The organism is Streptomyces sp. HD (genome assembly GCF_028369295.1).
In the GTDB taxonomy this organism is placed as follows: domain Bacteria; phylum Actinomycetota; class Actinomycetes; order Streptomycetales; family Streptomycetaceae; genus Streptomyces.
In genome coordinates this window covers 113548-169279 of the sequence record NZ_JAQMYP010000001.1, presented here as the reverse complement: position 1 = coordinate 169279, position 55732 = coordinate 113548, and the positions used below count along the sequence as shown (strand labels likewise).

Below are 55732 nucleotides of genomic sequence, written 5' to 3'. Positions count from 1 at the left end.
CGGGGGTCCGCCCGGCGAGACGCTCACGCCAGGCGGCGAGTACGGCCGCGTCGGTCGGCCTTGTCATCAAGGAGACGGCGACGTACGCGGCAAGGGAAGCCAGCAGGCCGTAGTAGACGGGCTCGTTGGCCAGAATGCCGCGGGTCGCCATCAGGGCGATCACCGCGACGCCGCCCACGACGACCGAGGAGAGCGCGCCCTGCACGGTCCCGCGCCGCCACAGCAACCCGCCGAGGATCGGCACCAGCAGTCCGCCGACCAGGAGGTTGTAGGCGACGGTCAGCGCCTCGACGACGTTGTTCAGCGCGATCGCCGTACCGATCACGGCGAGGCCCATGAGGAGGATGAAGGCGCGGTTGCCCTTCACCTCGTCGTGCTGCTCCTCCGAGGGCCGTATGACGCCGCGCAGCCGCGCCCAGATGTCGTTGTTGGCGACGGTCGCGCAGGCGATCAGCGCGCCGGAGGACGTGGACATCACCGCGGCGAGGGCGGCGGCCAGCACCAACCCCCTTACTCCGACGGGGAGTTCGTCCTTGACGATGGTCGCGAAGGCGTCGTCCGCGCTGCCGAGGTCGGGGTAGAGCACCTTGGCGGCCGTACCGATGACGGCACCTGCGACGGCGTAGGCGAGGCAGTAGGTGCCGGCGACGGTGCCGCCCCACTTGGCGGTCCTGTCGCTGCGGGCGGTGAAAACGCGCTGCCAGATGTCCTGCCCGATGAGCATGCCGAAGGTGTAGATCAGGACATAGGTGAAGATCGTCTCGCCGCCGATGCCCAGCGGGTCGAAGTACTCGGTCGGCAGCTGCGCCTTCATCTCGCCGAACCCGCCCGCCTTGACGACGGCGATGGGCAGGAGCAGCAGGAGCACGCCGACGGTCTTCACCACGAACTGCACCATGTCGGTGAGGGTGATCGACCACATGCCGCCGAGCGTCGAGTAGGCGACGACGATCGAGCCGCCGAGGACGATCGCGACGGTGCGGTTCATGTCGAGGAGGACGTCGAAGATCGTGGCGTACGCGATGGTCGACGTGACCGCGAGCATGAGGGTGTACGCCCACATGACGACACCGGAGATGACACCGGCCCGGCCGCCGTAGCGCAGGTCGAGCATCTCGGAGACGGTGTAGACCTTGAGGCGGGCTATGCGGGCGGAGAAGAACACGGACAGGGCGAGGAGCCCGAGGCCGATGGTGAAGACCATCCAGGCGCCGGAGAGCCCGTACTGGTAGCCGAGCCCCACACCGCCGATGGTGGACGCGCCGCCGAGGACGATCGCCGCCATGGTGCCGGAGTACATGGTCGGCCCGAGCCGTCGTCCGGCGACCAGGAACTCGCTCTTGGACTTGGCGCGGCGCATGCCCCACCAGCCCATGGCCAGCATCCCGGCCAGGTAGACGACGATGACTGTGTAGTCGACGGCCACGGGGACCTCCCTCAATCGAACGCTCGAAGTCGCGGGGGGTGACAAAGTCGCTTGGGGGTGACAGACGTCGACACTAGGTGGCCGGAAAGCGACTGCGAAGTGTACTTTTCATCCATCCGTGGCTGCGTGACTGGAGGAAACATCCACATGCCGGATCCGGTCGTTCCACCCACCCCACCGGTCCCGCTCGCGGCGCTCCTGGCCCGTGCGGACCTGGCCCTGCGCCAGATCGCCGGCCCGGCGGACGCGGACACGGTGATCCACTGGGCGCACACCTCGGAGATGGCCGACCCCTATCCGTATCTGCTGGGCGGTGAGCTCCTGCTGTCGGCCGGGGTGCACATCCCGGACGCGGCGGGGTCGGGGACGTACTTCGACGACTATGTGTCGCGGATCGTCGCGGCGGGCGGCGCGGCACTCGGCTTCGGTCTCGCGCCCGTGCACGACACGGTGCCGCGCGCGCTGGTGGAGGCGTGCGACACCTACGAGCTGCCGCTGCTGGAGGTCCCGCCGCAGACCACCTTCTCCGGCGTGGCCCGCGCCGTCTGGCAGCTGATGGCCCAGGCCCGGCACGCCGAACTGCGCCGCGTGACGGAGGCCCAGCAGAGCCTGGCCGCCGCGGCCGCCCGCCCGGATCCGGTGCGGGCGGTGCTGCGGCAGCTGGCTCAGCGGATGGCGGGCTGGGCGGTGCTGTACGGCCTTGAGGGCGCGGAGGTCGCGTCGGCGGGGAGGGAGCCGGACGGGACGGCCGGCGGGGCGCTGGCCGAGCTCGCGGAGGTCGTACGCCCCTCGGGTCCGGGGACACCCACGTCCGCCACCGACACCGCCGCGGGCACCCACCTGGCCGCCTACGCCCTCGGTGCCGGCCCCGGCTTCGTCCTCGGGGTCGCCGCCGCGCACCGCGACCCCGGCGACCACACCATCGCCTCCGTCGCCGCCGTGCTCCTCTCCCTCCTCACCGGCGAACAGCAGAGCGGCTCGGGAGCGGCCCGCTCCTCGGCACTCGTACGGCTGCTCCTCGGCGCCGAACCGCAGGAGGTCGCCCCTCTTCTGGGCGAGGGCAGCAGGCTCGTGGTGCACGCCCGCCCCGACGCCGGGCCCTGCGACCCGGTGGCGGCCTCGGCGCTGGGCGCGGCCCTCGGCTCCCCGCTGGTCGACCTGGCGCCGGACGTCGTACGCGTCCTCGTCCCGGCGGACCGCGAACCGGCCCCGCAGCCCGGCTGGACCCTGGGCGTCAGCGCCCCGGCGTCGGCGCCGGACTGGCCGGCGGCGGGACCCCCAGGCGGGGCGGGCCCTGTCCCTGTCTGTTAAACACATCTTACGCTGCCGACGAGGGCTTGTGAGTGTAGATCTCGGTGGTCGCCGAATCATTAAAAACGGGGGGGGGGGGGGGGGGGGGTTTTGTGGGGGGGGGGGGGGGGGGGGGGGGGGGGGGGGGGGGGGGGGGGGGGGGGGGGGGGGGGGGGGGGGGGGGGGGGGCGGGGGGGGGGGGGCCCCCCCCCCCCCCCCCCACGACCAGATCCTCCTCGGCACCGCACCCCACGACCGCCGTCGCCACCAGCGCTGCCACCGTCACCGCCACCGCCACGAGTCCACCGCGCATGTCCGCCCCCCTTGTCCGCCCCGCTGCCTTGATCCTTCGACGCGGCGCGGGGCGGGAACGTTCGGATCTGCCGGGCGCCCTCTGGACCGTGCGCGCCGCACGTGAGGTGGCCGCCAGAGAGGGGCCCGCCTGACACGAAACGGCCGTCCGGGAGGCGTGCGCCCGCTGTGAGAGGCCGTCAGGAAAGCGTGCGCCTGACGTGAGGCGGCCGACAGGAAGGTGCCCGCCGACGTGACGCAGCCGCCAGGCAGGTGCGCGCCCACCAGTTCGGCCGCCGTCCGGAGGCGTGCTGCTACCGGGCGGCCGCTGTCTGGAACGTGCGTCGGTATGCCTGGGGTGACACCCCGATCGCGGCGTGCAGGTGCTGGCGCAGGGAGGCGCCCGTGGCGAAGCCGACCTGGCCGGCGATCTGGTCCACCGACAGGTCGCTGGACTCCAGCAGATGCCGGGCGCGGGCGACGCGCTGCTGGATCAGCCAGCGGCCGGGGCTGAGGCCGACCTCGTCGTTGAAGCGGCGGGCGAAGGTGCGCAGGCTCATCCGGGCCTGCGCGGCGAGGTCGGTCAGGGTGAGGGGCTCGTCGAGGTGTTCCAGGGCCCAGGCGCGGGTGGCCGCGGTGCTCGCGGCGCCACTCTCCGGGACCGGCTGCTCGATGTACTGGGCCTGGCCGCCGTCCCGGAAAGGCGGTACGACGCAGCGCCGGGCGACCGCGTTGGCGAGCTCGCTGCCGTGGTCGGTGCGCACGATGTGCAGGCAGACGTCGACGCCCGCGGCGGCTCCGGCGGACGTGAGGATCCTGCCGTCCTCGACGAACAGGACGTCCGGGTCCAGGTCGACAAGCGGGTACAGGCGCCGCAACGCCTCGGTCGAGTGCCAGTGCGTGGTGGCCCTGCGGCCGTCCAGCAGACCCGCCGCGGCGAGGACGAAGGCGGCGGTGCAGATCGACACGATGCGTGCGTCCGGGCGGATCAGCGCGAGGGCGTCGGCGACCTGCGGGGGCAGCTCCGTGGGGATGTACGCGGGCGCCATGGAGGCGACGACCACGGTGTCGGCCGTGGCGAGGATCTCCGGGCCGTGCTGGACGCCGATCGTGAAGTCCGCGTTGCTGTGCACGGGGCGGCCGTCGACGCTGCAGGTCAGTACCTCGTACCGGCCGTCGGCCGCGCCGAAGATCCGGCTGGGGATACCCAGCTCGAAGGGATAGACGCCGTCCAGGGCCAGCACCACGACCCGCTCCGTATCTGCCATGGCACGATCCTATCGAAGGTTGGCAATCGTGCCATTTTCCAGCGCGCCGACCCCCGGCAGGCTGGTTCACCATGAGCACTGTGAACACGATGCGAGCCATCAGCCAGGACGTCCTCGGCGGTCCCGAGGTTCTGGAGGAAGTGGAAGTCGAGCGCCCGACGCCGCGCGCGAACGAGGTACTGGTGCGGGTCCGCGCCGCCGGCGTCAACCCGACCGACTGGAAGCACCGCGCGACCGGCGGTTTCCTGGGCGAGCCCCCCTTCGTCCTGGGCTGGGACGTGTCCGGCGTGGTCGAGGCGGTCGGTATCGGCGTCGCCCGCTTCAAGCCCGGCGACGAGGTCTTCGGCATGCTGTCGTACCCGTACGGCCACGGCTCGCACGCCGAATACGTCACCGCGCCGGCCCGCGCCTTCGCGCACAAGCCGGCCTCGATCGACCACACGCAGGCGGGCGCGCTGCCGCTGGTCTCGCTGACCGCCTGGCAGGCCCTGGTGGAGTACGCCGACGTGCGGGCGGGCCAGCGGGTGCTGATCCACGCGGCGGCCGGCGGGGTCGGGCACGTGGCCGTGCAGATCGCCAAGGCGCGGGGCGCGTATGTGATCGGCACCGCGAGCGCGGCCAAGCACGACTTCCTGCGGGAGATCGGCGTCGACGAGGCAATCGACTACCGGGAGACGGACTTCACCGAGGCCGTGAAGGACGTCGATGTCGTCCTGGACACGCTCGGCGGCGACACCTCCACGCGCTCGCTGCGGGTGCTGCGCCCGGGCGGGATCGTCGTCTCGATCCTGCCGGTGGGTTCCGATGACCTCTACGAGGAGGCCGAGCGGCTCGGGGTGCGGGCGCTGCGGATGCTGGTCGACTCCTCGCACGGCGGGATGAAGGCGATCGCGGAGCTGGTCGACGCGGGGAAGCTGCGCCCCACGATCGCCGGTACCTTCCCGCTGGCCGATGCCGCCGAGGCACATGCGCTCGGCGACACCGGCCGGACCGCGGGGAAGCTGGTACTGACGGTCGACTGAGCCGGAACGCGAACCGGAAGGCGAGCCTGAACCTGGGCCGGCTCAGAACATGAGCACGGGCTTGATCGCCTTGCCCGCGCCCATGTCCCGCACCGCCTGGTCGATGTCCGTGAACGGATAGCTGCTGATCAGGCGGTGCAGCGGGAGCCGCCCCTCCTTGACCAGCCGGACCAGGGCCGGGATGAAGGTCTGGGTCTCGGCGTCGCCGAGGGTGAGGCCGACGACCCGCTTCCCACCCAGCAGCCCGTTGACGTCCAGGGCGACCTCGGTGCCGAACGGCGGGGCGCCGACGACGACCAGGGTGCCGCGGGCGGCGAGCGCGTCCACGCCCTGGCGCAGGACGCCGACGTTGCCGGTGGTCTCCACGACGCCGTCGGCGCCCTGGCCGCCGGTGATCCCGGCGAGCGCCTCGCCGAGGTCGGCCTCGGCCGCGTTGACCGTGTGCGTGGCGCCCAACTCCTTTGCCAGCGACAGGCGTTCGCCGACCCGGTCGACAGCGACGATATTGGTGGCGGGGGTGAGCGCGGCGGCCATGACGGCGGACAGGCCGACGGCTCCGGCGCCGAGGACGACGACCGTGCTGCCGGTGACCGGCTTCAGCACGTTCCAGACGGCGCCGACCCCGGTCTGTACGCCGCAGCCCAGCGGGGCGATCGAGGTCAGCGGAACCTCGGGGTCGACCTTCACCAGGCTGCGCTCGTCCACCAGCGCCCGCTCGGCGAAGGAGGACTGGCCGAAGAAGTGACCGCCGAGGGCCTCGCCGTCCCGGCTGATGGTGCTGGTGCCGTCGGCCCGGCGGCCGCCGATGAGGTTCAGCGGCAGCCAGGTCGCGCAGTACGCGGGGTGGCCACCCCGGCAGTTGCGGCAGTCGCCGCAGGAGGTGAAGGACAGCACGACATGGTCGCCCGGCGCGACGCCGGTCACGGCCGGGCCGACGGCCTCGACGACGCCCGCGCCCTCGTGGCCGAGGACGCCGGGGAGCGGGAAGGGCAGTCCGCCGCTCGCCACGCCGAGGTCGGTGTGACACAGGCCGGTCGCCACCATGCGGACGACTGCCTCGTGCGGTCCGGGTTCGTCGAGCTGCACGTCGGAGAGGGTGAAGGGCGCTCCGCCGGACTCGACGACGGCGGCACGGGTGGGGATGGACATCGATCGGATCTCCTTGACGGTGCGCTCAGTCGAGCGAGACGACGACGGACTTGGTGGTGGTGTAGGCGTCGAGCGCCTCGGGCCCGTACTCGCGGCCGAACCCGGAGTCCTTGACACCGCCGAAGGGCACCGCGGGGTCGAGCATCGCCCAGTCGTTGACCCAGACGATGCCGGCCGCCAGCCGGTCGGCGACCCGGTGGGCGCGGGCCAGGTTGCCGGTCTGGACGCCCGAGGCCAGGCCGTACGGCGTGGAGTTGGCGAGCGCGACGGCCTCGTCCTCTGAGTCGAAGGGCTGGACGGTGAGGACCGGGCCGAAGATCTCCTCCTGGATCACGCGGGAGTCGTTGGGCAGGTCGGCGATCACGGTCGGCTTGTAGTAGTAGCCGCCGTCGAGGTCGAGCCGCTCACCGCCGCAGACGATCCGGCCGCCCTCCTTACGGGCGAGGTCGACGTACTCCTCGACCTTGCGCAGGTGCCGCTCCCCCGCCATCGGGCCGACGACGGTCTCCGGCTTCCTCGGGTCGCCGAGCGGCACGCCGGGCACGGCGTCGGCGAGGATGCCGAGCAGCGTGCTGTAGACCTGCCGCGCCACCAGCAGCCGCGGGCCGCCCATGCAGAACTGCCCGGTGTTGAAGACGAAGCCCTTGATGATCGCGCCGACGGCCTTCTCCAGGTCGGCGTCCTCGAAGACGAGATGAGCCGCGTTGCCGCCGAGCTCCATGGTGACGGGCCTGAGGGACGCACCGGCGATGCCCGCGACCTGCCGACCGACCGCGGTCGAGCCGGTGAAGGCGACCTTGTCCACCCCGGAGTGCCGCAGCAGCGCCTCACCGGCCGCGGGACCGCCGGTGACGACGTTGACCACACCGTCGGGGACACCGGCCTTCTTGAGGAGCTCGGCCATGAACAGCGCGCTGAGCGGCGTCTCCTCGGCCGGCTTGTGCACCACCGTGTTCCCGGCCGCGAGTGCGGGGGCGATCTTCGAACCGGCCAGGATCAGCGGGAAGTTGTACGGCGTGATGGCCGCGACCACGCCGATCGGCCGGCGCCGGACGTAGGCGAGGGCGTTCAGGGGGGTGTCGCGGATGGAGCCGTCCAGGCAGTGGGCGAGGGCCGCGAAGTGCTCGTAGTCGTTGGCCGCGTTGGTGACGTCGACGGCGTGGGCCAGCGTGATCGGCTTGCCGACGTCGCGGCTCTCCAGCTCGGCGATCGCGTCGGCGTTCTCCCTGATCAGCTCGGCGACCCGGTGCAGCACCCGGCCGCGCTCGCGGCCGCTCAGCCCGGACCAGGCGCCTTCGTCGAAGGCATCGCGCGCGGCACACACGGCCGCGTCCATGTCGGCGGCACCGGCATCCGCGACGGTGGTGAGGACCACACCCCGGGACGGGTCGACCACCTCGGTACGCGCTCCGTCGGCGGCCTCGCGCCACTGGCCCCCGATGAACAACCGACCGGGTTCGATCTCGAAGGTGGTCATCACCACTCCTCAGCCTCATCGCCAAGATTTCAACAAACAGGATTCCTGTTGGTCCGCAGTCTCATTACAGACAGGTTTCCTGTCAATGCTCTAGGCTGAACCCATGCTCGACACCCAGGTAACCAAGGCACCGCCCTCGCTTCTTTACATGGTGAAGCAGGTGGAGCTCGTCGTGCGCTCCCACCTGGACGAGCTGGTCAGGCCGTCCGGGATCACCGCGCTGCAGTACACGGCGCTCACCGTGCTGCAGCGCCACGACGGGCTGTCGGCCGCGCAGCTGGCGCGCGACTCCTTCGTGACGGCGCAGTCGATCGCCGATCTCGTCCGGAGCCTGGAGACCCGGGGGCTGGTCCGCCGGGAGCGCAACCCGCGCAACCGACGGGAGCTGCTGATCCTGCTGACCGACGCGGGCCGTGAGCTGCTCGACCGGCACGAGGGGGCGGTGAGGGAACTGGAGGAGCGGATGGTGCGGGACCTCACGGCCCATCAGACCGAGCAGTTCCGCCAAGCACTCTCCAAGGCCTGGCACGCACTGTCGTAGCCACGTCCCGCTCGTCGCGCGAATCATCTGTCGCAATTCGAAGACATATGTCAATCGAACATGCTCAGATTCGCTCGATCGAGGGTAACTTGCAGTGCGGGGACTGGATTTGGGCAGCCCGTCGCAAGTGAACAGGTTGGAGGCGATGTCGTCGTGCAGCAAGATCCTGCGCCGTTGAGCCGGCATCTGCGCGTCCACCGGCACCGGGACCACCTGGTGCTGGAGTTCCTCGGCGAGATCGACATCGCCGCGGCGGTGGAGATAGCCCCGTATCTGGACCGGGTGACGACGCACGCCGACGCGCGGATCGTGATCGACCTCAGGAGCGTCGAGTTCTTCGACTGTTCGGGGCTGCGGCTGCTCTACCGGGCGCGCAGCCGGGTGCTCGACCACGGCGGGCAGCTGCATCTGGTGTGCACCCACCCGCTCACCCTGCGCGTACTGAAGATCACCGGCCTGTCCCGGCTGCTGCCTCCGCATCCGACGCCGGACGCGGCCCTGGGTCAGCCCGAGGCCACGTCCGGCACGTTATGACACCGTCAGCCAACGCGTGACGGCGGCTACTTGAGGATCTTGGTGACCTGACCGGCTCCCACCGTCCGGCCGCCCTCACGGATGGCGAACTTCAGGCCTTCTTCCATGGCGATGGGCTGGATCAGCTGGACGTGCATGCTCGTGTTGTCGCCCGGCATGACCATCTCGGTGCCCTTCGGCAGGGTGACCACGCCCGTCACGTCCGTCGTACGGAAGTAGAACTGGGGACGGTAGTTCTGGAAGAACGGTGTGTGCCGGCCGCCCTCGTCCTTGGACAGGATGTACGCCTGCGCCTCGAACTCCGTGTGCGGGGTGACCGATCCGGGCTTGATGACGACCTGGCCGCGCTCGACGTCCTCGCGCTTCACGCCCCGCAGCAGCAGCCCGACGTTCTCACCGGCCCGGCCCTCGTCGAGGAGCTTGCGGAACATCTCGACGCCGGTGACGGTGGTCTTCGTCTTCTGGTCGTGGATGCCGATGATCTCGACCTCGCTGTTGACCAGCAGCCGGCCGCGCTCGATCCGGCCGGTGACGACCGTGCCGCGGCCGGTGATCGTGAACACGTCCTCGATGGGCATCAGGAACGGCTTGTCGACATCGCGCTGCGGCTCCGGGACGGCCGTGTCGACGGCCTCCAGCAGATCGAGGACCGACTGGCTCCACGCCGGGTCCCCTTCGAGGGCCCGGAGCGCGGAGACCTTGACGACGGGGACGTCGTCGCCCGGGAACTCGTACTCCGTCAGCAGCTCGCGCACCTCCAGCTCGACGAGCTCCAGGATCTCCTCGTCATCCACCATGTCGGTCTTGTTGAGCGCGACGACGATGTACGGCACGCCCACCTGCCGGGCGAGCAGGACATGTTCCTTGGTCTGCGGCATCGGCCCGTCGGTGGCGGCGACGACCAGGATCGCGCCGTCCATCTGGGCCGCGCCGGTGATCATGTTCTTGATGTAGTCGGCGTGCCCCGGGCAGTCCACGTGGGCGTAGTGCCGGCGCTCCGTCTGGTACTCGACATGGGCGATGGAGATCGTGATGCCGCGCTGCCGTTCCTCGGGCGCCTTGTCGATCTGGTCGAACGGAGTGAACGGGTTCAGGTCGGGATACCTGTCGTGCAGCACCTTCGTGATGGCCGCGGTGAGCGTGGTCTTCCCGTGGTCGATGTGCCCGATGGTCCCGATGTTCACGTGCGGCTTGGTCCGTTCGAACTTCGCCTTGGCCATGGCGAGCCCTCCTGAGCATCCGATGATGCCTAGCTGAGCATCCGGGTGATGCCGAGCTTCGCTCCGCTACGTCCTGTCTATTCGGTTCCCGGCGCGTCGAACAGGGCGCTGACGGACTCCCCGTTGTGAATGCGGCGCACCGCCTCGGCGAGCGCCGGGGCGATGGACAGTATCCGCAGCTTCTCGGTGCGCTCCTCCGCCGGGATCGGCACGGTGTTGGTGCACACGATCTCCAGTACGTCCGGCTGCTCACCGATCCGCTTCAGCGCGCCGGACGCGAACAGGCCGTGCGTACAGGCGACTCGGATCGACCGCGGCCCCAACTCCCGCAGCCGGTCGAGCAGTTCGAGCACGGTGCTGCCCTTGGCGATCTCGTCGTCCAGGACGATGACGTCGCGCCCGCCCACCTCGCCGATGACGGCGCTGATGCTGACCCGGTCGTCCGCGAACCGCTGCTTGGCGCCGGCGGCCACCTGGGCGCCGATCAACCGTGCGAAGGCGGCGGCCTCCTTGGCGTTGCCGAGGTCCGGGGACACGACCGTCGTACGGGTCAGGTCGTACTGCCGGAAGTGCGCGGCGAGTTCACGCAACGCGTGCAGATGGTCGACCGGCACGGTGAAGAAGCCGTGCACCTGGGGCGCGTGCAGCGTCATGGCGAGCACCCGGCTCGCCCCGGCCGCCACCATCAGATCGGCGACGAGCCGCCCGCCGAGCGAGATACGGGGCGCGTCCTTCTTGTCGGAGCGGGCGTAGGAGAAGTGCGGCATGACGACGGTGATCCGCCGCGCCGACGCCCCGCGCGCGGCGTCGCACATCAGCAGCAGCTCGACGAGATGCTCCTGCACCGGCCGGACCAGCGGCTGGATCAGAAAGACGTCCCGCTCTCGGCAGTTGGCCTGAAGCTGCACTTCCAGACAGTCGTTGGCGAACCGGCTGACCCGGGTGGGGCTCAGCGGCACCCCCAGATGAGCGCAGACCTCCGCCGCCAGTTCGGGGTGGGCACTGCCGCTGAACACGGCGATCTCTCGCACGATCCGCTCCTCGTATGATCACTCCGGGTGGCGGATACATGCTACTGACCAGCGCAGAAACGTTGCGGCTCATCCGAGGTCGGAGATGTGTGGCGATCACCTCACCACGACACGGGCAACCTGCGCGGACTCCGCGTCATCTGTCCCTCCCGCCACTCGATCGTCTCGGGAGTGAACTCGGCGCGCAGATGAGGGAAGCGGGCGGCGAGGCGGTGCAGGGCGAGTTCGAGTTCCATGCGGGCGAGCCAGGCCCCCAGGCAGTGGTGAGGGCCGGCGCCGAAGGCGATGCTGGGTGCGGTCAGCGGGGCGAAGAGGTCGGGTTCGCCGGGCGGGAAGACGTCCGGGTCGCGGCCGGCGGCGTTGGTCTGGACGGCGACGACACTGCCCGCCGGGATCGGTACGCCGCCGATCTCGGTGTCCTCGACGGCGCGTCGGATCAGACCGGGCAGGACTCGGCCCTCGCTGAGCGGGATCGTGCGCAGCAGCTGCTCGGCCGCGGTGGCGGCGGCGTCCCCGTCCTCGGCGAGCCCTTTCCAGGCGGCCTGTCCGTCGGTGAGGAGGTAGACGACGGCGTTGCCGAGGGCCGTCATGGTCGTTTCGTGTCCGGCGACGACCAGTCCGCAGACCAGGCTGACCAGCCGGCGTTCGTCGATCCCCAGGTCGTCCCCCGCCGTGACCAGCCCGCTCACCAGGTCGTCGCCGGGGGACGTCCGCCGTTCGGCCACGAGTTCACCGGCGAACTCCCCGAACTCCCGCATGGCCAGGGCGACTTCCGCCGCGCTATGGGCGCCGCCGGACAGGGCGTGGTCGGCCCAGTGCCGGATGCGTTCGCGGTCCACGTGCTCCAGGCCCATCAGCCGGCAGATCACCGAGACCGGAAGCGGGCGGGTGAACGCCTCGATGATGTCGGCGGGGCGGTGCTGTTCGGTGAAGTCGTCGAGGAGCGCCTCGATCACGGAGGCGACCCAGGGGCGCCAGCGGGCGATCGCCCGGGGCGTGAACGCCCGCTGCACGGTGCCGCGCAGCAGCTGGTGGGCGGTTCCGTCCTGGTTGAGAAGCCCGTCCGGGGAGTCCAGCAGATTCGGTACGACGAGCAGCGGCGGGGCGTCCGCCGCATGCAGTGAACTCCGGTTGAACTTCGGGCTCATCAGCACCTGACGCACCTCGGCGTACCGGGTCACGAGCCACACCGGGGTGCCGGTGGCGAGAGTGGCGGGCCGGGGCGGACCGGGCTCGGGGAGGCTGATGCGATGCATGGGAGGCAGTGGCCGGGACGTGCTGTCTGCGCTCATCCGGGTCTCCAGACGCGCCGGTACGGACAGTCCCCCACGCTAATGCGCCGCTCCTGCTCCAGTCAGGGGCGGCAATCGGCCAACGGACAGGTCCGGCACGGGATTTGGGGGTACTTCGTTGAACAGGAAAGGAGGAACGTCGCCATGACGACTCCCCTCAAGCGCATCGACAAGCGCATGCCCGGCTGGGCGAAGGCGGTGAGTGCCGTAGTGCTGGTGCTCGTCGTCCTCTTCGCCGGGATCCGGCTGAGCGTGATCCCCGGTCTCAAGGATCTGTTCGGCACCGAGACCAACGACCGCTCGGGTCCCGCACTGCTGCAGTCCATCCAGGACATGAGCCGCTACGACGCCGCCTCCGGCAACTTCCAGATCGTCGTGGACCTGGAGAAGGACGCCAAGTTCCTGCCCGACGCGATCCGCGGCACCCGCACCCTGTACGTCGGCGCGGGCACCGTGGACGCCTATGTCGACCTCGGAAAGGTCGGCGAGGACGACGTCACGGTCAACGGCGACCGTACGTCCGCCACCCTGCGCCTGCCGCACGCCGCCCTCGGCAAACCGTCCCTGGACCCCGACCGCTCCTACGCAGTCTCCAAGCAGCGCGGTCTCCTCGACCGCCTCGGCGACCTGTTCTCGGACAATCCGAACAGCGAACAGGCCGTGCAGAAACTGGCGGTGCGGCACATCGGTGACGCCGCCCGGCAGAGCGAGCTGACCGCTCGCGCGGAGACCAACACCACCCACATGCTCGAAGGACTGCTCCACTCCCTCGGCTTCAAGGAGGTGAAGGTGACCTACGCGACCTGACGCCTCAGGACAGCAGCCCGGGCAGCGCCAGTGCCCCGAGCACGGTCGCGCCCACCAGCACCCAGGCCACGTAGTCCCCGACGTGCCCGGACTGCAGGCGCCTGAGCGGCAGCGCCCGGTCCGGGGCGGCGAGCAGCCCCGGCCGGGTGACCGCCAGGGCGGCGAGCCCCAGGGCCAGCGCGGTGGAGGCGAGGTCCAGCAGCACACCGGCCGGGCTCCAGTGCGGTGCGGGCACCACGGCCCCGCCGGACCCGGCCTCGTTGACGGCGTGCGAGACCACCGCACCGAAGCCGGGGGCCACGCCGACGGCCAGCGCCCCGGCGAGCAGCACGGCGGGGACGGCGGTCATGGTGTCGGGGATCCGGCTGAGCCGGTGCCGGGTCTCGGGCCACTCCCCGGCGCCGGTCGTCTCGTACTCGGTGTCGTCCTCCGGCGCCGGGCCCAGTCCGAGGAACACCCGGGCCGCGGCCCGCAGCACGGCCCCGGCGGTGACGGCGCTCGCGAGGACGTACAGCGCGACGAGCGGGCCGCCCACGGCCTCCTCGGTGACCGCCTTGCCGAACCCCGTGCCGAAGGGCGGCAGTCCGGCGAGGGCGAGTCCGCCCAGGGCGTACAGCACGGCGACGCCGCGCAGTTCCCGGGCCCGGCCGTGCAGGGCGTGCTCGTCGACGCTCCCGTACCGGTCCAGGAGGATGCCCGTGCAGGCGAACAGCGCGGCCTTCACACCGGCGTGGCCGAGGACGTACAGCGCGACCCCGTCGTCGGCCTCGGGGGTCAGCGCGCCGATGCCGATCAGGAACAGCCCGGTGTGCGCGACCGTCGAGTAGGCCAGCATCCGCTTGATGTGCCGCTGGTACCAGCACATGACGGCGCCGATCGCCGCCGTCACCGCGCCGAGTACGAGCAGTACCCGCTCCAGGTCGGCCGCCGGGATGCCGCCGGGTCCGGCGAAGACGGTGCCGTACACCCGCCAGACGCCGTACACCCCGAGTTCGACCATGACGCCCGACAGCAGCATGCACACCGGGGTGGGGGCGACGGCGTGGGCGTCGGGGAGCCAGAAGTGGAAGGGGACGGCGGCCGCCTTGACGAGCAGGCCGGTCAGGACGAGGACGAAGGCGGCGAGGACCAGCGCGTCCGGCGGTCCGTGCGCGTCGAGGCCGCGGCCGATCTGGGCCATGGCCAGCTCGCCGGTGCGGGCGTAGAGCAGCGCGACGCCCATCAGCATGGCGTACGCGCCGAGGGAGGTGACGACCGCGAAGGTCAGCGCGCCCTGCACGGCCTTGGCCTCCTCGACCCGGGTGCCGGTCAGCGCGTAGGCGACGACGCTCATCAGCTCGAACCACACGAACGCGTTGAACAGGTCGCCCGCGATCGAGAACCCGCACATGCCGGCCTGGAAGAGCAGCAGCAGCGCCGGGAAGGAGCCCGCGTGCCGGCGCGGGGGTTCGTCGAAGTAGTGCCAGGAGTACGCCAGTGCCGCGAGGACCAGCAAGGAGGCCAGGGCCGCCATGCCCAGCCCCGGGCCGTCCCCGACCAGGACGATGCCGACGCTGCGGCCCTGGACGGGTGTCCAGCCTCCGACCCATTCGGTCATCGGCGGCGAGGAGTTCAGCAGCAGCACGATCGCCAGCCCGGCGGTCCCCGCGGACACGGCACATCCCACGGACTCGGCGAGGACACGCGGCACCCGGCGTCCGCCCGCGACCAGCAGGGCGGCGCCGAGGAGCGGGGCGGCGACGAGCAGCGGGAGCAGGTCGTTCATCAGCCGCGCAGCTCGGAGAGTTCGTCGGGGTCGACGGTGCCGTGCCGCTTGGCGACCTGGATGACGAGCGCCAGCAGGAGGGCGGTGACGGTCGCGCCGACAACCACGTCGGTCAGGGCGAGGGCCTGGACGACCGGGTCGACGACGGGGCGCGATCCGGGCTTGATGTCGGAGAAGACGGGTGCGGTGGCGTCGTCGCGGTAGCCGACGGCCAGCAGCAGGACGTACGTGGCGGACTGGCAGACGGACAGGCAGCCGACGGCGTGGATCAGATTGCGGCTGGTGGCGAGACCGTAGCAGCCGACGAGGAAGATCCATACGGCGACGAGGTACGGCAGGACGTCCATCACGGCGCTCTCACTTCCCGCTCTCCTCCTCGATCTCGACGGCCTGGTCCAGGAAACGGGCCAGCAGGACGACGACCGCGCAGGCGACCTCCATGCCGATGGCCGCATTCAGCAGCGGCACGGTGCCGCCGGAGGCCAGCGTGTTGAACATGCCGTACGGCAGCAGGTTGGCCAGGAAGGCCGTACCCCCGATGAGGCCCGCGAGGCCGGTGACCAGGTAGGCGGAGGCGGCCAGGGCGTCGCCGACCTCGTACAGGCCGACCGGGCGGATGCGTTCCAGGGCGTGGTAGTCGGCGCCCAGGTAGAGCAGGTGCAGGGCGGTCGCGGCGACGACGCCGCCCTGGAAGCCGCCGCCGGGGCTGAGCTGGCCGTGTGCGACGACATAGAGGCCTATGACGAGGGCGACCGGCAGGACGAGGAGGGCGTAGCGGCGTACGGGTGGGGCGACTTCGGCCGGCTCGGGGCGGGCGCGGTGTTCGTCGCGGGTCTGGCGCAGCAGGACGACGACGCCGACGACGGCCGCGAACAGGATGCTCATCTCGCCGAGGGTGTCGAAGGCGCGCTGGTCGAAGTTGACGGAGGAGATGGTGTTGGCGGTGCGCCGGGCGAGGGACTCGTGCACGGCGCGGTCGCCGTACGGGTGGCCGGCGCCGCCGAAGGCGGGCAGGCGCAGGCAGGCGGCGAGGAGGAGGGCGGCGAGGCCGGCGCCGCCGACGGCGACGAGCCACAGGCGGGTGCGCGGGTTCACCGGTCACGCCCCTTGCGCCGCTTGACCTTGCGGACCGACAGCAGGAGCAGCAGCGGGGTGAGGGCGCCGCCGACCGCCAGTTGCGACAGGGCGACGTCGGGCGCCTGGACGGTGGTGAACAGTACGGCGAGTACGACGCCGAGGACGGCCAGCACCAGGGCCTGGCGGGCGGGGTCGCGGACCAGTACCGCCACGGTCGCGGAGCCGGCGACCAGCAGCAGCGCCACGACGATCACCGCGTCAGCCACCGCGCACCTCCGCGAAACCGCCGGACAGCGCATGGGAGGCGACGACGTTCCCGCCGATCAGCAGCGCGCCCGTGACGAGGAGCTTCACCATCGCGCGGCTCGGCCCGACCGTGGTGCACAGCACCAGGACCACCACCGCGCCGAGCCCTGCGGCAGCCCAGGTCAGGCCCCAGGCGCGCGGCGGGTCGGCGGCCAGTTCGTCGGCGAGCAGCCGGGCGAAGACGAGGGTGCCGACGGGGCCCAGCAGGGCGAGGACCAGGGCGAGATCGACGTATGCGGGACGGTCGTAGCCCTGGGCGAGCAGGAGCAGTCCGGGGCAGGCGAGGGCGGTGGAGAGGTTCTGCGCCACGACCCGGCGCCGCAGCGGTCCGGTGGCGACGCCCCAGAGGGTGGCGCCCACTCCCCCGCCGAGCACGAGGGTCGCCGCGAGGAGCCAGCCGTTCACCGCCCGGTCACCGCCTGTCGTGCGGCGAGGGCGGCGAGCGCGGCCACGCCGGCGACGCCCGCGCCGACGGCCATCTCCAGGGCGTCGACCGTGCCGATGAGGACCAGCCACAGCACGGCGAGCGCGGCCCACCAGGCCAGGAACTCGGCCGCGACGAGAAGCGTCGTACGCCGGTTCATACGCCACCTCCGCGGCCGGATGTCCGTTACTTCCGTTCCGCGTCATCCAAACACCACCCCGGGTGACAGCCTTCGCGGCACGCGCGGTCTTCGCCCGGAGTGCCCCGACAGCATGAAAGGAAACCGCGGGCTCTGGCGACCGGATGCGACAGGGAGGACATCTCATGGCGGTACCGGGGTAATCCCCTTACTACAAAGGGAAGTTGAAGACTGGAGGATCGCATGGCCCGTGGAACCCCACGTTCGCGTGCCGCGTCACGCCCCGGCACTTCCGAGACCGCAGGCACTTCCAAGACCAAGGGTGAAACCAAGACCAAGGGCGGAACCAAACCGAAGGGCGACACCAAGCAGAAGGGCGACACGAAGCCGAAAGGCGACACCAAGCCGAAGCGCACCCCGCGATCCGGCCGAGGCCCGTTGCGCGTTCTCGCCCAGCTCCTCGCCATGCTCTGCGCCTTCGCGTTCATGGTCGCCTTCGCCGTCGTCCTGGCGAAGCTCACCCTGCAGCCCTCCCCCGCGTCGGAGGCCCTGACCCACACCAACCTGAGTCCGGGCAGCTCCCTGCGGGCCTATCTGGACCAGCCCGAACTGCGGGACGCCGTCCGGCAGATCGGCGGCAATCTGCTGCTGGGTGTGCCGTTCGGCATCCTGGTCCCGGTCCTCGCCCCGAAGGCACGCGGCGTCCTGCGGGTCCTTCTGCTGACGGCGACCGTGATGCTCCTCGTCGAGTTCGCACAGGGAGCGCTGGTGACCGGGCGCGCCTTCGACGTCGACGACGTCATCCTCAACACCACCGGAGCCCTGATCGGCTACCTCCTGCTGGGACGTCGGCTGGGCCGCGCGGTGCACGCCGGGGAACCCCGCTCCTAGCGGAGCACCAGCTGGACGATGGCCACCGTGCCGACGACCACGATGAACCCGCGCAGGACGGCGGGGCGCAGCCGGCGGCCCAGGGTCGCCCCCAGGTGGCCGCCGGCTGCGGACCCGATCGCGAGGAGGGCGACGGCCGTCCAGTCGAACTCCGCGACGACGAGGAAGAACAGTGCGGCGACCGAGTTGACCACGGCGACCAGTACGTTCTTGACGGCGGTGAGGCGTTGCAGGCCGTCGTCGAGGAGCATGCCCATCAGGGCGACGTAGATGATGCCCTGGGCGGCCGCGAAGTAGCCGCCGTAGACGCTGGCGAGGGTCAGTGCGGCGAGCAGCAGGGGGCCGCCGTCGGGGCGCGCGGACCTTCCCTTCCGTGCGCGACGGCTGCGCAGCCTCCTGCTGATCAGCGGCTGGAGGACGACCAGCACTAGGGCGAGTCCCACCAGGACCGGCACGATCCGTTCGAACGCCGAGGCGGGCAGGGCCAGCAGCAGCGAGGCACCGGTGAACCCGCCGAGCGCGGCGCCGGCGCCCCACTTCAGGATGCGCCGGCGCTGCCCGCGCAGCTCCCGGCGATATCCGACGGCACCGCTGATCGAGCCTGGGATCAGGCCGAGCGCGTTGGAGACCGTGGCGGTGACGGGCGGCAGGCCGGTCGCGAGCAGCACCGGGAACGTGATCAGCGTCCCCGAGCCGACGACGGCGTTGACCGCGCCGGCCGCGACACCCGCGCCCAGCACGGCGAGCAGCTCACCGATGTGTGCGGCGTTCATGACGAGCAGCCTAGGAACCGAACACTTCGGCGCGGGACGAAGTATCCCGGGCGCGCGGGTCCCGCTCCCGGAGGCACCCAAGTTCTGGTCCGTACCAAAGTATTGACGTCCCCTTATCTCACTCCTTAAATCAAGTGGCGACACCTTCACCCCCCACCTCGGTCGGCGCACCCGTCCATCGCGGGACGCCGTACGGAAGGGAGCACGATGGCCTCCCCACGCCTGCTCCGCACCGCTCTCCTCGCCGCTCTGTCGGCCGTCCTCGTCGCGTCCGCCGCGATCGGCCCGGCACAGGCGGAGCAACCGGACTCCGCAGCCGCTGCGGTGACGTTCTCCGACACCTTCGACGGGCCCGCGGGCGCCGCGGTCGACGCGTCGAAGTGGCAGATCGAGACCGGCGACAACGTCAACAACCACGAGCGGCAGTACTACACGTCGGGCAACAAGAACGCGGCGCTGGACGGCCAGGGCCATCTGGTGATCACGGCCAGGCGCGAGAACCCCGCCAACTACCAGTGCTGGTACGGCACTTGCCAGTACACCTCGGCCCGCCTCAACACCTCCGGGAAGTTCACCGCCCAGTACGGGCACATCGAGGCGCGGATGAAGGTGCCGCGGGGGCAGGGCATGTGGCCGGCGTTCTGGATGCTGGGCACGCCGGTGAACTGGCCGGACTCGGGCGAGATCGACATCATGGAGAACGTCGGCTTCGAACCCTCGACGGTGCACGGCACCATCCACGGCCCCGGCTACTCGGGCTCGGGCGGCATCGGCGCCGGCTACTCGCTCCCCAACGGCCAGGCCTTCGCCGACGCCTTCCACACCTTCGCCGTCGACTGGGCACCCGACTCCATCACCTGGTCCGTGGACGGCACCGTCTACCAGCGGCGCACCCCCGCGGACCTGGGCGGCAGGCAGTGGGTGTTCAACAAGCCGTTCTTCCTGATCCTGAACCTCGCGGTGGGCGGCTACTGGCCCGGCGACCCCGACGGCTCCACCGTCTTCCCTCAGCAGCTGGTGGTGGACCACGTCTCTGTGACGACCGGCGACAGCCCGACCGGCGGTGTCGCGGTCCGAGGGCTGGCCGGCAAGTGCGTGGACGTGGCCGGGGCGAGCTCCGCCAACGGCACGACCGTCCAGCTCTACGACTGCAACGGCACCGCCGCGCAGCAGTGGTCGGTGGGCTCGGACGGCACACTCCGCGCGCTCGGCAAGTGCCTGGACGCCACCGGCAACGGCACGGCCGACGGCACGACCGTCCAGCTGTGGGACTGCTCGGGCGGCCCCAACCAGAGATGGACCGTCACCGCGGCGCGCGACATCGTCAACCCGCAGGCCGACAAGTGCCTGGACGTGACCGGGAACAACTCGGCCAACGGCACCCGGTTGCAGCTGTGGACCTGCACGGGCGGCGCCAACCAGAAATGGACGGTCGGCTGACCTCCCTGCCCGTCTAGTGATGCCGCCAGGTGAACTTGTCGCCGCCGACCCAGCGGATCACATCCGGGTCGTCCAGGTCGTGGACCATGATGCCGAAGGCGGCGGCGGTCTCCAGGACCTCGGTGATGGTCCTGGTCGTTCCGACGACGACGCCATCGATCTCCATGATCCGGAACGGAGGCGTGCCCGGCTGAACCCCGAGCACCATGATCCGCGGATGGGAAATGCGCAGGCTCGCGATTTCGGTCATGAATAGAGCGTAGAGCGCAACCCGCACCAACGGGGCCTTCGGGGCACCAGGGGTTCTTCCGGCCATTCTCGAAGCGGTGAGCCGATCGCGTAGCCGCGCCCTGTTCGCGCCGTGGTGCGGGCGCGGCAGGGCCGGGGAACCCTGGAGGCAGAGGCGGAGGTGGTGATGGAACCCGTCGACGCGCTGAACCGGATCGCCTTCCTGCTGGAGCGGTCCCTGGCGCCGACGTATCGCGTCCGGGCCTTCCGTACAGCGGCCCGGGTGCTGGCGGAGCTGCCCGCGGACGAGGTGCGGGCGCGGGCGGAGGCCGGGACGCTGGAGTCGCTGCGGGGCGTCGGCCCGAAGACCGCCCAGGTGGTGCGCGAGGCGCTGGCCGGGCAGGTGCCGGGCTATCTGACCGACCTGGAGGAGCGGCCCGCGCCCGAGCCGCCCGCGGACGGCGGACGCCTGTGGGAGCTGCTGCGCGGGGACTGCCATCTGCACTCCGACTGGTCGGACGGCGGCAGCCCGATCGAGGAGATGGGCCGGACAGCGGCCGAGCTCGGGCACGAGTGGGCCGTACTGACCGACCACTCACCGCGCCTGACCGTCGCCCGCGGCCTGTCGGCCGACCGCCTGCGCGAGCAGCTGGACGTGGTGGCGGAGCTGAACACGACCTGGGCACCGTTCAGGCTGCTCACCGGCATCGAGTGCGACATCCTTGAGGACGGCTCGCTCGACCAGGAGCCCGAACTGCTGGGGCGGCTCGACGTCGTGGTGGTGTCCGTGCACTCCAAGCTGCGGATGGACGCCCGCGCGATGACCCGCCGTATGGTCACCGCCGTTCGCGACCCGCACGCGGACATCCTCGGCCACTGCACCGGCAGGCTGATCACCGGGCGCGGCCGGCCCGAGTCGGAGTTCGACGCCGACGAGGTGTTCGCCGCGTGCGCCGAGTCCGGTACGGCGGTGGAGATCAACAGCCGGCCGGAGCGGCTGGACCCGCCCCGGCGGCTGCTGCGCCGGGCTCTGGCGGCGGGCGTGCTGTTCTCCGTCGACACCGACGCGCACGCGCCCGGGCAACTGGACTGGCAGCGGTACGGATGCGCGCGGGCGGAGGAGTGCGGGGTGCCCGCCGAGCGGGTGATCACCACCTGGACCAGGGAGGAACTGCTGGCCTGGACGCGCGAGAAGTGAGTGGCCGGAAGCCGGAAGGGGCCGCCCAGGTGCGTGACCCAGATCACCGCAGAACGCGGCAAACCCAGGAACACTCACCAGTAGTTTCCTGTTGAACCACCCGTGGGTGTGGATGGGACAGTGTCCCCGGGCCTCACCATCAGCCCACAGGGACGATCGTTCGGCTGAAGCCCTGTGGAGCCTTTCGCCGAGAGGCGACCGCCATCCGCGCCCACGACAGACCGCCCCGACTGGAACTCCCCCGATCCGGTCGGGGCTTCCCCTGTTCGGACGCGCGCCAAGGGTCGGCTTGACTTCGAGTGCGCTCCAATTCGTAGCGTTCCGCACATGAGCACTGCACAGCACAAGATCGGCTCCGGTTTCGGGGCGACCAGCACCGCCGACGACGTCCTGCAGGGCATCGACCTGACCGGGAAGCTCGCGATCGTCACCGGCGGCTACTCGGGCCTCGGTCTGGAGACCACGCGGGCCCTCACCAAGGCGGGCGCCCGTGTCGTCGTCCCCGCCCGCCGCCGGACCACCGCCGAGGAGGCGCTCTCCGGCCTCGACGGCGTCGAGGTGGACGAGCTGGACCTCGCCGACCTGGAGAGCGTGCGCGGCTTCGCCGAGCGGTTCCTCACCTCCGGCCGCACGATCGACCTCGTGATCGACAACGCCGGGATCATGGCCTGCCCGGAGACCCGGGTGGGGCCCGGCTGGGAGGCACAGTTCGCGACCAACCACCTCGGTCACTTCGCCCTGATCAACCGTCTGTGGCCGGCGATCGAGCCCGGGGGTGCCCGCGTGGTCTCGGTGTCCTCGCGCGCCCATCACTTCTCGGGCATGCGCTGGGACGACATCCACTGGCGGCACGGCTACGACAAGTGGCAGGCGTACGGGCAGGCGAAGACGGCGAACGTCCTGTTCGCCGTCCACCTCGACAGGCTGGGCGCCGACCACGGCGTACGGGCCTTCTCGCTCCACCCGGGCGGCATCCTCACCCCGCTGCAGCGCCACATCCCCAGGGAAGAGATGGTCGAGCGCGGCTGGATCGACGAGCAGGGCAACCTGCTCAGCCCCGAGGGCTTCAAGACCCCCGCGCAGGGCGCGGCCACGCAAGTGTGGGCGGCCACGTCACCGCAGCTCGACGGCATGGGAGGGGTCTATCTGGAGGACTGCGACATCGCCGAGCCCGCCGTCGACGGCGACGAGCGCGCCGGCGTCAAGGCCTGGGCGACCGACCCGGAGCAGGCGGCACGGCTGTGGGAGCTGTCGGCGGAGCTGACCGGCGTGAACGCGTTCGGCGCGTAGCGCGGGCCCGACGCGTGCGAGCGCCCCGAACGGGGTACTCGCACGCTCCCGTCCCCACTCGCCAGGAGGAGGAACGGTGAGCAGCGAAGCGGGCCGCAGGATCGTGGTCACCGGCGCCACGGGCAATGTGGGCACCAGTGTGGTGCGGCTCCTCTCGGAGGATCCGGAAGTCGGCTCCGTCCTGGGGCTGGCCCGCCGGACTCCCGACCTGTCGCCGCCGAAGACCGACTGGGCGGCGGTCGACCTGACGTCCGAGCAGGCAGATCTGGCCGGGCTCTTCGCGGGCGCCCACGCCGTCATCCATCTGGCCTGGGCGTTCCAGCCGACGCACGATCCGGCGACGACCTGGCGGACGAACGTGCTGGGCGGTATCCGCGTGTTCGACGCGGTGGCCGAGGCGAGGGTCCCGGTATTGGTGCACGCGTCGTCGGTCGGCGCGTACTCGCCAGGGCCGAAGGACCACGCCGTGGACGAGTCGTGGCCGACACACGGCTGGCCCGACGCCGCGTACTGCCGGGAGAAGGCCTACCTCGAACGGGCGCTGGACACCTTCGACCGGGCTCATCCGAGGGTGCGTGTGGTGCGGATGCGGCCGGCGTTCCTGTTCAAGCGGGAGTCGGCGAGCGAGCAGCGCCGTATCTTCGGCGGCCGCTTCCTGCCGGGTCCGCTGGTGCGACCCGAGCTGCTGCCGTTCCTGCCCGACATTCCGGGACTGCGGGTGCAGGCCCTGCACACCGACGACGCGGCCAGGGCGTATCAGCTCGCCGTGCAGGCCGACGTCCGCGGCTCGTTCAATCTCGCGGCCGACCCTCCGGTCGACGTGGAACTGCTGGGCCTGCTGCTCGGGGCCCGCCCGGTCCGGCTCCCGCGCACGGCGGCCCGCTCGGCGATCGCCGCCGCGTGGGGGCTGCATCTGCTGCCCGCCTCCCCGCACCTCTTCGACGCGGTCCTCAGGCTGCCGCTGATGGACTGCACACGCGCGCGTACGGAACTGGGCTGGAACCCGGAACACTCGGCGCCCGATGTGCTGGAGGAATTCCTGGGGGGACTGCAGCGAGGTGAGGGCGCGCCGACGGAGCCCTTGCGGGGCCGCAGGGTGGGCTGACCGGCACATTGCCCCCGACGACCTGCGCACACCCGCCCCGTGGGCCGTGCCCACAGGGCCGCTCTCAGCCAGTCGGCTCCTGGGGTTTCGGATGTTCGGGATGGACCGTGTCCGACCGCGTCGTGCCCTTGCGGCCGGTGCCCGCCTCGTCCGTGTCGGGGACGTCGTCGGCCTCGGTGGCCCCGTCGGCCGGCTCGACGGGCACCTCCCACGGGTCCTCCCCCGCGTCCGCCTGTTGGTCAGGCGGGTCCTTCGGTACCGGTCCGCTCTTCGGGTCCGGCGCGTTGCGACGGTCGTCGGCCATGGTGCGCCTCCTTCGCGTCGTCCAAGGGCGTCCGTGGACGTCCGAGGGACCCGCGAGTACCGCCCAGCTCGGCGGCGAAACCTCAGCGCGGCACCCGCTGCGCCAGTGCCGTGCGCCAGGACTGCGACGGGGCCGCGGGGGCGGGCTCGGCGCGGCGGCCGCCGCAGGCGAAGAAGTCGGCGAGCGGGAGGATCGCGGCGCCGACGGTGACCGCGTCCGGGCCGAGCCTGCCCAGGTCGACGGTGACCTTCCCGGCCGGGTGCCGCAGGGCGTACGAGGCGGCGTGGTGGCGTACGGCGGGCAGGAACCGGGCGCCGAGCTGGAGCCCCGCCCAGCCGCCGATCAGTATGCGCTCGGGCTGGAAGAGGTTGATCAGGTCGGACAGTCCCGCGCCCACGTACTCGGCCGTCTCCTCCAGCACGGCCAGCGCCGCGGGGTCGGCCGCGGTGCCCTCGGGCGGATACGCGCCAGCCAGCATCGCCGCGAGCGCGGTCTCCTCGTCGACGCCCTCCGGAACGCTTCCGCCCTCCTCGCGCCAGCGGTCCACCAGCGCCTCCGCGCCCGCGTAGGCCTCCAGGCAGCCGAGCGCACCGCACCGGCAGCGGCGCCCCCTGACCCGTACCGTCAGATGCCCCCACTCGACCGCCCGCCCGTGCTCCACCTCGGGAGTGACCAGGCAGGCGCCCACGCCGGAACCGAAGAGCACGACGACGGCGCTGTCGGCGCCGCGTCCGCCGCCGAACCACATCTCGGCCTGGCCCAGGGTCTTCGCACCGTTGTCGATGAAGTACGGGACGGTGTCCGGGAGCTGGGAGCCGTCGCGCAGGAGCCGCTCCAGCGGTACGGCGTCCCAGCCGATCGTCTGCCCGTGCACCACGGCGCCGAGCCGCGGGGTGTGCTCGACGATGCCCGGGACGCCGATGCCGACGCCGAGGAGCCGCTCGGGCCCGAGTCCGGCGCCCGCGAGCACCTCGTCGATGCCGTCGCGGATGTGGCCGACGATGCCGTCCACCTCGTACCGCTGCTGCGCCAAGGGCCGTTCCGCGTGCGCGAGTTCGGTGAGGGTCAGGTCGTACAGGCCGATCCGTACCCGGGTCTCGCCGACGTCCACGCCGATCATGTGGCCGCTGGCGGGGACGACCTGCAACAGGATGCGGGGGCGGCCGCCGTCGGAGTCGACGCTGCCGGCCTCCTCGACGAGCCCGTCGCCGATCAGCTCGGCGACGACGTTGCTGACCGAACCGGAGCTGAGGCCGGTCGCCGGGCCGAGTTCGAAGCGGCTGAGGGGGCCGTCGAAGTAGAGGCGCCGCAATACGGCCGTACGGTTACCCCTCCTGAGGTCCCGTACCGTGCGCCCGTTCCGCGCCGCCATGTGGCTCCTTTCGGACCAGCCCTGTTCCCACCTGCGTCAACAGCCCCCATTGTGGACTACGACGTGAGGTCCTCGACCTCGGCCAGGGCCGCCAGAAGTTCCGGGGCGACCCTCTCCCGGACCCAGCGGGCCTGGGCGGCGTCGACCGCTCTCGGGACCGTCTCCGTGAGCATGATCAGGTAGAGGTAGCCGCGGTAGAGGGCCAGGCGCAGACGTGCCGGTACGTCGAAGTCGGCGCGCCCTCCAGCCTCCCGGTAGCCCGCGAGGAACGCCTCGTCCCGCTTGATGTCGCCGAGCAGTGCCAGGGAGACGAAGTCGGCGAGCGGGTCGCCCCAGAACATGCGCTCACCGTCGATGAGGCCGCCGATCCGGGCCTCCCCCGACGCACGGTCCACCAGGATGTTCCCCTGCCACAGATCGAAGTGGACCAGGCACGGGACGGTGACCTCGTCGAGCGCGTGGTGAGCGGCCCGGAGCGTGTGGGCGACGGCGTCCGCGGGGCGCGGCAGCCGGGCCCCGAAGCGGCGGGCGTCGTCCAGGACGGCGTCCAGCATCCCGGTGAACGCGGTGCGCCAGTCGGGGGCGAGCGGGCCGAGGGCGCCGGACGGGTAGCCGAAGCCCGGCCCGGTCATGGTGTGCAGCCGGGCGACCTGGCGGCCCAGCTCCGTGCGCAGGGACGTCCGTTCGGTGTCGGTGAGCGAGCCGTTCCAGGGGGCGCCCAGGCAGGCGGTCATCAGCAGGTTGCCGCCCATGGCCACGACGCGCGGCGCGGTCACGTCGGCCTTCGCGGCCGCACGGTAGAACTCGGCCTCGGAGACGAGGAGTCCGCTCTCGTACGTCAGCCCCGGCACGGTCGCCGCGGGCGGCACCTTGAGGACGTACCGGCGGCCGTCGGTGAGGAAAAGTTCCTCGACGGTGTTGTAGGTGCCGCCCGACAGCGGGCGCAATCGGGCGAGATCTCCGGGCGGCAGTCCCGCCGTGTCCAGGGCCCGCCGGGCCCGTTTCCAGGAGTCCGTCACCGTGCGCCCACCCCTCCCGTTCTCGGTCAGCCGGCCGCGTACACGTCCTCGACGTAGCGGCCGTCCGCGATCAGCCCGTCGAACCACCGTCCGGCCCCCGCGTCGTCGGCGTCCGGCGTGCGCTCCCGGTACAGCGTACGGAACGCCTCCCGCACGCCCGGCGCCATCCGGGCACCGTCGCCGCAGACGTACACCCGGGCGCCCGCGCCGAGCAGTTCCCAGACCTCGTCGGCCTCGGCGGCGATGCGGTGCTGGACGAAGGCGACGCCGTCCTGCGGGGCGGCGCTGAAGGCCGGGCGGAGCGAGACGGCTCCGGCGGCTTCGGCGGCGCGCAGTTCCCCGGCGTGCAGGAAGTCGGCGTCGGGGGCGTCGCAGCCGAAGTAGCACAAGGCCGGGGCGAGTTCGGCGCCGGCCGCCAGGGCTGCCGTACGGTCGGCGATCGCTGCGCGGAAGGGGGCGAGGCCGGTGCCGGCGGCGACCATGACGACGGGGGTGGAGCCGTCGATGCGGAAGACCTCCCGGCAGGGCTGGACGCGGGCGTACACGGTGTCGCCGGGCTCGACGGTGGCGAGGTATCCGGATCCGGTGCCCCGGTAGGTGCCCTTGCCCGAGCGTGCGGGGGCCTGGAGCAGGGAGACCATCAGGTCCGCGTGAGCCGGGTCCACGGCGGGCGAGGAGGAGATGGAGTAGTGGCGGGGACGCAGCGGCGTGAGGAGGCCGAGCAGCGTCGGCCAGTCGAGGGCGCCGCGCAGGGCCGGGTGGTCCTCGATCACCTCGACCAGGGTACGCGGGTCGGCGGTCAGGTTCGCCAGGGCCGTGCGCTCGGGCGGGCACGGGTTGGCGGCGGCGAGCGCGGTGAGCTGGGCGGCGGTCGGGCGCTCCTGCAACTCGACGTGGTGGCTGAGGAGTTGACGTACCGTCAACGGCCGGTCCAGTGCGAGGCCGTCGCGGCGCGGGCGGGTGGCGCGGATGTCCAGGACGGTGTCGAGGTCGACGCCGAGCGCGGCGGCGGCACGGTCGACGAGGTCGGGGGCGTTGGCGGGCAGCACGGTGAGGTGGTCGGCGGTGCGGTAGGTGACACCGTCGGGCAGGGCGACGCGGACCAGTCGCTTGCGGCGGGGGTACCCGGGGGCGGTGAGGTCGTCGGCCTCGGTGACCTTCATGGGGACGAGTCCGTGCCGGTCGGCGAGGGCGTCCAGGGGGCCGCCGGTGAGGGTGCGCACCTCGTACGCGGTCGTCGGCTCGTCGTCGGCCGGGGCGACGGCGTCCGGGTCGCCGTAGCGCTCCAGCAGCGCCGCGCGGAGCCGGACCGTGAAGTCACGTACGGCGCCGGTCAGGTCGCCGGAGGCGTCGGCGGCGGCACGGTCGAGGAGGCGGGTGGCGCCGAGTTCGGCGAGGCGGTCGTCGAAGCGGGTCGGGACGTGCTGGTAGGTGGCGGCCCAGTTGCGGTCGCCGACGCCGAGGACGGCGTAGGTGACGTCCGTGGCGTCCGCCGTCTCCTCCAGCCGGGCGGCGAAGGCGTCGGCGTCGTCGGTGGGGCGGCCGTTGTAGGAGGCGGCGGTGATCACGACCGGGCGGTCGGTGGGCAGGCCGTCGGCGAAGTCGTCCAGGGGCGCGACCTGTGTCTCGCAGCCGATCGCGGCGGCCTCGTCGGCGAGCTGGGCGGCGAAGTCGCGGCAGGTGCCGTAGTTGCTGCCGTGCAGGAACAGGGCGCCGGTGCCGGGGCGGACGCGGGCGGGGAGGGCGGCCGTGTCGGTCACGGCTTCCGTGGTCGCGGGGGCGGCGCCGGGCAGCGGGGTGTGCGCACGGTCGGCGGGGGTGCGCGGGGTCAGGGTGAGGGTGAAGCCGTCGGGCTTGAGGGTGAGGGTCTCCTTGATGGTGAGGCGGTAGTCGGCGTGGTCCCGCAGCCGGAAGCGGTGCACCAGCATGGCCAGCAGCATGGTCGCCTCGTGCAGCGCGAACTGCCGCCCGATGCAGGCGCGTTCACCCGTGCCGAACGGCTTGAAGGCGTGCACGGAGCGGGCCGCCTCGGCCTCGGGCGTGAAGCGTGCGGGGTCGAACAGCTCGGGGTTGTCGCCCCAGACCGGCTGCCGGTGCAGCATCGGCGCGAGCACGGTGACGAACTGCCCGGCGCGCAGCGGGACCCGGCCGCCGAGCATCGTGTCCTCAAGGGCGTGGCGGCTGAACGCGGCGGCCGTCGGCCACAGCCGGAGCGCCTCGTTGAGGACCTGCCGGGTGTACGTCAGCTTTCCGACCTCGTCGTACGTCGGCTCGGGGTCGGCCTGATCGCCCCACAGCCCGTCGACCTCGCGCTGGACGAGCTGGAGCGCGGTCGGGTGCTTGGCGAGGTAGTACAGCGCGAAGGACATCGCGCCGGACGTCGTCTCGTGGCCGGCGATCAGGAAGGTGATGACCTGGTTGCGGATGTTGGCGGCGTCCAGGGTGCTGCCGTCCTGCGGGTGCTCGGCGGTCAGCATGAGGCCGAGCAGGTCCTCGGCATCACGCTGGTCGGTGCCGGCGCGGGAGGCGATGACGTCGTCGACGACCTGGGCGAGATAGGCGGAGTCGTCGCGGAAGGCGGCGTCGGCGGCGGAGTGATCCTGGCCCGGGACCCGGGCGAGACGGTTCATGCTCCACTCCAGGCAGCGCACCATCGTCTCGACGAAGGGGTGGGGCTGGGCCCGCTCGAACGACCCGAAGTCGTAGCCGAACCCGGCGAGCCCGATGGTGTCGAGCGTCATGCGGGTCATGTCGTCGGGGACGTTCACCGGCTGTCCGGCGCGGGCGTCGCGGTCCCAGGAGTCGATGAGCCGCCGCGCCACCTTCAGCATCACCGGGTGGTAGGTGCGCATCGAGCCGAGCGCGAAGGCGGGCATCAGGATGTCGTGCGCCTTGGCCCAGTTCGGTTCGTCGTTGTACGCCGTGAACAGGCCGTCGGCGGCGAACTCCCGGACGTTCTCCAGGGCGGGCCCGACGTGCTTGGCGAACCGCTTCTCGTCGGCGAGGTCGGCCACCAGGTCCAGGTCCGCGGTGAACAGCGCGTCCCGCCCGTGCAGCCGCCGCACGAGCACCGGCCCGTGCTCCCGCATCAGCTCCATGACCTGCTGGATCGGGGTGCGGCCGGGCCCGACGGCGGTGATGTCCACGACGGGGACGCCGGGGAGGGTGTCGATGGTCTGCGGGTGCAGCGCGGTGGGGGGCATGGTGCGACAACTGCCTTTCGCGGTACGGAAAGTACTGCGTTCAAGCGTCATGGACGTGCCCCGGCCGCGCGCAGCCCGGCACTACATGATTGTGTAGTGCCGGGATGTACGTCGCTGTTGCGCCGAGCGACCGGAGGTGCTGGTGGACTGGTCTCGCCCGGGGGCCGTGGTGTGGCGCAACCGCGCCCTGCTGGTCTTCGACCGCGTACCGGTGCCGATCGCGGTCTGCGATGTGTACGGCGCGGTCCAGCTGGCCAATCCGGCGATGGGCACGGAGTGCGGTACGACGCCCGGGCGGCTGCGCGGCCGGGACGTGCTGGAGTTGTTCCGGCCGCAGGAGGCGACGCAGGTGGAGCGGATCGCCGAGGCGCTGCGACTGCGGCACCGCTCGCGGTACCAGGTGTCGGTGCGCTGGCGGGCACCCGGCGGCACGGAGCGGTACGGGGAGCTGACGGCGGACCCGGTGAGCGACACCGTCGAGGAGACACCGGCACTGCTGGTGATGCTGCGGATCCTGGGCGAACGCGAGGCCCCTGAGCGCAGGCCCGTGCAGGTGGCGCCGATGGAGGCACGCGTCCTGGCACTCCTCGCCGGCGGCGCCACCACCGCCCGGGCCGCCCGCGAGACCGGCCTCACGGTGGACGGCGTGAACTACCACCTGCGACGCCTGTCGGCACGGTGGGACGCAGCGAACCGCACGGAGTTGGTGGCTCGGGCCTACGCACTGGGGGTGCTCACGCCGGGTGTTTGGCCGCCGACGCCGACCGCCCCGGACGGACCGGAGTAGGCCGTGCCCGCGCCCCGTGGGGCACCGAAGCGGGCGAGGGTGTGCCACACCTTCTTCAGGTCCTGGAGCTCGTACCGCCCCGTGCGCGCGGCGTCCCCGATGACGCGCGGGTCGAGGTGGCCGTCCTCGGCGATCCGGGCGCCCAGGTCGGCGTACTCCTGGCCGCGGTAGTCCGCGTGCCGGCGCAGCTCGGGCACGGTGAGCCGGTAGCCGGGGTGCCACTCGACGGGGCAGGGCAGCAGGCGCGCCGCGATCTCGACGGGGGTGCCGCGGTAGCAGGCGTCCAGGACGACGGCCTCCACGTCGGCGGCCAGGACGACCCCGCCGTGGATCTGCGCCTCGATGTAGTCGTTGAGGGCATCCTGCTCGTCGGACTCTGCGAGCGCGACGAGATGCAGCCCGGCGGCAACGCCGAAGTCCGTCGGTTCGGCGGCGCTGTCCGGGTAGCAGAACGTGGCGCGGGTGAGGGCCGCGCCGGTCAGCCGGAAGTGCGAGGAGCCGAACCGCGGGGCGGCGCCGACGACTTGGTGCCGGAAGTTCAGGGCGCCGTACACCGGACGCTCGTGCGCGGGTGCGTCGTCGTACACCCCGCCGAAGATCCGGCTCTCCCAGCGCCAGCGGTCACCGCCGGGGTGGGCGGTGAGGCCGCCGTTGCTGGTGCCGGTGACGAACTGCGAGTGGTACGCGCCGTCCTCGGCCAGCGCGCGCAGGATCGGCACGCCCCGCACCAGCCGGTCGGGGTGGAAGTTGAGGGTGACGCGCACGTCGGGGTCGAGGGCGGGCCCCGTGGAGGATGCCGCGACGTGCCGCAGTGCCGCCCGGGCACGAGGTCTTCCGACAGGACCGAAATTCACTGGCTCCCCCTCATCATGCTGCCTACCCTAGCCTTTAACCTAGTACCCCTAGGTTTCGCCTTTTGGCGTCTCTGTCCTTCGGCCTTCGGCCTTTACCGATCGACTCCTCTGGAGACCCCCATGAGATCACTCACCGAGCAGGACATCCGCAACTCCTTCATCAACTGCTCGAAGGGCGAGGCCAAGCGCCTGTACGTGCCCCGGGATCTCGACGAACTCCCTTGGGACGACCTGGACTTCCTGGGCTGGCGGGATCCCGGGGCGCCGGACCGCAGTCAGCTGGTCACCGAGCACGACGGACGGCTCGTCGGCGTGGCGTTGCGCTTTCAGCCCGCCCAGCGCGGCTTCCTGCACCGCAGCATGTGCTCGCTGTGCCTGACGACCCACCCGCGGGGCGGCGTCTCGCTGATGACCGCGCGCAAGGCGGGCCCGGCCGGCCGCGACGGCAACACGGTCGGCGCCTACATGTGCACCGACCTCGCCTGTTCCCTCTATGTGCGCGGCAAGAAGGTACCGGCGACGGGAGCCATGGCCCGCTTCGAGGAGAGCCTCACGCTGGAGGAACAGATCGCCCGGACGTCGGGCAATCTGTCCGCCTTCCTCGGCAAGGTGTACGGCTGAGCGCGGGCGGCCGCGGTCACCGGTCCCGCAGTGTCGCCGCCGCCACCCGGTGCAGATGGATCAGGACGTCGTGGCTGCGGGCGAGGGCTGTGTCGTACTCCGGCCACGGGTACGCCGTGCCGATGCTGCGGGTCGGCCTCGCCTCCCTCAGCCAGGCGCGGGCCGGCTGCGGCGCGGTCCGCAGGTCGACGACGTAGTCACGGTGGCGCACCCGGTCGAGCGTCCGCTCGTTGCTGCCGGGGCCCGCCGGTCCCAGGGTGAACCTCTGCACCTTCTCGTCGGGTGCGGTGGCGTTGAACGAGCCGCGGTAGAAGGTGAAGCCGACGCTGACGTACGCGTCACCGAGCCGGTCGCGCAGGAACGCGCCCTGCACCTTCGGGTAGTGGGCGGGGTCGTCCGGTACGTAGGCGACGTGGCCGTTGTGCGCAGACAGCAGGACCTTGGTGCCGGTGTGCTCCGCCCACCAGGCCACGTTGTCGGCCATGACCGAGTCGCGGTAGCGCATGGCGGCGCTGAGCTGCCGCTCGTCCTCGAAGTCGAAGGCATAGCCACGGGCGGTCTGGTCGACGGCCGTGGCGTGCTGGACCGCCCAGTCGTACGCCTCCCTGTCGGCACCCGGCGACTGCTGCCGCAGCAGCCTCAGCGCCTCACCGGTCCGGGCCGCCATCTGCTTGCGGTCGGTATACGGCTTCTTCAGGTACTGATCGATGTACGCGCCCGTGGCCTGCGTGGGCCGCAGCCCGCGGTACAGGTCGGTGAAACGGGCCAGGAGGTCTGGGTGCGCGCGAGCCACATAGCGGGTGACCTCGTCGTACAGCTCGGGACCGGCCCAGGCGAAGTCGTCGCCCATGAACCGGACCGGATCGTCCGGGTGCCGGACGTTGTACGCGCGCATCCACTGCAGCAGCCGCAGATAGTCGGTGTTGTTCCACCACAGGTAGTCCCGCTGGAACTCCTCGCGCATGATGCGCCGGGGGTCGCCCTTGCCGTGCAGGACGTAGTCGTCGAGACGCAGTCCGGTACTCCAGGGCGCCTCCAGGGCGAAGGTGCGGAAGCCCTTCTCCTCGGCCAGGTGGCGGAAGACCCGGTCCTTGAGGGCGAAGAACTCGTGCGAGCTGTGGGTGGCCTCGCCCAGGCCGACGACGCGTGCATCGCCGATCATCCGGTCCAGCGGACGCAGATCGCCGGTGTCGCCGCCCGGTTCATGGCTCCGCAGCGGGTGGGCGGAGCGGTCCAGCGCCTCGACGACCGTGGTGGGGGCCGGTGCCGCCGTGGCCGGGATGCCGGTCGTCAGGGCGGCGAGGATGATGAACAGGGTCAGCACTAATCCGGTCCGATGCTGTCTCATGATCCAAGACTTGCTCGTCCGGACGGGCGGGCACCATACGGTGATCCTCCGTCTCCGGGTGCGGAGCACCACAGGGGGACGGCGGGGGTTTTCCCCATCCCAGGGCCCGGTCGGCCGCCCGGCCTCGCGCGGGTGTCGATGATCACCAGCCCAGCCCCTTGCCGTATCGCGGCCGCTGCGATCAATCTGGGGTTCCTTGCGGACCGTCACGTTCCGCAATCAGTGGGTGGGAAGCATCTGTGGAAAGGGAACAGCCCGAGGATGCGAGAGGCACGTGAGGGGACGGCGCTGCGAGAGCGGCTCGCAAGGCTGCGCCGCGATCCCGTGGTGGTGCAGACGCTCCGGTCGGCCGCCGCGGCGACGATCGCGTATGTCATCGCTCTGCGCCTGAGCCCGGAGCAGGCGCCGCTGACCGCGCCGCTGACCGCGCTGCTGGTCGTCCAGGTCACCCTCTATGCCACCCTCACCAACGGCATCCGCCGGGTGAACTCCGTGGTCGCCGGCGTCCTGGTGGCCATCGCCTTCAGCCTGCTGGTCGGCCTGACCTGGTGGAGCCTGGCGCTGCTGATCGTGGCCTCGCTGGCGGTCGGGCATCTGGTGCGGGTCGACGAGTACGTGCCCGAAGTGGCGATCAGCGCAATGCTGGTCCTCGGGGTCACGACCGTCGGGGACACGGCCTGGGCGCGGATTCTGGAGACGCTGATCGGCGCGGTGGTCGGGCTCGGCTTCAATCTGCTGCTCGCGCCACCGGTGTGGGTGGACGAGGCCGGTGAATCCCTTGAGGGACTGGCCCGCAGGCTGCGGCAGTTGATGCTGCGCATCGGCGAGGAGGCCGCCGGCCGACAGCCGTTCGAGCAGGCCGCGGCCCGGCTGCACGAGGCGCGCCGGCTCGACCACGACATCGTCGAGGTGGACGCGGCACTGAAGCAGGCCGAGGACAGTCTGCGGCTCAATCCGCGGGTGCGCGACAGCCTGCTGCACCGTGTGGTGCTGCGCACCGGGCTGGACACGCTGGAGATCTGCACGGTCGTGCTGCGGGTGCTCGCGCGCACCTTGACCGACCTCGCCAAGGAGCGTGAGCCCGAGCCGCTGTTCGCGAAGGAGACGGGCACCGTCGTCGACCAGTTGCTGTCCGAGATCGCCGACGCGGTGGTCAGCTTCTCGGTGCTGGTCACCACGCATGTCAGCAGCAACGCCGACGCGGCGGAGTCCCGGCTGTCCGCGGAGCTCCGCACGGCGGCGGGCACCCGCGACAAGCTCGCCCTGCTGCTGCGCGAGGAAGCCGAGCGCGAGACCGGGCACTGGCAGCTGCACGGCGCCGTCCTGACCGAGGTGAACCGCATCCTCGACGAACTCGACACCGAGCACCGCTCGCGGCGCCTGCTGGAGGAACTGGACCGTGTCTCCCAGGAGCAGCGCTCACGCATGCCCCGTCTGACCCGGCTGCGGGAGCGCATGGGCGTACAGGAACAGCTGTGGCGGAACCGTACCGGGCTGGGCGGACGTTCTCGCTAGGGAGCGCCGGGACGGGGTCGGCGCCTGACGCGAGGAGCGGGCCGATGACCGACACGAACGTACGGATCGACGGAGACACGCTGCGGTTGCCGGGCGGTGTGGCGGTGCGGTTCATCCGGACGCTGCGGCTGCCGGAGAAGGGCACGCATCCGCTGCCGCCGGGGCTCGGCGAGTTCCCGATCCGGCGGGTGGCGGACTACCCGGACACGGTTCCCGAGGCGTGGAAGGCGCGGGGCGGTGTGATGCTGCCGGTCTACCTGCGCGAGGCGATGTGGCTCAGTTTCGGCGGCACCACCGAACCGGCGGCCCTCCAGGTCGGGGTGGGCAAGGTGTGCGCGGTCTCGGGGAAGCCGTGGAGCGACCGGCTGTCCCGCAAGCCGCAGAACTACCTCGTACTCCCCCGCCAGCCCTGGCTGGACGGCATCAACTCCGGCAAGGGCACGGTCCGCCAGTTCGTGGCGGTGCCGCTGGGACTGGGCGCGACCGTCGAGGGCCAGGTCACCGGCGAGGAGGTCTGGGGCGGCGTACAGCTGCAGTCCTTCGCGCTGACGGAGCCCCGGCTGGCCGAGTGGCGTGCGGAGGAGCGGCGCCGCGGGGAGCTGGCGCGGGCGATGCCGCAGTTCGGCGGCTACGGCGCCGCGCTGCCCATGGCGGCACCGGGTCCCCAGGGCGCGGTTCCGGCGCCCGCGGCCGCTCCGGCGGGTCGTGCGCGCCGGGCCGTCGCGGCGATGGGGCTGGGGGTCGGCGGTTCGATGCGCCAGGAGGTCTACGAGGACGACCGCCCGCTCTCGGACTGGGAGGACCGTCCCGGCGGCAGGGTCTTCGTCCATCTGGTGACGCCGCCGGAGTGGCGCCGGATCACCGGCGAGGCTCCCCCGCCGTCGCCGGTGGACCGGGCGGCGTACACACGCGCGGGGCTGCCCTGGTTCGACTACTACGACGAGGACGCCGAGGATCTCGCCCCCACCGACACCCTGGAGGCCGTGAAGCCGGTCGGCGACTGGCTCGGCGACGATCACGAGCCCTGGCAGGCACCCACGCCGGGCCAGGTGCTGCCGCTCAAGGACGCCCAGGGCAAGCCGGTGGAGGACGGCGACTGGTAGGGCGGCACGAGGCGGCCGGTGGGATGGCACGGGCCGGCCGACGATACGGGACCCTGCTCACCATTGCACAACATGCAACGCCCGTTGCCCTTCTTGCGCTCGTCGGGTGATCCACGCCAAGGTGGCTGTCGCGACCACGACGACCGACGACCTGAGGTGTGGACATGGGCAGTGGTGGGCTGAGCAGGCGCCGATTCGTCGGCACCCTCGCGGGATCGGCCGCCGGTGTGACACTCCCGGCGGCCACGGCGTGCGACGACGCGCCCGCCCCCGCGGACACGCCGGACACGCCGGACGCGGCCGACCCGGCGACCTCCGGGACGAACAGCCCCGGGACCCGCCCGAGCGCCCAGACCGAGAGCCGCGAGCCGTCCGGTCCGCGCCCGCTCCACCTCGGCACCTACACCTCCGTGGAGGGCGGCGGCCGGGGCATCGGGCTCGCCACCTACGACCCGGCCACGGGCCGCATCACCGGCACCGGAACGATCACGGGCGTCGGCGACCCGTCGTATCTGGCGCTGCACCCGAACCGCCGGACGCTGTACGCGGTCAACGAGCGCGAGGACGGCGCCGTGACCGCCGTCCGTCTCGACGACCGCGAGATTCTGGGGAGCCGGAGCACCGGCGGGGCGGCCCCCTGCCATCTGTCGGTGCATCCGAGCGGACGCTGGCTGCTGAGCGCCAACTACGGCACGGGCAGCGTCGCCGTGCATCCGGTCGACGCCTCGGGCGCGCTCGGCGAGCGCACCGACCTGGTCACGCACTCCAGCCCGGCGCCCGGTCCCGGCCAGGAGGGTCCGCACGCCCACCAGTTCATCACCAGCCCCGACGGGCGCCATGTGCTCGCCGTCGATCTGGGCACGGACACCGTGTACACCTATCGCCTCGACCTGAAGGCGGGCACGCTCACCGAGGTCGCGCGGGCGCAGACCAAGCCCGGTGCGGGCCCGCGTCATCTCACGTTCCACCCGGCCGGCCGGTACGCGTATCTGGCCAACGAGGTCGACAACACCGTCGCGGTCTGCACGTACGACGCCGACTCGGGCCGGCTGACCGTGGGCGACGAGCAGGAGACGGGCACGGGCTCCGGCACCAGCTATCCGGCGCAGCTCGTGGTGACGCCGAACGGCCGCTACGCCTATCTCGCCAACCGGGGCCACAACAGCCTCGCGCGCTACGCCGTCGAGTCGGACGGCGCCCGCCTCAGGCTGCTCGGCACGGTGCCGGTGTCCGGGGACTTCCCGCGGCAGATCGCCCTGTCGCCGGACGGCACCCTGCTGTTCGCGGCGAACCAGCGGTCGAGCACCGTCAGCGTCTTCCACGTCGACGAGGGCAGTGGTGAACTGCGGCTCGCGGGCGAGCCGTTCGCGTCACCCGTCGCCGTCTGTGCGCTGCCGCTGTAGGGCGCGCGGGCAGGACGCGGAGCTGGCCTGGGCGAGCAGGGTGTGCATGCGTTCGGTGAGCTGACCGACGTCGTCGGCGGGCCGGTGGAACGCCAGCCGTACGTCGGCCTGGGCGCGGGCGCGCTCGATGCGCAGCGTCAGTCCGTGCCGGTCGACGGCGAGGGGCTGGACGCGGACGGCGCCGTGCAGGCTGTCGGAGTCGACGAGGCGGGTGAGCCGCTCGACGGCGTCCGGGTGACAGTCGGCGAGGTGGGTGAGCAGCCGGGCCTCGGCGGTGGCCAGCGGGTCGGGCTCGGCGACGGCGAACTCGTCGAGGTCGACGACCACCGCACCGGACTGCTGCCGAAGCACCGCCCGCGTCGCCCGGAAGGCCAGTCTGCCCTCCTCGGGGGCGAACCAGCCGGACAGCCACAACCGTGTGCGGATCCGTTTGCGGACCGGCACGGGGGCGACGTCGGCGAACTCCAGGACGGCGGACGGCTCCCCGCGGGGTGCGCAGATCGCCGCCGTGACGAGCACACTGTCCTCCGGCACGTCGAGCAGGACGCGGCCGTCCTCGGTCACGCGGTGCGCGCCGACGAGTTCCTCGCGGCAGCCCTCCGCGGTCACCGCCACGGACCACGCGGCGGCGAGCACGGACCGGGCCCGTTCCGCCGCGGAAGGCGCGGCCGCCCAGGTTTGGCTGTCACCCATCCGTTCCTCCTAAGGTAAGGCTTGCCTAACTTATCGAAGATCGGGCCGCACGCCAACCGGCCACGCCGATCCGATGTGATCTCCTTGCAGGAGTAAGGGGCGCTCAGGGAGTGACGACACCCAGCAGCGCGCGGGCACACAGGTCGCGCACCTGCTCACGGGAGAGCTCCGAACCCCTCAGCCACTCCAGGCACACGGCCGTGGTGAACGCCAGCCAGCCCCGTACGGCGATCCTGACGTCGCGCCGCCCTTCGAAGACCGGGCCGAACTCGGGATCCGCCGCCATCGCCGCCAGGATCTGCTCCTCCTGTGCGGCCAGGGCCCGTTGGTAGACCTTGCGCACGGCCTGGTCACCGGCGGCGTCGGCGCGATGGAAGGCGCGGTAGCCGTGGGCATGGTCCTGGACGTACTCCAGGAACGTGTCGAGACCGGCGGAGAGCTGCTCGCGCACCGGGACCCCGGGTACGGCGGCCGTCATCCGCAGCATGCGCTCGCTCTCCCGCTCGACGACGGCCGCGAAGAAGTCCCGCTTGGTCGGGAAGTAGTGATAGAGCAGCCCGCGCGAGACACCGGCGATCTCCGCGACCTGCTCGATCCACACGTCGTCGTACGGACTCTCCGAGAACAGCCGTGCCCCGACCGCCAGGAGCTGCTCACGACGCTCCTCGGTGCTGAGCCGGCGGCGTGTGCGCCCACCCTGGTTCGCGGCCATGTCCGCACTTTACTTGACGTGGATTCAACAGCGGGACCAGACTGAAACGCGTTATTGAACCCACGTACAACAGGCATCGCGTCGCACGGTGTCGCCGGATCGAGGGAGATCGCGTCATGGCGGAGACGACGACCGGGACCGGGCTCCCGAAGGGATTCCGCAGCGCCGAGCAGGGCTGGCCTGAGCTGTCCCGCATCCCGCATCCCCCGCACCGGCTGCCGCTGCTGGGCGATGTCATCGGCGCGAGTCGGCGTACGCCGCTGCAGGACTCCCTGCGCTACGCCCGGCAGTTGGGGCCGATCTTCCGGCGCAGGGCGTTCAACCGGGAGTTCGTGTTCGTGTGGGGTGCCGGACTCGCGGCCGACATGGCGGACGAGTCGCGCTTCGCCAAGCATGTCGGGCTCGGCGTCGCCAATCTGCGGCCGGTCGCCGGGGACGGCCTGTTCACGGCGTACAACCACGAACCGAACTGGCAGTTGGCACACGATGTCCTGGCGCCCGGGTTCAGCCGGGAGGCCATGGCCGCCTACCACCCGATGATGCTGGGCGTGGCCGACCGGCTGATGGCCCACTGGGACCGCGCGTTGGCGGCGGGCCGCTCGGTGGACGTACCCGGCGACATGACCAAGCTGACCCTGGAGACCATCGCCCGCACCGGCTTCGGGCACGACTTCGGCTCCTTCGAGCGCGCCCGCCCGCATCCCTTCGTGACCGCGATGGTCGGCACGCTCACCTACGCCCAGCGCCTCAACTCGGTACCGGTGCAGGCCTTGCTACGGCGTGCCGCGCGCCGCAACCAGGACGACATCGCCTACCTCAACCGCACGGTCGACAACCTGGTCCGCGCCCGTACGACGGACGGGCCCGGGGACGGCGACCTGCTGGACCGCATGCTGGAGACCACGCACCCCGAGACGGGCGAGCGGCTGTCCGCGCAGAACGTCCGCCGGCAGGTCATCACCTTCCTGGTGGCCGGCCACGAGACCACCTCGGGCGCGCTCTCCTTCGCGCTGCACTACCTCTCCCGGCACCCCGAGGTCGCGGCCCGGGCCCGCGCCGAGGTGGACCGGGTCTGGGGCGACACGGCGGTGCCCGCCTACGACCAGGTGGCGAGGCTGCGGTATGTGCGCCGGATACTCGACGAGGCGCTGCGGCTGTGGCCGACTGCGCCCGCCTTCGCCCGGGAGGCCCGCGAGGACACCGTGCTCGGCGGGGTGCATCCGATGCGGCGGGGCGCCTGGGCGCTGGTGCTCACGGCGATGCTGCACCGCGATCCCGAGGTGTGGGGCGCGGACGCCGAGCGGTTCGATCCGGACCGCTTCGAGCCCGGTGCCGTACGCACCCGGCCGCCGCACACCTTCAAGCCGTTCGGGACGGGGGCGCGGGCGTGCATCGGGCGCCAGTTCGCGCTGCACGAGGCCACGCTGGTGCTCGGGCTGCTGCTGCGCCGGTACGAGGTCCGCGGCGACCCGGCCTATCGGCTGCGGGTGACCGAGCGGCTGACGCTGATGCCGGAGGGGTTGCGGCTGCGGCTGGAGCGGCGGGCGGCGCCCCCGACGGACCCGGCACGCGTCCCGTCCCGGACGGATGAGCGCGTGCCGTCAGAGCTGCGCTGTCCAGTGCACCGGGCGGACGACTGAGCCGGGCAGCCGGGTGCCCGCGCTGCCGCGGGCCGCGTTCAGCTGGGGCTGGGTCAGGAAGAAGGCGTCGGTCAGATCGGCGTCCGTGAGGTCGGTGTCACGCAGGTCGGCGCCGATGAAGTCCGCGCCGCGCAGATCGGCGCCGGTCAGGTCGGCGGCGATGAGGTAGGCACCGCGCAGGTTCGCGCCGCGCAGGTCGGCGCCCTTGAGACGGGCGCCCATCAGGTCGGCGCCCCGACGGTTCTTCTTGCGGCCCCGTACGCCCGCCCGCGCCAGCTCACTGGTCTTCAGCAGCAGGACGTTGACCTCCTGCCGGTGAGCGGACACGTCCAGCTCGGCGAGCTCCCGCGGGGTCCGGCGGGTGAGCTCCTCGGTCGTCTCCCGGATCTCGCGCAGCTCTGCGTGGAGGGGACGGGCGGCGGGCAGGGTGAGCGCCTCGGTCAGATACCAGAGCAGCTCCTGGAGCTGGCGGACGACCGGGAAGACGTCGAACATCCGGCGGGCGTCCTCGCTGGAGGCGGTGCGCCAGTCCTTCCCGGCGTAGGTGACCTGCGAGACCTTCTGTCCAGCGCCGAAGCAGTCGTAGACCGTGCAGCCGCTGAAGCCGCTCTGCCGGAGCCGGGCGTGGATGCCGCAGCGGTGGTCGTCCTGGAGATTGCGGCAGGGCGTCCCGGCGTCCTTGTCCAGCGCGAAGTCCGCCGAGGCGGTGAAGGGCAGCGCGACACAGCACAGCCCGAAGCAGTTCGCGCAGTCTCCGTGCAGGTCGACGAGGTCGACGGGATGATCTTGCATGCCCTCAAGCCTAATGTCTGCCCCGGAACGAAACCTCACCGATGAGGTCCCGCCGGTGTGGGGGCCCTCTCATACAACGGAAAACAAGTTCGGCTACTACAGAGATACGAGCCGACGGAAACAGGAGCACCACCGCATCGAGGAAACCGAGGAGAGCCGTCATGTGCAGCCACCAGCCCCCGTGCCCCATCGCCGACAGCCCCGAGCACCCCTGCGCCGTGATCGTGTCGGCCCACCCCGAACAGGGCTGGAGCCTGCTGTGCAACGGCATCATCGTCTTCGACGACACCGGTGAACTCCTCCCGGACGGGCGGGTGGTGAGCCCGCGCCGTACGGTCGGTGCACTGGCGGTGGCCGCCTGAGGTGTCAGGCGTCCAGACCGGTCAGGTCCAGGCGTCCGAGACGCTCGGCGTCGGCCAGGATGTACATCTCCGTGATGCGGCCGTCGGCAATGGTGACGGCCATGATCGACTGCGGCTTGCCCTCGGGGGCGTTGAGGATCCCGATCGTGCCGTTGACGAGCACGAGCGCGAACTGCGTGTGCCGCGCGAACTGCCGGAACAGCAGCGCCTGTTCGGCCACCGGCTTGGCGCCGCGCACCACCTTGGACGCCGCGACACCGCGGACCAGCGGCCCCGAGTCGGCGCGCAGCACGACCTCGGGGTCGAGGACCGCGAGCAGCGCCTCGAAGTCCCCCGCGCGGGAGGCCGCCATGAAGGCGTCCAGGACCTGCCGCTGTCTGCCGAGGTCGGGCTCGGTCGAGGGCGTGGCACCCCGCACCCGGCGCCGGGCACGGCTGGCCAGCTGGCGGGTCGCGGCCGAGGTGCGTTCCACGATCGGTGCGATGTCGTCGAAGGGCACCGCGAACATGTCGTGCAGCACGAACGCGATCCGCTCGGCGGGCTCCAGCGCCTCCAGCACAACCAGCAGTGCCAGGCCCACCGAGTCGGCCTGGAGCACCTCCTGCTCCGGGTCGATCTGCGACAGCGGCCGGATCACGGGGTCCGGGACGAAGGTGTCGTCCAGCGGCTCCTCATGGCGCCGGGTGCGTGAGCGCAGCATGTCCAGACAGACCCGGCCCACCACGGTGGTCAGCCAGCCGCCGAGGTTCTCGATCTCGTCCGCGTCGCTGCGGCTCAGCTTCAGCCAGGCCTCCTGGACGGCGTCCTCCGCCTCGGACAGCGAGCCGAGCATGCGGTAGGCGACCGCCTTGAGATGGCCGCGGTGCTCCTCGAAGCGGTCCGCCAGCAGTTCCGTATCGTTCACGTCTCCCCGTCTCCCCCGTCTCTTCCGTCAGCCGGTCGGCACTACCGGCTGAACAACTCGAACGCCACGGCAGGCTTCCCGCCGAACCGCTCCCCCGTCGCCTCCGCGTTCCCGGTGAGGAAGCGGCGGGCGTACGTCTCCGGGTCCTCGTCCGTCAACACCTCGATGTAGGTGCGGTGTTCCAGCAGCGAGCGCACCGCGCGCTCCAGACCGGCCGTCGCGTCCGCCGCGTGCGTGGGCGTGCTGGAACCGGCGACCGCGACCCAGCGGACGCCGTTCCACGGCTCCAGTCCCTGGGCGGCAAGCTCCGGGAAGATCCAGCGGTTGCCCGCGTCACCGGCCGCGTCCAGCGTGGCCCGGCCGACCGCCACATGGTCCGGCGTGTTCCAGGCGACGCCGCCCCAGGTGTCCCGGTGGTTGAGCGTGATCACCAGCTCGGGCCGGTGCCGGCGGATCGCGGCGGCGATGTCGCGGCGCAGGGCGGTGCCGTACTCGATCACGCCGTCCTGGTGGTCGAGGAACTCCACCGCGGTCACGCCCACGACGGCGGCGCTGGCCCGCTGCTCGCGCTCCCGCAGCGGGCCGCACTTCGCGGGCTCCAGCGTGTCGATGCCGGCCTCGCCGCGGGACGCCAGGACGTACGCGACCTCACGGCCTGCGTCCGTCCAGCCGGCGATCGCCGCCGAGCAGCCGTACTCAAGGTCGTCCGGGTGCGCGACGACGGCGAGTGCGCGCCGCCAGTCGTCGGGCATGGGCTTCAGCTGAGTGATCGTCGGCTCGGTCATGCCCGCACCCTAACGTGTGACAACGACATCACGCTTCGTCACGGGTGAGCGCGAGCAGCCGGTCCAGGACACGGGGGCCGCCGGCCCGTACGCCGTCGTGCTCGAACTCGTCGGTGACCCAGGTCCGCAGACCGCGGACGGCGCGGGCGGTGGCGAGGGAGTGGGCGGTGTCGACGTACATGTCGTCGTGGTAGACGGCTGCCGCCACCGGCACCTCGTTGGCGGCGAGGCGCGCGGAGTCGTACAGGGGTGTCCAGTCGGTGCGGGCGGCGAGGAGGTCTGCGGTCTCGCGCAGCGGGCGCAGGGCCGGGTCGCTGTCGAACATCCAGGGGTGGATGGTCTCGCCGGTGAACAGCAGCGGTCCGTCGCCCGCGAGCGTCTTGGCCGCGTCGAACTGCGGGAACTCGGCGCGCACCCGCTCGGCGGACCAGGCGGTGGGGCGGGCGCCCTGGCCGTAGATCGCCTCGTGGACGAGGGCGTACAGCGGGTGGCTCGCGTACGACAGCAGGCCCTGGGCCTCTTCCTGGAAGGCGTCCGAGAGGGCCGGGCCCTGCGGGGTGCGGACGAAGGCGTCCTCCAGGAGGTAGTGCAGGCGGTGGCTGCCCTCGCTGCCGCCGAGGACGATGCCGAGGGACTGGAAGGCCTCGGCGGTGAGGCGGTAGCCGTTCGGCAGGACCACGTCGTGCGCGAGGAGGTGGTCGGCGATACGGCGGGCGCGCTCGACGTCCTGCGGGTAGCGGGCGTAGTGCGCGGCGACCTTGCGCTCGATGCGCGGGAAGGCGGCGCGGTAGACGTCGTCGGCGTGGGCGTCGAGCGAGGGCAGGCCGCCGGTGATGACGGCGGCGGTCAGTCCCTCGGGGGCGGTGGAGAGGTAGTTGACCGTGCAGAAGCCGCCGAAGCTCTGGCCGAGGACGGTCCAGGGGGCGCCGCCGGTCACCTCACGGCGGATCGCCTCGCAGTCGCGGACGATCGCGTCGGCGCGGAAGTGCGTGAGGTAGTCGGCCTGGGCGGCGGGGCCGCCGCGCAGCGGGAGCGTCTGCCGGTTGGCGGGCGTGGAGTGGCCGGTGCCGCGCTGGTCGAGGAGCAGGACGCGGTACTCCTTCAGGGCGCGGCCGAGCCAGGCACCCCTGCCGACGAAGCGGTTCGCGCCGAAGCCGGGGCCGCCCTGGAGGTAGAGCAGCCACGGCAGGTCCTGGTGCGCCTTGTCGCTCGCGACGACCTCACGGGCGTAGAGCTCGATCGTCTCCCCCGTCGGGGCGCCGTGGTCTAGGGGCACGGTGAAGTGGCGGTCGGTGAGGACGACGCCGGGCTGGCGGTAGCTGACGGTCAACAGGGCTCCCGGGACGCAGGGTTTTCGGGCCGCGTCCCAGTTCAGCACATGTTCGTCCGCCGACCGAGCCCCGGGATCATGAAATCGTACTGAATGGCGGATCAGCGGGCCGAGAGGCTGGACCGGCGCACCACCAGCTCCGGCTGGAGTACGACACGCCGGTGCTCGTGCCGCCTCGTCCCGGTCTCCTCCTCCGTCTCCTCCAGCAGCATCTCCGCCGCGAGGGTGCCCATGGTGACGGCGGGCTGCCGTACGGAGGTGAGGGGGACGGCCGCGGCGGCCGCGAACTCGATGTCGTCGTAGCCGACGATCGCGAGGTCGTCGGGGACGCCGACGCCCGCGGCGTACATGGCCTGCAGGACGCCGAGGGCGAGCAGGTCGTTGGCGCAGAAGACGGCGGTGGGGCGCTCGGCGAGACCGAGCAGGCGGGCGCCGGCGTCCCGGCCCGCGGCGACGTCGAGCCGTTCGGTGGGCAGCTCGCGCAGGGAGTCGGGGCCGAGACCGGCCTCCTGCAGCGCGTTCAGGGCGCCGGTGCGGCGGTCGCGGACCTGGTTGAGGCCGGGCGGGCCGCTGACGTAGGCGATGGAGCGGTGCCCGGCGTCGACGAGATGGCGTACGGCGAGCGCGCCGCCCGCGACGTCGTCGACGGAGACCGAGCACTCGGTGGTGCCCTCGGCGACCCGGTCGACGAGGACGAAGGGGATGTTGTGCCGCCGGAACGTCTCGATGTTGCGGCCGGTGGCGTCGGCGGGGGTGAGCAGCACGCCGCGTACCCGCTGCTCGGCGAAGAGCGACAGGTAGTCGGCCTCCTCGCTCGGGCTCTGCGCGCTGTTGCAGACCATCACGCCGAGCCCGGCGTCGCGTGCGGTGCGCTCGGCGCCGCGCGCCACGTCGACGAAGAAGGGGTTGCCCATGTCGAGGACGAGCAGGCCCATGATCCGGCTGCGCCCCGCGCGCAGCTGGCGGGCGGACTCGCTGCGGACATAGCCCAGCCGGTCTATCGCGGACTGCACCCGTGCCCGGGTCTCGGTCGCGACCGTGTCCGGACGGTTGATGACGTTCGAGACCGTACCGACGGAGACTCCGGCGGCGCGAGCGACATCCTTGATACCCACCGACTGGGCCATCGGGCAGGGACCTCCAGGGAGACAGTTGAGACGTGGGGCGGCGGGAAGGCCTTCACATTACCGTCAAGCCGCCCACAACGGCTGCGATCAGGCAGGCAGGCGGAAGTTGAGGTTGCGCAGCGCCGAGGGCGTCGTACCGCTGGACTTCTCCTGGTACATGATCGACAGGAAGTTGTCCTGACCGACGCGCGTCTCGTCGATGACGACCTCGCCGAACGCGTTCAGCCCGGCCGTGACGCCGTCGTAGAGGATCGACCAGTCCGTGTACCCGGAGGCCTTGGAGGCTCCGGCTATCCGGCAGAACGGGAAGATCGCGTACGCGTTGTCGTACTTGTCCAGGATCAGCTTGGTGCGCTGGCTGGAGTTCAGCGGGACCGGGATCTCGGTCTTCTGCCAGGTGCCCGAGGAGTTCTTGCGGACGTGGAAGGCGCGGCCGTTGGCCGTGCGGTCGGCGACGTAGTCGGTGGTGCACTGCCCGAACCGGCCGGGGACGTAGCTGATGATCGCGTGCGGACGGCCGGCGGAGTCGGTGAACTGGCTCTCCTGGTTCATCAGGGAGTGGTCCGGGTTGAGCGCGTCGATCACCAGGCCGCTGTCGGTGACGGCGACCTTGTCGGAGCCGCCGGTGGTGCCGACGACGGTGCCGGCGTTGTTGCGCCAGGTGCGGCCGCGGTCGTCGGAGTAGACGTAGCCGGTGTCGTGGTTGGTGATGCCGCCGCCGTTGCACATCACGGCGCCGTTCTGCTCGCGCCAGGTGAAGAAGGAGTGCAGTCGGCCGTTCTTGTCGTAGTCGATGCCGTGCAGGTACATGTTGCGGGCGGTGGAGGAGCCGTGCTCGCTGGTGTAGGTGCCGGTGGAGCTGCTCCACTCCCCCAGGTTGGTCCAGGTCGAACCGTCGTATTCGGCGAGGGCGTTGCGGCCGTTGCCGGAGACGGCGACGCGGTAGCTGAGCTGGAGCTTGCCGTCGGGGGTGGAGACGAACTGCGGGTAGGTGAACTGCGAGGTGAGGGCGAGGCCGTCCAGGGTGGACTGGGGGGCTCCGAAACGGCTCGCGGTCCAGCTCAGGCCGGCCGGGTTGTCCACGAGACCGGCGACCGACTTGACGTAGGTGAAGCCGTCGCTGTGCGAGTCCATGTTGAGGTGGAGGCGCCCGTCGACCTTGGAGATTCCCATCGAGATCACGTTGTGGGAGTCGTCGTAGCGCAGGGTGTGGCCGACCTTCACGGTGGACCAGGTGCCGGCGCCGAGGGCGCGGCGGGCCACGACGGCGTTGCGGTCGGCGGTGTACCAGACGGCGTACTGGTAGCCCTTGTAGGTCAGCAGGCCGTTCTTCTGGAAGGCGTTGTTGTTGACCAGGCCGTCGTACGACACGAAGAAGATGGCCTGCGTGTCGAGCGTGGTCGTGCCGGTCAGCGTGAGGGACGGGCCGGGGTCCGCGGCGCGGGCGGTGCCGGAGGCGAGGGCGGGGGTCATGACGGCTCCGGCGAGTGCGGCGCCCAGCAGGGTGCGTCTCTTCATCTCGGGGGCTCCATTGTCGGCGTGGGGGGCGAGGGGAGGGGAGGCCGGGTCCTGCGGGGTGTCAGGCGAGGTGGAACACCTCGGTGAGCGGCTTCATGGCCTCGTCGGGTCGGGCACCGTCGAGGGCTTCGAAGAACTCGCCCATCTCGGCCTGCCAACGGGCGTTGACCTCGGTGGCCTCCATACCGGCCTTGGCGGCCTCGAAGTCCTCGGTCTCCAGGTAGCCGACGAGGAGGCCGTCGTCGCGCAGGAAGAGCGAGTAGTTGTGCCAGCCGGTGGCCGAGAGTGCTTCGAGCATCTCCGGCCACACGGCGGCATGGCGTTCGCGGTACTCGGCGAGCTTGCCCTCACGGACCTTGAGCAGAAAACAGACGCGCTGCATGAAGTACCGCTCCAGGCTCAGAAGTTGTACTGGTCGATGTTCTTGGCGTCGAAGACGGTCGGCTTGCCGAGGCTGATCACGCCGTCCTTGCCGATGGTGTATGTGGTGTCGCCGGCCTTGAAGGTCTCGCCCTCCTTGCCAGTGATCTGCCCGGAGACCAGGGCGACGGCGGCGCGGGCGGCGAGGTCGCCGAGCTTGGCCGGGTCCCACAGCTCGAATGCCTCGACGGTGCCGTTCTTGACGTACTTGCGCATGTCGTTGGGGGTGCCGAGGCCGGTCAGCTTGACCTTGCCCTTGTACTTGGAGCCCGACAGGTACTGGGCGGCGGCCTTGATGCCGACGGTGGTCGGGGAGATGATCCCCTTCAGGTTCGGGTACTCCTGGAGCAGGCCCTGGGTCTGCTGGAAGGACTTCTGGGCGTCGTCGTCGCCGTAGGCGACCTTGACCAGCTTGACGTCCTTGTACTTGGGGTCCTTGAGCTCCTGCTTCATGAAGTCGATCCAGATGTTCTGGTTCGTCGCGGTCTGCGCGGCTGACAGGATCGCGATCTCGCCCTTGTAGCCGATCTGCTCGGCGAGCAGCTGCACCTCGGTGCGGCCGAGGTCCTCGGCGGAGGCCTGCGAGACGAAGGCGTTGCGACAGCCGGCGGTGGTGTCGGAGTCGTAGGTGACGACCTTGATGCCGTTTTTCATGGCCTGCTTCAGCGCGGTGCACAGCGCGCCCGGGTCCTGCGCGGACACGGCCATCGCGTCGACCTGCTGCTGGGTGAGCGTGTTGACGTAACTCACCTGCCCGGCCGTGTCGGTGGCGCTGGACGGGCCGACCTCCTTGTAGCTGGAGCCGAGCTCCTTCAGGGCCGCCTCGCCGCCCTTGTCCGCGGAGGTGAAGTAGGGGTTGTTGACCTGCTTGGGCAGGAAGCCGACGGTCAGCCCCTTCTTCAGCTCGGCGTTCGGGTCGGCCTTGCCGGCGGTGGCCGCGGAGGCACCTTCGTCCTTGACGTCCTCCTTGGTGGTGCCGCCGCAGGCGGTGAGGGCGAGGGCGAGGGATGTCGCGGCGGCGAGGCCGGCGGAGGCACGGCGGAGGGATGACTTGCGCATGACGGTTTCCTTTGAACGAGGTTGAGGTGAGCGCCCCTTCAGGGGCGCGGGGCTGTATCGATTTGCGGCTCCGCCGCGTGGGCGCGACCAGCCACATACGGCCTTCAGCCGGACGATTGAGCACGCACAACGGCGATTTGCCGAGCCACCCGCGGCCCGAGGACGGAAAGCACGAGCAACACACCCGTGACGACGATCTGGGACTGGGCGGAAACGTCCTGAAGGCTCATGACGTTCTGCAACGCCCCCAGCAGGAACACGCCGGCAATGGCACCACCCAACGTCCCCTTTCCACCGTCGAAGTCGATTCCGCCGAGCAACACGGCGGCAACAACCGACAGTTCAAGACCGGTGGCATTGTCATAGCGAGCACTCGCGTAGTGCAGCGCCCAGAAGATCCCGGTGAGCGAGGCCATCAGCCCCGTGACCGTGAACAGGATCAACTTCTGCCGCTTGACCCGGATGCCGGCGAACCGCGCCGCCTCCTCGCTCGCGCCGATCGCGAACAGCGACCGCCCGAACGGCGTGGCGTGCAGCGCGGCCACGGCGATGGCGAGCAGCACGAGGAAGGGCAGGAAGGCGTACGGGATGAAGGTGTCGCCGAGGCGTCCGGCCGCGAAGTCCAGGTACTGGGTGGGGAAGTCGGTCACCGCGTCGGACCCGAGGACGATCTGCGCGATGCCCCGGTAGGCGGCGAGCGTGCCGATGGTGACGGCGAGGGACGGCAGCCCCAGCCTGGTCACCAGCAGACCGTTGATCAGGCCGCACACCACACCGAGCAGCAGACAGATCGGGATGATCGTCTCGATCGTCATGCCCCGGTTCCACAGGGCACCCATCACGGCGCCCGAGAGACCGGCGGTGGAGGCGACCGAGAGATCGATCTCGCCCGAGACGACCAGGAGTGTCATCGGCAGGGCGATCAGGGCGATCGGGAGGGTGTTCCCGATCAGGAACGACAGGTTGAGGGCGTTCCCGAAACCGTCGACCGTGGTGAAGGACAGCAGGAGCACGACGATGAGCAGGGCGCCGACCGCCGTGTCCCAGCGAACGGCGCGCGCGAGCGAGAAGTCAGCCATGGCGGGCGTTCCTCTTCTTCAGGGCGGTGGCCACCCGCAGCGCGACGATCCGGTCGACCGCGATGGCGAGGATGAGCAGGATGCCGTTGATGGCGAGCACCCAGACGGAGCTGACGCCGAGGGCGGGCAGCACGCTGTTGATGGAGGTCAGCAGCAGCGCGCCGAGCGCCGCGCCGTAGACGCCGCCGGAGCCGCCGGTGAAGACGACACCGCCGACCACGACCGCGCTGACGACGGTGAGTTCGTAGCCGGTGCCGGTGCCGGAGTCGACGTTGCCGAACCGGGCCAGGTACAGGGCGCCCGCGAGTCCGGCCAGCGCACCGCAGAAGGTGTACGCGGCGAGGATCCGCTTGCGCACCGGGATGCCGGCGAGGCGTGCGGCCTCCGGGTTGGAGCCGAGGGCGTACAGCTCGCGGCCGCTGCCGTAGTGCTTGAGGTAGTAGGCGGTGGCCACCAGCACGGCGAGGGCGATCAGTGCCAGCCACGGTACGGCGGAGATGCCGCCGGAGCCGAAGTCGACGAAGCCGTCCGGGAGGTCGGCCGCGGTGATCTGGCGGGAGCCGACCCAGATGGAGTCGATGCCGCGGATGATGTAGAGGGTGCCCAGGGTGACGACGAGTGCGGGCACCTGGCCGAGGCTGACGAGCAGGCCGTTGAGCAGTCCGAAGCCGATGCCCAGCAGGACCGCGAGGAGCACGGCGACGACCGGGTTGCCGCCGTCCTGGAGGTACGTTCCGGCGGCGAAGGCGCTGATGCCGAGCGTGGAGCCGACCGACAGGTCGACGTTCCTGGTGATCACCACCAGGGACTGGCCGGTGGCGACCAGGACGAGGATCGTCGCGTTCAGGAGCAGGTCCTTGATGCCCTGCTCGGTGAGGAACTCGCTGTTGCCCAGCTGGGTGACGACGATCATCACCACGAAGACGGCCAGGATGGCGAGTTCGCGCATCTTGAAGACGCGGTCGACCAGGCGGGTGCCGCTGGACTTGGGTACGTCGGTCACGGGAGCCTCTTGGGGAGTGGTCACCGTCATGCGGCGGCCCTCCCGGTGGCTGCGGCCATCACGGTTTCCTCGGTGGCTTCGGAGCGCGGGATCTCGGCGGTGAGGCGGCCCTCGTGCATCACGAGGACGCGGTCGGCCATGCCGAGGATCTCGGGCAGATCGGAGGAGATCATCAGGACGGCGACCCCGTCGGCGGCCAGTTCGCTGAGCAGCCGGTGCACCTCGGCCTTGGTGCCGACGTCGATGCCCCGGGTGGGTTCGTCCACGATCAGCACCTTGGGGCCGGTGGCGAGCCACTTGGCGAGGACGACCTTCTGCTGGTTGCCGCCGGACAGGGTCGACACGGCGTCGGCGATCCGGGCGTACTTGACCTGGAGCCTGACGGCCCAGTCGAGGGAGCGGCTGCGTTCGGCGCCGCGGTCCATGAAGCCGGCCCTGACCGTCGTACGAAGCCCGGTCAGGCCGATGTTGCGCTCGATGGACATGTCCATCACCAGGCCCTGGGCGCGCCGGTCCTCGGGGACGAGGGCGAGCCCGCAGGCCATGGCGGTGGACGGGGCGCCGTTGGTCAGGGCCCTGGCGTCGACCAAGACCTCGCCGGCGTCCCAGCGGTCGATGCCGAACACGGCTCGCGCGACCTCCGTACGGCCGGCGCCGACGAGCCCGGCGAGGCCGACGATCTCTCCGCGCCGGACGTCGAAGGAGACGTCGGTGAAGACGCCCTCGCGGGTCAGCCGGCGTACGCTGAGCGCGACTTCGCCCGGCTTCACGTCCTGCTTGGGGTACAGCTCGTCGAGGTCGCGGCCGACCATGCGGCGGACGAGGTCGTCCTCGGTCATGTCCTCGACCGGCTCACTGGCGATCCAGGCGCCGTCGCGCAGGGTGGTGACCCGCTGGCAGATCTGGAAGATCTCCTCCAGCCGGTGGGAGATGAACAGGACGGCGGCGCCCTGTTCGCGCAGGGTGCGGACCACGCCGAAGAGCCGGGCGACCTCGCTGCCGGTGAGTGCGGCGGTCGGCTCGTCCATGATCAGGACGCGGGCGTCGAAGGAGAGCGCCTTGGCGATCTCGACGATCTGCTGGTCGGCGATGGACAGGCCGCGCGCGGGGCGGTCGGGGTCGAGTTCGACGCCGAGCCGCTGCATCAGGGCGAGCGTCGCGGCGTGCGTGGCCTTGTGGTCGATACGGCCGAGGGCGCGCTTCGGCCGGCGGCTCATGAAGATGTTCTCGGCGATCGACAGGTCGGGGAAGAGGGTCGGCTCCTGGTAGATCACGGCGATGCCGGCGTCGCGGGCGTCGCCGGGGCCGTGGAAGACGACGGGCGCACCGTCGAGCAGCACCTGGCCGGCGTCCGGCCGGTGCACTCCGGCGAGCGCCTTGATCAGGGTCGACTTGCCCGCGCCGTTCTCCCCGGCGAGGGCGTGTACCTCCCCGGGGAACAGCTCCAGGGAGACGTCCCGCAGGGCGCGGACCGCGCCGAAGGACTTCGAGACGTCCCTGAGCGCCAGAACCGGGGCCGGACCCGTGGTGGACGGGTGGGTCATGGGGGCTCCTCGACGACGCCGGCGGGACGGCCCTCACGGCGTCGTGAAAGGTTTCAACTTGGTTGCCGGGACGTTAGGCATGGAGCGCATGTCACGTCAATGGGTCCGTGTCGAAAAGATTTCGATGAGCGAAGGTCGCGGGGGAGTCACAACCGTTGGCCTTGGTCGCGGGGCTTGACACCCCTTCGGGGGGCTCATACGTTCCCGTCTTGAATCGTTTCACAGCGGAGCGGTTCAGTTGACTTCCGTCCGATCTCCGTCCCGACGTCACAGGAGCCCTCAGTGACCGAGCTCGCCGCGGTGAAGGCCGCACTCAAGACCCAGGCAGTCGAAACGCCGTCGTGGGCGTACGGGAACTCGGGGACGCGGTTCAAGGTGTTCGCCCAGGACGGCGTTCCACGGACGCCGCGGGAGAAACTGGATGACGCGGCCCAGGTGCACGCGTTCACGGGTGTGGCGCCGACCGTCGCGCTGCACATTCCCTGGGACAAGGTCGACGACTACGCGGCGTTGGCGAAACACGCCGAGGAGCGTGGCGTGGGGCTCGGCGCGATCAACTCCAACACCTTCCAGGACGACGACTACAAGCTGGGCAGCATCTGTCATCCGGACGCGGTGGTGCGCCGCAAGGCCGTCGATCATCTGCTGGAGTGCGTCGACATCATGGATGCGACGGGCTCGCGGGATCTGAAGCTGTGGTTCGCGGACGGCACGAACTATCCCGGGCAGGACGACATCCGGGCGCGGCAGGACCGGCTGGCCGAGGGGCTGGCGGAGGTGTACGAGCGGCTCGGGGACGGGCAGCGGATGCTGCTGGAGTACAAGTTCTTCGAGCCGGCGTTCTACACGACGGACGTGCCGGACTGGGGGACGGCGTACGCGCACTGCCTGAAGCTCGGGCCGAAGGCGCAGGTCGTGGTCGACACCGGGCATCACGCGCCCGGCACCAACATCGAGTTCATCGTCGCGACGCTGCTCAGGGAGGGGAAGCTCGGTGGGTTCGACTTCAACTCCCGGTTCTACGCCGACGACGACCTGATGGTGGGGGCGGCTGATCCGTTCCAGTTGTTCCGGATCATGTACGAGGTCGTGCGTGGGGGCGGATTCACTCCTGACGTCGCGTTCATGCTCGATCAGTGCCACAACATCGAGGCGAAGATTCCGGCGATCATCCGGTCGGTGATGAATGTGCAGGAGGCCACGGCGAAGGCGTTGCTGGTCGACGGCGCCGCTCTGGCCGGGGCGCAGGCTGCCGGGGATGTGCTCGGGGCTAATGCCGTGGTGATGGATGCGTACAACACGGATGTGCGGCCGCTTCTTGCTGAGGTACGGGGAGAGATGGGGCTTGATGCCGATCCCATGGCCGCCTACCGCCGGTCCGGGTGGGCCGAGAAGATCGTGGCCGAGCGGGTGGGTGGGCAGCAGGCCGGTTGGGGGGCGTGAGCGTCTGCCGTCTTCCGTTGTCCCCGGACTGCGGGCCGTATGTGGCTGGTCGCGCCCACGCGGCGGAGCCGCATATCGACACAGCCCCGCGCCCCTAAAAGCATCTCCCCTCACCCTCGTCTGGATAGGACTGAACACTCATGTCTCCCCATCCCGAAGCCGACGCCCTCCTCGCCCGGTCCCACCGGCTCGGCTCCGATCCCCGTAACACCAACTACGCCGGCGGGAACGCGTCCGCCAAGGGCACCGGCACCGACCCCGTCACCGGCGGTGAGGTGGAGCTGATGTGGGTCAAGGGGTCCGGGGGCGATCTCGGGACGCTCACCGAGGCCGGGCTGGCCGTGTTGCGGCTGGACCGGATGCGGGCGCTCGTCGAGGTGTATCCCGGTGTCGAGCGCGAGGACGAGATGGTCGCCGCCTTCGACTACTGCCTGCACGGCAAGGGCGGAGCGGCTCCGTCCATCGACACCGCCATGCACGGGCTCGTCGAGGCGGCGCATGTCGATCATCTGCATCCCGACTCCGGGATCGCGCTCGCCTGCGCCGCCGACGGCGAGAAGCTGACCGCCGAGTGTTTCGGGGACAGCGTGGTGTGGGTGCCTTGGCGGCGGCCCGGGTTCCAGCTCGGGCTGGACATCGCCGCTGTGCAGGCCGCCAATCCGCAGGCCATCGGGTGCATCCTCGGCGGGCACGGGATCACCGCCTGGGGCGACACCTCCGAGGAGTGCGAGCGCAACTCGCTGCACATCATCCGCACCGCCGAGGCGTTTCTCGCCGAGCGCGGGAAGCCGGAGCCCTTCGGGCCGGTGATCGAGGGATACGCTGCGCTCGGCGCCACCGAACGGCGGGAGCGGGCCGCGGCGCTGGCACCGGTCATCCGAGCCATCGCCTCCCAGGACCGGCCGCAGGTCGGTCACTTCACCGACTCCGACGTCGTCCTCGACTTCCTCGCCAGCGCCGAGCACCCGCGGCTCGCGGCCCTGGGCACCTCGTGCCCGGACCACTTCCTGCGGACCAAGGTCCGGCCGCTGGTCCTGGATCTGCCGCCGACCGCTCCGCTGGAGGAAGCCGTCGCCCGGTTCAAGGAGCTGCACGCCGAGTACCGCGAGGAGTACGCCGCCTACTACCGGCGGCATGCGCTGCCCGACTCCCCCGCCATGCGCGGCGCCGACCCGGCGATCGTGCTCGTTCCGGGGGTCGGCATGTTCAGCTTCGGCAAGGACAAGCAGACCGCGCGGGTGGCCGGTGAGTTCTATGTCAACGCCATCAATGTGATGCGCGGGGCCGAGGCGGTCTCCACCTACGCGCCCATCGAGGAGTCCGAGAAGTTCCGGATCGAGTATTGGGCCCTTGAGGAGGCCAAGCTTCAGCGGATGCCCCGGCCCAAGCCGCTGGCGACGCGGGTCGCGCTGGTGACCGGCGCGGGCAGCGGGATCGGGAAGGCCATCGCGCGGCGGCTGGTCGGCGAGGGTGCGTGTGTGGTCGTCGCGGACCTGAACGCCGAGAACGCCCAGGCCGTCGCCGAGGAGCTCGGCGGTGCCGACAAGGCCGTCGCCGTGCCGGTGGACGTCACGTCCGAGGAGCAGATCGCCGACGCGTTCAAGGCGGCAGTGCTCGCCTTCGGTGGCGTCGATCTCGTCGTCAACAACGCCGGGATCTCCATCTCCAAGCCGCTGCTTGAGACCTCGGCCAAGGACTGGGACCTCCAGCACGACATCATGGCGCGCGGTTCCTTCCTCGTGTCGCGGGAGGCGGCGCGTGTGATGATCGCGCAGGGGCTGGGCGGTGACATCGTCTACATCGCCTCC

52 protein-coding genes and 1 pseudogene (2 of these 53 running past the window's edge) are annotated in these 55732 nt (G+C 71.3%); 19 read left to right on the top strand and 34 right to left on the bottom strand.

The features are described from left to right. Window positions 1-1426, bottom strand: partial view of a sodium:solute symporter gene (locus POF73_RS00795; RefSeq protein WP_272112381.1) — the 5' portion only. 35 nt of this gene lie to the left of the window's left edge; only the first 1426 of its 1461 coding nucleotides appear in the window; its start codon is at window positions 1424-1426; the stop codon falls past the left edge of the window. A gap of 147 nt (window positions 1427-1573) precedes the next feature. Here POF73_RS00795 and POF73_RS00790 point away from each other — a divergent pair. After that, window positions 1574-2726, top strand: a pseudogene (locus POF73_RS00790) (PucR family transcriptional regulator ligand-binding domain-containing protein); the annotation flags it as partial. A 595-nt stretch (window positions 2727-3321) separates the two neighbouring features. On the opposite strand, the gene POF73_RS00785 reads toward POF73_RS00790, so the two are convergent. Continuing rightward, a complete protein-coding gene (locus POF73_RS00785; RefSeq protein ID WP_272112380.1) occupies window positions 3322-4275 on the bottom strand; it encodes a GlxA family transcriptional regulator in 954 nt (317 codons plus the stop codon). Between the two features lie 71 nt (window positions 4276-4346). Here POF73_RS00785 and POF73_RS00780 point away from each other — a divergent pair, with 71 nt between their 5' ends. Further along, window positions 4347-5297 (top strand): NADP-dependent oxidoreductase, encoded by a 951-nt coding sequence (locus tag POF73_RS00780; RefSeq protein WP_272112379.1) that lies wholly within the window; start codon window positions 4347-4349, stop codon window positions 5295-5297. Window positions 5298-5339: 42 nt separating this feature from the next. On the opposite strand, the gene POF73_RS00775 is transcribed toward POF73_RS00780, so the two are convergent. Then, entirely contained in the window at window positions 5340-6446 is a 1107-nt protein-coding gene (locus tag POF73_RS00775; protein ID WP_272112378.1) for an NAD(P)-dependent alcohol dehydrogenase, read from the bottom strand. A 25-nt stretch (window positions 6447-6471) separates the two neighbouring features. Next, window positions 6472-7923 carry an aldehyde dehydrogenase family protein gene (locus POF73_RS00770; protein WP_272112377.1) on the bottom strand — a complete coding sequence of 484 codons (1452 nt, stop codon included), beginning with the start codon at window positions 7921-7923 and terminating at the stop codon, window positions 6472-6474. Window positions 7924-8026: 103 nt separating this feature from the next. Here POF73_RS00770 and POF73_RS00765 point away from each other — a divergent pair, with 103 nt between their 5' ends. Together POF73_RS00765 and POF73_RS00760 are read left to right on the top strand one after the other, a co-directional pair. After that, a complete protein-coding gene (locus POF73_RS00765) occupies window positions 8027-8464 on the top strand; it encodes a MarR family winged helix-turn-helix transcriptional regulator (RefSeq protein WP_272112376.1) in 438 nt (145 codons plus the stop codon). A gap of 153 nt (window positions 8465-8617) precedes the next feature. Beyond that, window positions 8618-8998, top strand: a complete 381-nt coding sequence (locus tag POF73_RS00760) for an anti-sigma factor antagonist (RefSeq protein WP_272112375.1) — start codon at window positions 8618-8620, stop codon at window positions 8996-8998. A 26-nt stretch (window positions 8999-9024) separates the two neighbouring features. Here the strand turns inward: POF73_RS00760 and tuf are convergent, their stop codons facing one another. From tuf to POF73_RS00745, 3 genes are all read right to left on the bottom strand, one after another. Next, complete coding sequence (gene tuf, locus POF73_RS00755; protein ID WP_272112374.1) at window positions 9025-10218, bottom strand: elongation factor Tu; 1194 nt, start codon at window positions 10216-10218, stop codon at window positions 9025-9027. Between the two features lie 77 nt (window positions 10219-10295). Continuing rightward, window positions 10296-11249: a ribose-phosphate diphosphokinase gene (locus tag POF73_RS00750; protein WP_272112373.1), complete on the bottom strand. Its 954-nt coding sequence runs from the start codon at window positions 11247-11249 to the stop codon at window positions 10296-10298. Window positions 11250-11350: 101 nt separating this feature from the next. Beyond that, window positions 11351-12541 carry a cytochrome P450 gene (locus POF73_RS00745; RefSeq protein ID WP_272112372.1) on the bottom strand — a complete coding sequence of 397 codons (1191 nt, stop codon included), beginning with the start codon at window positions 12539-12541 and terminating at the stop codon, window positions 11351-11353. A 144-nt stretch (window positions 12542-12685) separates the two neighbouring features. On the opposite strand from POF73_RS00745, the gene POF73_RS00740 reads away from it, so the two are divergent. Further along, window positions 12686-13348, top strand: coding sequence for a DUF4230 domain-containing protein (locus tag POF73_RS00740; RefSeq protein ID WP_272112371.1), 663 nt, complete (start codon window positions 12686-12688; stop codon window positions 13346-13348). Between the two features lie 4 nt (window positions 13349-13352). Here the strand turns inward: POF73_RS00740 and POF73_RS00735 are convergent, their stop codons facing one another. The 6 genes from POF73_RS00735 to POF73_RS00710 are packed head-to-tail and all read right to left on the bottom strand — an operon-like array spanning window position 13353 to window position 17080. Continuing rightward, the gene (locus POF73_RS00735) at window positions 13353-15113 is read right to left on the bottom strand and encodes a complex I subunit 5 family protein (protein WP_272112370.1); all 1761 of its coding nucleotides are present in this window, start codon (window positions 15111-15113) and stop codon (window positions 13353-13355) included. Continuing rightward, the gene (locus tag POF73_RS00730; protein ID WP_272112369.1) at window positions 15113-15460 is read right to left on the bottom strand and encodes a sodium:proton antiporter; all 348 of its coding nucleotides are present in this window, start codon (window positions 15458-15460) and stop codon (window positions 15113-15115) included. Before POF73_RS00730 ends, POF73_RS00735 begins: the two co-directional genes overlap by 1 nt. 10 nt (window positions 15461-15470) lie before the next feature. Continuing rightward, a complete protein-coding gene (locus tag POF73_RS00725) occupies window positions 15471-16208 on the bottom strand; it encodes an MnhB domain-containing protein (RefSeq protein ID WP_272112368.1) in 738 nt (245 codons plus the stop codon). Further along, complete coding sequence (locus tag POF73_RS00720; RefSeq protein ID WP_272112367.1) at window positions 16205-16456, bottom strand: hydrogenase subunit MbhD domain-containing protein; 252 nt, start codon at window positions 16454-16456, stop codon at window positions 16205-16207. Before POF73_RS00720 ends, POF73_RS00725 begins: the two co-directional genes overlap by 4 nt. Then, on the bottom strand, window positions 16449-16901 hold the full coding sequence (locus tag POF73_RS00715) for a monovalent cation/H+ antiporter complex subunit F (protein ID WP_272112366.1): 453 nt from the start codon (window positions 16899-16901) through the stop codon (window positions 16449-16451). Before POF73_RS00715 ends, POF73_RS00720 begins: the two co-directional genes overlap by 8 nt. After that, a complete protein-coding gene (locus tag POF73_RS00710; RefSeq protein WP_272112365.1) occupies window positions 16898-17080 on the bottom strand; it encodes a hypothetical protein in 183 nt (60 codons plus the stop codon). The genes POF73_RS00715 and POF73_RS00710 overlap by 4 nt, the downstream gene beginning before the upstream one ends. Before the next feature lie 222 nt (window positions 17081-17302). On the opposite strand from POF73_RS00710, the gene POF73_RS00705 reads away from it, so the two are divergent. After that, window positions 17303-17950 carry a VanZ family protein gene (locus POF73_RS00705; RefSeq protein WP_272112364.1) on the top strand — a complete coding sequence of 216 codons (648 nt, stop codon included), beginning with the start codon at window positions 17303-17305 and terminating at the stop codon, window positions 17948-17950. Here POF73_RS00705 and POF73_RS00700 read toward each other — a convergent pair. Next, window positions 17947-18723: a sulfite exporter TauE/SafE family protein gene (locus POF73_RS00700; protein WP_272112363.1), complete on the bottom strand. Its 777-nt coding sequence runs from the start codon at window positions 18721-18723 to the stop codon at window positions 17947-17949. The genes POF73_RS00705 and POF73_RS00700 overlap by 4 nt on opposite strands. Window positions 18724-18930: 207 nt before the next feature. Here POF73_RS00700 and POF73_RS00695 point away from each other — a divergent pair, with 207 nt between their 5' ends. Further along, window positions 18931-20163, top strand: a complete 1233-nt coding sequence (locus POF73_RS00695; protein ID WP_272112362.1) for a ricin-type beta-trefoil lectin domain protein — start codon at window positions 18931-18933, stop codon at window positions 20161-20163. Window positions 20164-20176: 13 nt separating this feature from the next. Here POF73_RS00695 and POF73_RS00690 read toward each other — a convergent pair whose 3' ends face one another. Further along, complete coding sequence (locus tag POF73_RS00690; RefSeq protein ID WP_272112361.1) at window positions 20177-20413, bottom strand: hypothetical protein; 237 nt, start codon at window positions 20411-20413, stop codon at window positions 20177-20179. A 165-nt stretch (window positions 20414-20578) separates the two neighbouring features. On the opposite strand from POF73_RS00690, the gene POF73_RS00685 reads away from it, so the two are divergent. From POF73_RS00685 to POF73_RS00675, 3 genes are all read left to right on the top strand, one after another. Further along, window positions 20579-21589, top strand: coding sequence for a PHP domain-containing protein (locus POF73_RS00685; RefSeq protein WP_272112360.1), 1011 nt, complete (start codon window positions 20579-20581; stop codon window positions 21587-21589). A 327-nt stretch (window positions 21590-21916) separates the two neighbouring features. Next, a complete protein-coding gene (locus POF73_RS00680) occupies window positions 21917-22879 on the top strand; it encodes an SDR family NAD(P)-dependent oxidoreductase (protein WP_272112359.1) in 963 nt (320 codons plus the stop codon). A gap of 76 nt (window positions 22880-22955) precedes the next feature. Then, the gene (locus tag POF73_RS00675; RefSeq protein ID WP_272112358.1) at window positions 22956-23984 is read left to right on the top strand and encodes an SDR family oxidoreductase; all 1029 of its coding nucleotides are present in this window, start codon (window positions 22956-22958) and stop codon (window positions 23982-23984) included. Between the two features lie 64 nt (window positions 23985-24048). Here POF73_RS00675 and POF73_RS00670 read toward each other — a convergent pair whose 3' ends face one another. From POF73_RS00670 to POF73_RS00655, 4 genes are all read right to left on the bottom strand, one after another. Beyond that, window positions 24049-24288 (bottom strand): hypothetical protein, encoded by a 240-nt coding sequence (locus POF73_RS00670; RefSeq protein WP_272112357.1) that lies wholly within the window; start codon window positions 24286-24288, stop codon window positions 24049-24051. An 82-nt stretch (window positions 24289-24370) separates the two neighbouring features. Beyond that, window positions 24371-25660 (bottom strand): ROK family transcriptional regulator, encoded by a 1290-nt coding sequence (locus POF73_RS00665; protein ID WP_272112356.1) that lies wholly within the window; start codon window positions 25658-25660, stop codon window positions 24371-24373. 56 nt (window positions 25661-25716) lie between these two features. Then, window positions 25717-26679 carry a phosphotransferase family protein gene (locus POF73_RS00660; protein ID WP_272112355.1) on the bottom strand — a complete coding sequence of 321 codons (963 nt, stop codon included), beginning with the start codon at window positions 26677-26679 and terminating at the stop codon, window positions 25717-25719. Between the two features lie 26 nt (window positions 26680-26705). Continuing rightward, window positions 26706-29882: a cytochrome P450 gene (locus tag POF73_RS00655; RefSeq protein ID WP_272112354.1), complete on the bottom strand. Its 3177-nt coding sequence runs from the start codon at window positions 29880-29882 to the stop codon at window positions 26706-26708. 142 nt (window positions 29883-30024) lie between these two features. Here POF73_RS00655 and POF73_RS00650 point away from each other — a divergent pair, with 142 nt between their 5' ends. Beyond that, window positions 30025-30669, top strand: a complete 645-nt coding sequence (locus tag POF73_RS00650; protein WP_272112353.1) for a PAS domain-containing protein — start codon at window positions 30025-30027, stop codon at window positions 30667-30669. Here POF73_RS00650 and POF73_RS00645 read toward each other — a convergent pair. Then, complete coding sequence (locus tag POF73_RS00645) at window positions 30600-31523, bottom strand: DUF3626 domain-containing protein (protein ID WP_272112352.1); 924 nt, start codon at window positions 31521-31523, stop codon at window positions 30600-30602. The two genes, POF73_RS00650 and POF73_RS00645, sit on opposite strands and share 70 nt — an antisense overlap. Before the next feature lie 120 nt (window positions 31524-31643). Here POF73_RS00645 and POF73_RS00640 point away from each other — a divergent pair, with 120 nt between their 5' ends. After that, window positions 31644-32144, top strand: coding sequence for an FBP domain-containing protein (locus POF73_RS00640; RefSeq protein ID WP_272112351.1), 501 nt, complete (start codon window positions 31644-31646; stop codon window positions 32142-32144). A 16-nt stretch (window positions 32145-32160) separates the two neighbouring features. Here the strand turns inward: POF73_RS00640 and POF73_RS00635 are convergent, their stop codons facing one another. After that, window positions 32161-33492, bottom strand: a complete 1332-nt coding sequence (locus POF73_RS00635; RefSeq protein WP_272112350.1) for an erythromycin esterase family protein — start codon at window positions 33490-33492, stop codon at window positions 32161-32163. Window positions 33493-33753: 261 nt separating this feature from the next. Here POF73_RS00635 and POF73_RS00630 point away from each other — a divergent pair, with 261 nt between their 5' ends. The 3 genes from POF73_RS00630 (at window position 33754) to POF73_RS00620 (ending at window position 37513) form a co-directional block, all read left to right on the top strand. Beyond that, on the top strand, window positions 33754-35007 hold the full coding sequence (locus tag POF73_RS00630; RefSeq protein ID WP_272112349.1) for an FUSC family protein: 1254 nt from the start codon (window positions 33754-33756) through the stop codon (window positions 35005-35007). Between the two features lie 44 nt (window positions 35008-35051). Then, complete coding sequence (locus tag POF73_RS00625) at window positions 35052-36110, top strand: hypothetical protein (RefSeq protein WP_272112348.1); 1059 nt, start codon at window positions 35052-35054, stop codon at window positions 36108-36110. Between the two features lie 164 nt (window positions 36111-36274). Continuing rightward, window positions 36275-37513 (top strand): lactonase family protein, encoded by a 1239-nt coding sequence (locus POF73_RS00620; RefSeq protein ID WP_272112347.1) that lies wholly within the window; start codon window positions 36275-36277, stop codon window positions 37511-37513. On the opposite strand, the gene POF73_RS00615 is transcribed toward POF73_RS00620, so the two are convergent. Next, a complete protein-coding gene (locus POF73_RS00615) occupies window positions 37481-38206 on the bottom strand; it encodes a DUF2470 domain-containing protein (RefSeq protein ID WP_272112346.1) in 726 nt (241 codons plus the stop codon). The genes POF73_RS00620 and POF73_RS00615 overlap by 33 nt on opposite strands. Window positions 38207-38309: 103 nt before the next feature. Then, window positions 38310-38918: a TetR/AcrR family transcriptional regulator gene (locus tag POF73_RS00610; protein WP_272112345.1), complete on the bottom strand. Its 609-nt coding sequence runs from the start codon at window positions 38916-38918 to the stop codon at window positions 38310-38312. 116 nt (window positions 38919-39034) lie between these two features. Between POF73_RS00610 and POF73_RS00605 the strand changes: the two genes are divergently transcribed. Continuing rightward, a complete protein-coding gene (locus tag POF73_RS00605) occupies window positions 39035-40558 on the top strand; it encodes a cytochrome P450 (RefSeq protein WP_272112344.1) in 1524 nt (507 codons plus the stop codon). Here POF73_RS00605 and POF73_RS00600 read toward each other — a convergent pair. Next, entirely contained in the window at window positions 40520-41350 is an 831-nt protein-coding gene (locus POF73_RS00600; protein ID WP_272112343.1) for a pentapeptide repeat-containing protein, read from the bottom strand. The genes POF73_RS00605 and POF73_RS00600 overlap by 39 nt on opposite strands. Before the next feature lie 161 nt (window positions 41351-41511). On the opposite strand from POF73_RS00600, the gene POF73_RS00595 reads away from it, so the two are divergent. Beyond that, window positions 41512-41712: a DUF5999 family protein gene (locus POF73_RS00595; protein ID WP_272112342.1), complete on the top strand. Its 201-nt coding sequence runs from the start codon at window positions 41512-41514 to the stop codon at window positions 41710-41712. 4 nt (window positions 41713-41716) lie between these two features. On the opposite strand, the gene sigJ is transcribed toward POF73_RS00595, so the two are convergent. From sigJ to POF73_RS00545, 10 genes are all read right to left on the bottom strand, one after another. Then, complete coding sequence (gene sigJ / locus POF73_RS00590) at window positions 41717-42616, bottom strand: RNA polymerase sigma factor SigJ (protein WP_272112341.1); 900 nt, start codon at window positions 42614-42616, stop codon at window positions 41717-41719. Window positions 42617-42657: 41 nt separating this feature from the next. Beyond that, a complete protein-coding gene (locus POF73_RS00585) occupies window positions 42658-43401 on the bottom strand; it encodes a PIG-L deacetylase family protein (protein WP_272112340.1) in 744 nt (247 codons plus the stop codon). Between the two features lie 28 nt (window positions 43402-43429). Further along, entirely contained in the window at window positions 43430-44731 is a 1302-nt protein-coding gene (locus tag POF73_RS00580; protein WP_272112339.1) for an alpha/beta fold hydrolase, read from the bottom strand. 101 nt (window positions 44732-44832) lie between these two features. Further along, window positions 44833-45858: a LacI family DNA-binding transcriptional regulator gene (locus POF73_RS00575; RefSeq protein ID WP_272112338.1), complete on the bottom strand. Its 1026-nt coding sequence runs from the start codon at window positions 45856-45858 to the stop codon at window positions 44833-44835. An 87-nt stretch (window positions 45859-45945) separates the two neighbouring features. After that, the gene (locus POF73_RS00570; RefSeq protein ID WP_272112337.1) at window positions 45946-47376 is read right to left on the bottom strand and encodes a BNR repeat-containing protein; all 1431 of its coding nucleotides are present in this window, start codon (window positions 47374-47376) and stop codon (window positions 45946-45948) included. A 61-nt stretch (window positions 47377-47437) separates the two neighbouring features. Further along, the gene (locus POF73_RS00565) at window positions 47438-47758 is read right to left on the bottom strand and encodes an L-rhamnose mutarotase (protein ID WP_272112336.1); all 321 of its coding nucleotides are present in this window, start codon (window positions 47756-47758) and stop codon (window positions 47438-47440) included. Window positions 47759-47775: 17 nt separating this feature from the next. Further along, a complete protein-coding gene (gene rhaS, locus POF73_RS00560) occupies window positions 47776-48855 on the bottom strand; it encodes a rhamnose ABC transporter substrate-binding protein (RefSeq protein WP_272112335.1) in 1080 nt (359 codons plus the stop codon). Window positions 48856-48959: 104 nt separating this feature from the next. Then, a complete protein-coding gene (locus POF73_RS00555; RefSeq protein ID WP_272112334.1) occupies window positions 48960-49934 on the bottom strand; it encodes an ABC transporter permease in 975 nt (324 codons plus the stop codon). Beyond that, window positions 49927-50967, bottom strand: a complete 1041-nt coding sequence (locus POF73_RS00550; RefSeq protein WP_272112333.1) for an ABC transporter permease — start codon at window positions 50965-50967, stop codon at window positions 49927-49929. The genes POF73_RS00555 and POF73_RS00550 overlap by 8 nt, the downstream gene beginning before the upstream one ends. Further along, entirely contained in the window at window positions 50964-52481 is a 1518-nt protein-coding gene (locus POF73_RS00545; RefSeq protein WP_272112332.1) for a sugar ABC transporter ATP-binding protein, read from the bottom strand. The genes POF73_RS00550 and POF73_RS00545 overlap by 4 nt, the downstream gene beginning before the upstream one ends. Window positions 52482-52763: 282 nt before the next feature. Here POF73_RS00545 and rhaI point away from each other — a divergent pair, with 282 nt between their 5' ends. Beyond that, window positions 52764-53924, top strand: a complete 1161-nt coding sequence (gene rhaI / locus POF73_RS00540) for an L-rhamnose isomerase (protein WP_272112331.1) — start codon at window positions 52764-52766, stop codon at window positions 53922-53924. 140 nt (window positions 53925-54064) lie between these two features. Next, a protein-coding gene (locus tag POF73_RS00535) for a bifunctional aldolase/short-chain dehydrogenase (RefSeq protein ID WP_272112330.1) crosses the window boundary here: on the top strand, window positions 54065-55732 show its 5' portion. 372 nt of this gene lie beyond the right edge of the window; the window shows 1668 of its 2040 coding nt (coding positions 1-1668); its start codon is at window positions 54065-54067; the stop codon falls past the right edge of the window.

Bases quoted from the DNA above. Each gene is read 5' to 3' on its own strand.
- POF73_RS00640 (WP_272112351.1), top strand. From the start codon at position 31,644: ATGAGATCACTCACCGAGCAGGACATCCGCAACTCCTTCATCAACTGC.
- POF73_RS00680 (WP_272112359.1), top strand. From the start codon at position 21,917: ATGAGCACTGCACAGCACAAGATCGGCTCCGGTTTCGGGGCGACCAGC.
- POF73_RS00735 (WP_272112370.1), bottom strand. From the start codon at position 15,113: ATGAACGACCTGCTCCCGCTGCTCGTCGCCGCCCCGCTCCTCGGCGCC.
- POF73_RS00745 (WP_272112372.1), bottom strand. From the start codon at position 12,541: ATGAGCGCAGACAGCACGTCCCGGCCACTGCCTCCCATGCATCGCATC.
- POF73_RS00655 (WP_272112354.1), bottom strand. From the start codon at position 29,882: ATGCCCCCCACCGCGCTGCACCCGCAGACCATCGACACCCTCCCCGGC.
- POF73_RS00770 (WP_272112377.1), bottom strand. From the start codon at position 7,923: ATGACCACCTTCGAGATCGAACCCGGTCGGTTGTTCATCGGGGGCCAG.
- POF73_RS00740 (WP_272112371.1), top strand. From the start codon at position 12,686: ATGACGACTCCCCTCAAGCGCATCGACAAGCGCATGCCCGGCTGGGCG.
- POF73_RS00555 (WP_272112334.1), bottom strand. From the start codon at position 49,934: ATGGCTGACTTCTCGCTCGCGCGCGCCGTTCGCTGGGACACGGCGGTC.
- POF73_RS00615 (WP_272112346.1), bottom strand. From the start codon at position 38,206: ATGGGTGACAGCCAAACCTGGGCGGCCGCGCCTTCCGCGGCGGAACGG.
- POF73_RS00600 (WP_272112343.1), bottom strand. From the start codon at position 41,350: ATGCAAGATCATCCCGTCGACCTCGTCGACCTGCACGGAGACTGCGCG.
- POF73_RS00690 (WP_272112361.1), bottom strand. From the start codon at position 20,413: ATGACCGAAATCGCGAGCCTGCGCATTTCCCATCCGCGGATCATGGTG.
- POF73_RS00605 (WP_272112344.1), top strand. From the start codon at position 39,035: ATGGCGGAGACGACGACCGGGACCGGGCTCCCGAAGGGATTCCGCAGC.
- POF73_RS00635 (WP_272112350.1), bottom strand. From the start codon at position 33,492: ATGAGACAGCATCGGACCGGATTAGTGCTGACCCTGTTCATCATCCTC.
- POF73_RS00695 (WP_272112362.1), top strand. From the start codon at position 18,931: ATGGCCTCCCCACGCCTGCTCCGCACCGCTCTCCTCGCCGCTCTGTCG.
- POF73_RS00625 (WP_272112348.1), top strand. From the start codon at position 35,052: ATGACCGACACGAACGTACGGATCGACGGAGACACGCTGCGGTTGCCG.
- POF73_RS00630 (WP_272112349.1), top strand. From the start codon at position 33,754: ATGCGAGAGGCACGTGAGGGGACGGCGCTGCGAGAGCGGCTCGCAAGG.
- POF73_RS00775 (WP_272112378.1), bottom strand. From the start codon at position 6,446: ATGTCCATCCCCACCCGTGCCGCCGTCGTCGAGTCCGGCGGAGCGCCC.
- POF73_RS00785 (WP_272112380.1), bottom strand. From the start codon at position 4,275: ATGGCAGATACGGAGCGGGTCGTGGTGCTGGCCCTGGACGGCGTCTAT.
- POF73_RS00575 (WP_272112338.1), bottom strand. From the start codon at position 45,858: ATGGCCCAGTCGGTGGGTATCAAGGATGTCGCTCGCGCCGCCGGAGTC.
- POF73_RS00665 (WP_272112356.1), bottom strand. From the start codon at position 25,660: ATGGCGGCGCGGAACGGGCGCACGGTACGGGACCTCAGGAGGGGTAAC.
- POF73_RS00585 (WP_272112340.1), bottom strand. From the start codon at position 43,401: ATGACCGAGCCGACGATCACTCAGCTGAAGCCCATGCCCGACGACTGG.
- POF73_RS00710 (WP_272112365.1), bottom strand. From the start codon at position 17,080: ATGAACCGGCGTACGACGCTTCTCGTCGCGGCCGAGTTCCTGGCCTGG.
- POF73_RS00565 (WP_272112336.1), bottom strand. From the start codon at position 47,758: ATGCAGCGCGTCTGTTTTCTGCTCAAGGTCCGTGAGGGCAAGCTCGCC.
- POF73_RS00730 (WP_272112369.1), bottom strand. From the start codon at position 15,460: ATGGACGTCCTGCCGTACCTCGTCGCCGTATGGATCTTCCTCGTCGGC.
- POF73_RS00780 (WP_272112379.1), top strand. From the start codon at position 4,347: ATGAGCACTGTGAACACGATGCGAGCCATCAGCCAGGACGTCCTCGGC.
- POF73_RS00570 (WP_272112337.1), bottom strand. From the start codon at position 47,376: ATGAAGAGACGCACCCTGCTGGGCGCCGCACTCGCCGGAGCCGTCATG.
- rhaS (WP_272112335.1), bottom strand. From the start codon at position 48,855: ATGCGCAAGTCATCCCTCCGCCGTGCCTCCGCCGGCCTCGCCGCCGCG.
- POF73_RS00705 (WP_272112364.1), top strand. From the start codon at position 17,303: ATGGCCCGTGGAACCCCACGTTCGCGTGCCGCGTCACGCCCCGGCACT.
- POF73_RS00595 (WP_272112342.1), top strand. From the start codon at position 41,512: ATGTGCAGCCACCAGCCCCCGTGCCCCATCGCCGACAGCCCCGAGCAC.
- tuf (WP_272112374.1), bottom strand. From the start codon at position 10,218: ATGGCCAAGGCGAAGTTCGAACGGACCAAGCCGCACGTGAACATCGGG.
- POF73_RS00550 (WP_272112333.1), bottom strand. From the start codon at position 50,967: ATGACGGTGACCACTCCCCAAGAGGCTCCCGTGACCGACGTACCCAAG.
- POF73_RS00545 (WP_272112332.1), bottom strand. From the start codon at position 52,481: ATGACCCACCCGTCCACCACGGGTCCGGCCCCGGTTCTGGCGCTCAGG.
- POF73_RS00610 (WP_272112345.1), bottom strand. From the start codon at position 38,918: ATGGCCGCGAACCAGGGTGGGCGCACACGCCGCCGGCTCAGCACCGAG.
- POF73_RS00765 (WP_272112376.1), top strand. From the start codon at position 8,027: ATGCTCGACACCCAGGTAACCAAGGCACCGCCCTCGCTTCTTTACATG.
- POF73_RS00700 (WP_272112363.1), bottom strand. From the start codon at position 18,723: ATGAACGCCGCACACATCGGTGAGCTGCTCGCCGTGCTGGGCGCGGGT.
- POF73_RS00685 (WP_272112360.1), top strand. From the start codon at position 20,579: ATGGAACCCGTCGACGCGCTGAACCGGATCGCCTTCCTGCTGGAGCGG.
- POF73_RS00670 (WP_272112357.1), bottom strand. From the start codon at position 24,288: ATGGCCGACGACCGTCGCAACGCGCCGGACCCGAAGAGCGGACCGGTA.
- POF73_RS00620 (WP_272112347.1), top strand. From the start codon at position 36,275: ATGGGCAGTGGTGGGCTGAGCAGGCGCCGATTCGTCGGCACCCTCGCG.